The 57,071-nt window shown below is 65.2% G+C and carries 55 protein-coding genes (2 of these 55 only partly in view); 27 read left to right on the top strand and 28 right to left on the bottom strand.

What is annotated here, in order from left to right:
- On the top strand, positions 1 to 573 hold the 3' portion of the coding sequence (locus ACQR3T_RS06480; protein ID WP_428692803.1) for an ATP-binding cassette domain-containing protein. 516 nt of this gene lie to the left of the window's left edge; 573 of the gene's 1,089 nt are visible here — the last part of the coding sequence; the start codon falls outside the window, past its left edge; it ends in the stop codon at positions 571 to 573.
- Entirely contained in the window at positions 570 to 1,409 is an 840-nt protein-coding gene (locus tag ACQR3T_RS06475) for an ABC transporter permease (RefSeq protein ID WP_037173896.1), read from the top strand. The genes ACQR3T_RS06480 and ACQR3T_RS06475 overlap by 4 nt, the downstream gene beginning before the upstream one ends.
- Positions 1,410 to 1,450: 41 nt before the next feature.
- Here ACQR3T_RS06475 and ACQR3T_RS06470 read toward each other — a convergent pair whose 3' ends face one another.
- A complete protein-coding gene (locus ACQR3T_RS06470; protein ID WP_428692802.1) occupies positions 1,451 to 1,972 on the bottom strand; it encodes a CGNR zinc finger domain-containing protein in 522 nt (173 codons plus the stop codon).
- A gap of 25 nt (positions 1,973 to 1,997) precedes the next feature.
- On the opposite strand from ACQR3T_RS06470, the gene ACQR3T_RS06465 reads away from it, so the two are divergent.
- The gene (locus ACQR3T_RS06465; protein WP_428692801.1) at positions 1,998 to 2,150 is read left to right on the top strand and encodes a hypothetical protein; all 153 of its coding nucleotides are present in this window, start codon (positions 1,998 to 2,000) and stop codon (positions 2,148 to 2,150) included.
- 4 nt (positions 2,151 to 2,154) lie between these two features.
- Here ACQR3T_RS06465 and ACQR3T_RS06460 read toward each other — a convergent pair whose 3' ends face one another.
- The 3 genes from ACQR3T_RS06460 to ACQR3T_RS06450 are packed head-to-tail and all read right to left on the bottom strand — an operon-like array spanning position 2,155 to position 6,460.
- The gene (locus ACQR3T_RS06460; RefSeq protein ID WP_428692800.1) at positions 2,155 to 3,150 is read right to left on the bottom strand and encodes an iron-siderophore ABC transporter substrate-binding protein; all 996 of its coding nucleotides are present in this window, start codon (positions 3,148 to 3,150) and stop codon (positions 2,155 to 2,157) included.
- Between the two features lie 44 nt (positions 3,151 to 3,194).
- Positions 3,195 to 4,466, bottom strand: a complete 1,272-nt coding sequence (locus ACQR3T_RS06455; RefSeq protein WP_428692799.1) for a class I SAM-dependent RNA methyltransferase — start codon at positions 4,464 to 4,466, stop codon at positions 3,195 to 3,197.
- Positions 4,463 to 6,460: an APC family permease gene (locus tag ACQR3T_RS06450; RefSeq protein WP_032378442.1), complete on the bottom strand. Its 1,998-nt coding sequence runs from the start codon at positions 6,458 to 6,460 to the stop codon at positions 4,463 to 4,465. Before ACQR3T_RS06450 ends, ACQR3T_RS06455 begins: the two co-directional genes overlap by 4 nt.
- Before the next feature lie 176 nt (positions 6,461 to 6,636).
- Here ACQR3T_RS06450 and ACQR3T_RS06445 point away from each other — a divergent pair, with 176 nt between their 5' ends.
- Together ACQR3T_RS06445 and ACQR3T_RS06440 are read left to right on the top strand one after the other, a co-directional pair.
- Positions 6,637 to 7,302, top strand: coding sequence for a potassium channel family protein (locus tag ACQR3T_RS06445; protein WP_032377740.1), 666 nt, complete (start codon positions 6,637 to 6,639; stop codon positions 7,300 to 7,302).
- Positions 7,303 to 7,351: 49 nt separating this feature from the next.
- Positions 7,352 to 8,011, top strand: a complete 660-nt coding sequence (locus ACQR3T_RS06440) for a potassium channel family protein (protein ID WP_428692798.1) — start codon at positions 7,352 to 7,354, stop codon at positions 8,009 to 8,011.
- Here the strand turns inward: ACQR3T_RS06440 and ACQR3T_RS06435 are convergent.
- Positions 7,985 to 8,638: a DUF3159 domain-containing protein gene (locus ACQR3T_RS06435; RefSeq protein ID WP_428693073.1), complete on the bottom strand. Its 654-nt coding sequence runs from the start codon at positions 8,636 to 8,638 to the stop codon at positions 7,985 to 7,987. The two genes, ACQR3T_RS06440 and ACQR3T_RS06435, sit on opposite strands and share 27 nt — an antisense overlap.
- A 112-nt stretch (positions 8,639 to 8,750) precedes the next feature.
- Positions 8,751 to 9,128 (bottom strand): OB-fold nucleic acid binding domain-containing protein, encoded by a 378-nt coding sequence (locus ACQR3T_RS06430; protein ID WP_032378440.1) that lies wholly within the window; start codon positions 9,126 to 9,128, stop codon positions 8,751 to 8,753.
- 201 nt (positions 9,129 to 9,329) lie between these two features.
- Between ACQR3T_RS06430 and ACQR3T_RS06425 the strand changes: the two genes are divergently transcribed.
- The gene (locus tag ACQR3T_RS06425) at positions 9,330 to 10,052 is read left to right on the top strand and encodes an alpha/beta fold hydrolase (RefSeq protein ID WP_428692797.1); all 723 of its coding nucleotides are present in this window, start codon (positions 9,330 to 9,332) and stop codon (positions 10,050 to 10,052) included.
- Here ACQR3T_RS06425 and ACQR3T_RS06420 read toward each other — a convergent pair.
- On the bottom strand, positions 10,034 to 10,861 hold the full coding sequence (locus tag ACQR3T_RS06420; RefSeq protein WP_428692796.1) for a DUF3710 domain-containing protein: 828 nt from the start codon (positions 10,859 to 10,861) through the stop codon (positions 10,034 to 10,036). The genes ACQR3T_RS06425 and ACQR3T_RS06420 overlap by 19 nt on opposite strands.
- A 64-nt stretch (positions 10,862 to 10,925) precedes the next feature.
- Complete coding sequence (gene dut, locus ACQR3T_RS06415; protein WP_371829152.1) at positions 10,926 to 11,456, bottom strand: dUTP diphosphatase; 531 nt, start codon at positions 11,454 to 11,456, stop codon at positions 10,926 to 10,928.
- Between the two features lie 136 nt (positions 11,457 to 11,592).
- Here dut and ACQR3T_RS06410 point away from each other — a divergent pair, with 136 nt between their 5' ends.
- Positions 11,593 to 12,063, top strand: coding sequence for a DUF3093 domain-containing protein (locus ACQR3T_RS06410; RefSeq protein WP_032378437.1), 471 nt, complete (start codon positions 11,593 to 11,595; stop codon positions 12,061 to 12,063).
- Positions 12,064 to 12,135: 72 nt separating this feature from the next.
- Here ACQR3T_RS06410 and ACQR3T_RS06405 read toward each other — a convergent pair whose 3' ends face one another.
- Positions 12,136 to 12,438 carry a DUF4193 domain-containing protein gene (locus ACQR3T_RS06405; RefSeq protein ID WP_027496891.1) on the bottom strand — a complete coding sequence of 101 codons (303 nt, stop codon included), beginning with the start codon at positions 12,436 to 12,438 and terminating at the stop codon, positions 12,136 to 12,138.
- Between the two features lie 545 nt (positions 12,439 to 12,983).
- On the opposite strand from ACQR3T_RS06405, the gene cei reads away from it, so the two are divergent.
- Positions 12,984 to 13,664, top strand: coding sequence for an envelope integrity protein Cei (gene cei, locus ACQR3T_RS06400; RefSeq protein WP_032377737.1), 681 nt, complete (start codon positions 12,984 to 12,986; stop codon positions 13,662 to 13,664).
- Between the two features lie 15 nt (positions 13,665 to 13,679).
- On the opposite strand, the gene ACQR3T_RS06395 is transcribed toward cei, so the two are convergent.
- Entirely contained in the window at positions 13,680 to 14,522 is an 843-nt protein-coding gene (locus ACQR3T_RS06395; RefSeq protein WP_080734503.1) for an inositol monophosphatase family protein, read from the bottom strand.
- Positions 14,523 to 14,780: 258 nt separating this feature from the next.
- Here ACQR3T_RS06395 and ppgK point away from each other — a divergent pair, with 258 nt between their 5' ends.
- A complete protein-coding gene (ppgK, locus tag ACQR3T_RS06390) occupies positions 14,781 to 15,602 on the top strand; it encodes a polyphosphate--glucose phosphotransferase (protein WP_032377736.1) in 822 nt (273 codons plus the stop codon).
- A 161-nt stretch (positions 15,603 to 15,763) separates the two neighbouring features.
- Positions 15,764 to 17,092, top strand: a complete 1,329-nt coding sequence (locus ACQR3T_RS06385) for an RNA polymerase sigma factor (protein WP_037173914.1) — start codon at positions 15,764 to 15,766, stop codon at positions 17,090 to 17,092.
- Positions 17,093 to 17,201: 109 nt separating this feature from the next.
- On the opposite strand, the gene ACQR3T_RS06380 is transcribed toward ACQR3T_RS06385, so the two are convergent.
- Positions 17,202 to 17,561 (bottom strand): DUF952 domain-containing protein, encoded by a 360-nt coding sequence (locus ACQR3T_RS06380; protein WP_428692795.1) that lies wholly within the window; start codon positions 17,559 to 17,561, stop codon positions 17,202 to 17,204.
- 28 nt (positions 17,562 to 17,589) lie between these two features.
- The gene (locus tag ACQR3T_RS06375; protein ID WP_052065092.1) at positions 17,590 to 18,519 is read right to left on the bottom strand and encodes an EamA family transporter; all 930 of its coding nucleotides are present in this window, start codon (positions 18,517 to 18,519) and stop codon (positions 17,590 to 17,592) included.
- Positions 18,520 to 18,752: 233 nt separating this feature from the next.
- Here ACQR3T_RS06375 and ACQR3T_RS06370 point away from each other — a divergent pair, with 233 nt between their 5' ends.
- On the top strand, positions 18,753 to 18,947 hold the full coding sequence (locus tag ACQR3T_RS06370; RefSeq protein ID WP_032377734.1) for a DUF7455 domain-containing protein: 195 nt from the start codon (positions 18,753 to 18,755) through the stop codon (positions 18,945 to 18,947).
- Positions 18,948 to 19,039: 92 nt separating this feature from the next.
- Here ACQR3T_RS06370 and ACQR3T_RS06365 read toward each other — a convergent pair whose 3' ends face one another.
- A complete protein-coding gene (locus tag ACQR3T_RS06365; RefSeq protein WP_032403290.1) occupies positions 19,040 to 20,776 on the bottom strand; it encodes a DEAD/DEAH box helicase in 1,737 nt (578 codons plus the stop codon).
- Positions 20,777 to 20,965: 189 nt separating this feature from the next.
- Here ACQR3T_RS06365 and ACQR3T_RS06360 point away from each other — a divergent pair, with 189 nt between their 5' ends.
- A complete protein-coding gene (locus ACQR3T_RS06360; protein ID WP_052065093.1) occupies positions 20,966 to 22,033 on the top strand; it encodes a YihY/virulence factor BrkB family protein in 1,068 nt (355 codons plus the stop codon).
- 4 nt (positions 22,034 to 22,037) lie between these two features.
- Here the strand turns inward: ACQR3T_RS06360 and ACQR3T_RS06355 are convergent, their stop codons facing one another.
- Entirely contained in the window at positions 22,038 to 22,274 is a 237-nt protein-coding gene (locus ACQR3T_RS06355) for a DUF3039 domain-containing protein (RefSeq protein ID WP_032378432.1), read from the bottom strand.
- A 93-nt stretch (positions 22,275 to 22,367) separates the two neighbouring features.
- Between ACQR3T_RS06355 and ACQR3T_RS06350 the strand changes: the two genes are divergently transcribed.
- From ACQR3T_RS06350 to ACQR3T_RS06340, 3 genes are all read left to right on the top strand, one after another.
- On the top strand, positions 22,368 to 22,736 hold the full coding sequence (locus tag ACQR3T_RS06350; RefSeq protein ID WP_032377732.1) for a DUF3099 domain-containing protein: 369 nt from the start codon (positions 22,368 to 22,370) through the stop codon (positions 22,734 to 22,736).
- A gap of 34 nt (positions 22,737 to 22,770) precedes the next feature.
- Complete coding sequence (locus ACQR3T_RS06345) at positions 22,771 to 24,264, top strand: DUF7059 domain-containing protein (RefSeq protein ID WP_428692794.1); 1,494 nt, start codon at positions 22,771 to 22,773, stop codon at positions 24,262 to 24,264.
- A 180-nt stretch (positions 24,265 to 24,444) separates the two neighbouring features.
- The gene (locus tag ACQR3T_RS06340; protein ID WP_032377730.1) at positions 24,445 to 25,416 is read left to right on the top strand and encodes a sigma-70 family RNA polymerase sigma factor; all 972 of its coding nucleotides are present in this window, start codon (positions 24,445 to 24,447) and stop codon (positions 25,414 to 25,416) included.
- 128 nt (positions 25,417 to 25,544) lie between these two features.
- Here ACQR3T_RS06340 and ACQR3T_RS06335 read toward each other — a convergent pair whose 3' ends face one another.
- The gene (locus ACQR3T_RS06335; RefSeq protein ID WP_032378431.1) at positions 25,545 to 28,202 is read right to left on the bottom strand and encodes a bifunctional GNAT family N-acetyltransferase/acetate--CoA ligase family protein; all 2,658 of its coding nucleotides are present in this window, start codon (positions 28,200 to 28,202) and stop codon (positions 25,545 to 25,547) included.
- A 67-nt stretch (positions 28,203 to 28,269) separates the two neighbouring features.
- Entirely contained in the window at positions 28,270 to 29,538 is a 1,269-nt protein-coding gene (locus ACQR3T_RS06330) for an acetoin utilization protein AcuC (protein ID WP_428692793.1), read from the bottom strand.
- Between the two features lie 185 nt (positions 29,539 to 29,723).
- Between ACQR3T_RS06330 and ACQR3T_RS06325 the strand changes: the two genes are divergently transcribed.
- Positions 29,724 to 30,410, top strand: coding sequence for a metal-dependent transcriptional regulator (locus tag ACQR3T_RS06325; RefSeq protein WP_032377729.1), 687 nt, complete (start codon positions 29,724 to 29,726; stop codon positions 30,408 to 30,410).
- 45 nt (positions 30,411 to 30,455) lie between these two features.
- A complete protein-coding gene (gene galE / locus ACQR3T_RS06320) occupies positions 30,456 to 31,436 on the top strand; it encodes a UDP-glucose 4-epimerase GalE (protein WP_094615937.1) in 981 nt (326 codons plus the stop codon).
- A 16-nt stretch (positions 31,437 to 31,452) separates the two neighbouring features.
- Here the strand turns inward: galE and ACQR3T_RS06315 are convergent, their stop codons facing one another.
- The 4 genes from ACQR3T_RS06315 to ACQR3T_RS06300 form a co-directional block, all read right to left on the bottom strand.
- The gene (locus tag ACQR3T_RS06315) at positions 31,453 to 32,565 is read right to left on the bottom strand and encodes a DUF4192 domain-containing protein (RefSeq protein ID WP_052070389.1); all 1,113 of its coding nucleotides are present in this window, start codon (positions 32,563 to 32,565) and stop codon (positions 31,453 to 31,455) included.
- A 149-nt stretch (positions 32,566 to 32,714) separates the two neighbouring features.
- Positions 32,715 to 33,422 (bottom strand): DUF5642 family protein, encoded by a 708-nt coding sequence (locus tag ACQR3T_RS06310; protein WP_428692792.1) that lies wholly within the window; start codon positions 33,420 to 33,422, stop codon positions 32,715 to 32,717.
- 111 nt (positions 33,423 to 33,533) lie between these two features.
- Positions 33,534 to 34,166: an MBL fold metallo-hydrolase gene (locus ACQR3T_RS06305; protein ID WP_428692791.1), complete on the bottom strand. Its 633-nt coding sequence runs from the start codon at positions 34,164 to 34,166 to the stop codon at positions 33,534 to 33,536.
- Positions 34,163 to 35,248: an S-(hydroxymethyl)mycothiol dehydrogenase gene (locus ACQR3T_RS06300; RefSeq protein ID WP_428692790.1), complete on the bottom strand. Its 1,086-nt coding sequence runs from the start codon at positions 35,246 to 35,248 to the stop codon at positions 34,163 to 34,165. Before ACQR3T_RS06300 ends, ACQR3T_RS06305 begins: the two co-directional genes overlap by 4 nt.
- Before the next feature lie 165 nt (positions 35,249 to 35,413).
- On the opposite strand from ACQR3T_RS06300, the gene sthA reads away from it, so the two are divergent.
- The 5 genes from sthA (at position 35,414) to ACQR3T_RS06275 (ending at position 42,514) form a co-directional block, all read left to right on the top strand.
- A complete protein-coding gene (gene sthA, locus ACQR3T_RS06295; protein WP_032377726.1) occupies positions 35,414 to 36,829 on the top strand; it encodes a Si-specific NAD(P)(+) transhydrogenase in 1,416 nt (471 codons plus the stop codon).
- Between the two features lie 182 nt (positions 36,830 to 37,011).
- Positions 37,012 to 37,956, top strand: a complete 945-nt coding sequence (locus ACQR3T_RS06290) for a proteasome assembly chaperone family protein (RefSeq protein WP_428692789.1) — start codon at positions 37,012 to 37,014, stop codon at positions 37,954 to 37,956.
- 243 nt (positions 37,957 to 38,199) lie between these two features.
- Positions 38,200 to 39,240: an alpha/beta fold hydrolase gene (locus tag ACQR3T_RS06285; RefSeq protein ID WP_032377724.1), complete on the top strand. Its 1,041-nt coding sequence runs from the start codon at positions 38,200 to 38,202 to the stop codon at positions 39,238 to 39,240.
- Between the two features lie 70 nt (positions 39,241 to 39,310).
- Positions 39,311 to 41,827, top strand: a complete 2,517-nt coding sequence (locus tag ACQR3T_RS06280; protein WP_428692788.1) for a DEAD/DEAH box helicase — start codon at positions 39,311 to 39,313, stop codon at positions 41,825 to 41,827.
- Between the two features lie 12 nt (positions 41,828 to 41,839).
- The gene (locus ACQR3T_RS06275) at positions 41,840 to 42,514 is read left to right on the top strand and encodes a PhzF family phenazine biosynthesis protein (RefSeq protein WP_032377722.1); all 675 of its coding nucleotides are present in this window, start codon (positions 41,840 to 41,842) and stop codon (positions 42,512 to 42,514) included.
- Here the strand turns inward: ACQR3T_RS06275 and ACQR3T_RS06270 are convergent.
- Positions 42,504 to 43,151, bottom strand: coding sequence for a hypothetical protein (locus tag ACQR3T_RS06270; protein WP_428692787.1), 648 nt, complete (start codon positions 43,149 to 43,151; stop codon positions 42,504 to 42,506). The genes ACQR3T_RS06275 and ACQR3T_RS06270 overlap by 11 nt on opposite strands.
- A gap of 60 nt (positions 43,152 to 43,211) precedes the next feature.
- Here ACQR3T_RS06270 and ACQR3T_RS06265 point away from each other — a divergent pair, with 60 nt between their 5' ends.
- Positions 43,212 to 43,442 (top strand): hypothetical protein, encoded by a 231-nt coding sequence (locus tag ACQR3T_RS06265; protein ID WP_032377720.1) that lies wholly within the window; start codon positions 43,212 to 43,214, stop codon positions 43,440 to 43,442.
- On the opposite strand, the gene ACQR3T_RS06260 is transcribed toward ACQR3T_RS06265, so the two are convergent.
- Both ACQR3T_RS06260 and ACQR3T_RS06255 read right to left on the bottom strand, forming a co-directional pair.
- The gene (locus tag ACQR3T_RS06260) at positions 43,426 to 44,685 is read right to left on the bottom strand and encodes an aspartate aminotransferase family protein (RefSeq protein ID WP_032377719.1); all 1,260 of its coding nucleotides are present in this window, start codon (positions 44,683 to 44,685) and stop codon (positions 43,426 to 43,428) included. The genes ACQR3T_RS06265 and ACQR3T_RS06260 overlap by 17 nt on opposite strands.
- A gap of 3 nt (positions 44,686 to 44,688) precedes the next feature.
- Positions 44,689 to 45,363 carry a Pr6Pr family membrane protein gene (locus ACQR3T_RS06255; RefSeq protein WP_428692786.1) on the bottom strand — a complete coding sequence of 225 codons (675 nt, stop codon included), beginning with the start codon at positions 45,361 to 45,363 and terminating at the stop codon, positions 44,689 to 44,691.
- A 70-nt stretch (positions 45,364 to 45,433) separates the two neighbouring features.
- On the opposite strand from ACQR3T_RS06255, the gene hrpA reads away from it, so the two are divergent.
- On the top strand, positions 45,434 to 49,330 hold the full coding sequence (gene hrpA, locus ACQR3T_RS06250) for an ATP-dependent RNA helicase HrpA (RefSeq protein WP_428692785.1): 3,897 nt from the start codon (positions 45,434 to 45,436) through the stop codon (positions 49,328 to 49,330).
- Between the two features lie 38 nt (positions 49,331 to 49,368).
- Here the strand turns inward: hrpA and nrdR are convergent, their stop codons facing one another.
- Both nrdR and ACQR3T_RS06240 read right to left on the bottom strand, forming a co-directional pair.
- Positions 49,369 to 49,833 carry a transcriptional regulator NrdR gene (gene nrdR, locus ACQR3T_RS06245; RefSeq protein ID WP_008716872.1) on the bottom strand — a complete coding sequence of 155 codons (465 nt, stop codon included), beginning with the start codon at positions 49,831 to 49,833 and terminating at the stop codon, positions 49,369 to 49,371.
- A 101-nt stretch (positions 49,834 to 49,934) separates the two neighbouring features.
- A complete protein-coding gene (locus ACQR3T_RS06240) occupies positions 49,935 to 50,330 on the bottom strand; it encodes a hypothetical protein (protein WP_032377717.1) in 396 nt (131 codons plus the stop codon).
- A gap of 394 nt (positions 50,331 to 50,724) precedes the next feature.
- Between ACQR3T_RS06240 and lexA the strand changes: the two genes are divergently transcribed.
- On the top strand, positions 50,725 to 51,402 hold the full coding sequence (gene lexA / locus ACQR3T_RS06235) for a transcriptional repressor LexA (protein WP_428693072.1): 678 nt from the start codon (positions 50,725 to 50,727) through the stop codon (positions 51,400 to 51,402).
- Positions 51,403 to 51,479: 77 nt separating this feature from the next.
- Here the strand turns inward: lexA and ACQR3T_RS06230 are convergent, their stop codons facing one another.
- From ACQR3T_RS06230 to ptsP, 3 genes are all read right to left on the bottom strand, one after another.
- A complete protein-coding gene (locus ACQR3T_RS06230; RefSeq protein WP_032378423.1) occupies positions 51,480 to 52,622 on the bottom strand; it encodes an acyl-CoA dehydrogenase family protein in 1,143 nt (380 codons plus the stop codon).
- Between the two features lie 149 nt (positions 52,623 to 52,771).
- Complete coding sequence (locus ACQR3T_RS06225; RefSeq protein ID WP_197914403.1) at positions 52,772 to 54,043, bottom strand: uracil-xanthine permease family protein; 1,272 nt, start codon at positions 54,041 to 54,043, stop codon at positions 52,772 to 52,774.
- A 20-nt stretch (positions 54,044 to 54,063) separates the two neighbouring features.
- Positions 54,064 to 55,794, bottom strand: coding sequence for a phosphoenolpyruvate--protein phosphotransferase (ptsP, locus tag ACQR3T_RS06220; protein ID WP_052070385.1), 1,731 nt, complete (start codon positions 55,792 to 55,794; stop codon positions 54,064 to 54,066).
- Positions 55,795 to 55,965: 171 nt separating this feature from the next.
- Here ptsP and ACQR3T_RS06215 point away from each other — a divergent pair, with 171 nt between their 5' ends.
- Complete coding sequence (locus tag ACQR3T_RS06215; RefSeq protein ID WP_032377714.1) at positions 55,966 to 56,733, top strand: DeoR/GlpR family DNA-binding transcription regulator; 768 nt, start codon at positions 55,966 to 55,968, stop codon at positions 56,731 to 56,733.
- Positions 56,730 to 57,071: the 5' portion of a 1-phosphofructokinase family hexose kinase gene (locus tag ACQR3T_RS06210; RefSeq protein ID WP_032377713.1), read on the top strand. Its footprint extends 669 nt past the window's final position; the window shows 342 of its 1,011 coding nt (coding positions 1-342); its start codon is at positions 56,730 to 56,732; the stop codon falls past the right edge of the window. Before ACQR3T_RS06215 ends, ACQR3T_RS06210 begins: the two co-directional genes overlap by 4 nt.

Raw genomic sequence — 57,071 nt, 5'->3', positions numbered from 1 at the left:
GTGTGGGAGATCATCCGTGCCTTGGTGGCGGGCGGGACGACAGTGCTTCTGACAACCCAGTATCTCGACGAGGCCGATCAATTGGCCGGGCGTGTCGCGGTCATCGACCACGGCAAAGTCATCGCAGAAGGTACGACCGGCGAGTTGAAAGCATCGGTGGGATCGAACTCGCTGCACCTCCGGGTTCTCGACGCGGCGCAACGAACTGCGGCAGCGCGGATCCTGCAAGATCTGCTCGGCGGCACCGTCACGGAGGATCCGGATCCGTCGACCGTCACGGCGCGTCTCGACAACCCGGCACAGGCCGCGCCCGTACTGCCCGCACTCGAGACAGCGGGAATCTCGATCGCGTCCTTCACCCTCGGCCAGCCGAGCTTGGACGAGGTGTTCCTGGCGCTGACAGGACATGAGGCGGGAGTGGAGCCTGCCGAAACGACCCATCGGACGGGAGTGGAGCCCGCAGGAACGACCCATGAGGCGGGAGTGGAGCCTGCAGGAACGACCCATGAGGCGGGAGTGGAGCCTGCAGGAACGATCGACTTGTCCGCATCCGACCGAGAGGTGGCGTCATGACTGCCGAAGCCCAACAGTCGACGCCGCAGGCCTCGACCATCATCGATGTGCTGGGCGCTGCCGGACCTCGTCCCCCGCGGCCCTCGTCGCTGTCCACGTCGTTGAGTTTCGGGTGGCGGGCGCTGCTCAAGATCAAGCACGTGCCCGAGCAACTGTTCGACGTGACGGCCTTCCCGATCATGTTCACGCTGCTGTTCACGTACCTGTTCGGCGGCGCGTTGGCCGGGTCGACCGACGCGTACATCCAGTTTCTGCTTCCGGGCATTCTGGTGCAGACCGTGGTGATGATCACGATGTACACGGGTGTGACGATGAACAAGGACATCGAGAAGGGCGTATTCGATCGTTTCCGTTCACTGCCCATCTGGCGTCCGTCGCCGTTGGTCGGCGCACTGCTCGGAGACGTGGTCCGCTACACGCTCGCCTCGGTGATCGTGCTGATTCTGGGCTTGGTCCTCGGGTTCAGACCGCAGGGTGGCCTCGTCGGCGTCGTGGCTTCGATAGCTCTGCTGCTGGTGTTCTCGTTCTGCCTGTCCTGGATCTGGACGATGATCGCCATGATCGTGCGTACCGAGGCCGCAGTGATGGGTGTGTCGATGTTCATCCTGTTCCCGCTGACATTCGCGAGCAACATCTTCGTCGATCCCAACACCATGCCCGGTTGGCTGCGTGCCTTCGTCGACGTCAACCCGGTCAGCTTCTTGGTAACGTCTCTGCGCGGCCTCATGCAGGGCGATGTCGACACCGGCCAGTTGGGAGTGACGCTGGTGCTGTGTGCTGTTCTACTGGCGGTGTTCGGACCGATCACGATGCGGCTGTACAACCGAAAGTCCTAGCGCTGCAGTTCGATACCACGGCAGTTCGATATCTCTGCTCATCAGGTCGCTGCGCGCGCTCGATGTCGGCGCACCGCGTCGCGATTGGAACACACCGTTCCGCAGTATCGCTGTGTGCCCGTTCGCGACGTGTCCGCAAAGGCGAGCGAGCAGTCGGCCGCAGCGCAGCGCGCGAGGCGGGACATGCCGCGTCCCGTCAGATGCAACGCGGTGCCGACGCTCACCAGAGCCCGGATGACGCCACCCAGGGCGATATCGGGATCGCGATAGTGCATGTGCCACCCGTCCCCAGCGTGGTCGGTCAACCTCGGGTACGCCGCCGCTCGAGCCAGCAGGACGTTGAGCGCCTGTGCCCGCTCGTTCTCGGTGCCGGCGTCCACGACACGTGCCCACTGACCCAGAAAGTCGAGTGTGTCGGTCAGATCGACATCGGTGGCCGTCCAATCGGGAACCAGGCCCGCATCGACGCAGCGCTCGCTCAGTTCGGTCGCCGAGGTGGGCGGCGTATTGAGCAGATCGATGCCGAGTTTCACCGCGTATTCGCCGTAAGGGTTGATATGCACAAGACCATTACATCACAGTGGGTGCATGCACAACGAACACACCTGGACAACTCATTCCACCCACCACACGAGCGAGGGGCTCGTCGGATACCAGGGCTGCCCCTGCGGAGCCCAACGCATCGTGTCGGTACCCACCGAGACCTTCGCCCCACTCGCCGAGGTTGCTCGTCGCGCCTGACCGATCACTGCAGGGTGCGAGCCACCTCGGGTACCACGGTGTCGAGGGCATAACCGATCGACAGTGCCGAGTTGGTCGAGTAGGACTTCGCGACAACCGGGTCGTCGAACACGATGGACCGTCCATCCGCCACCGCCGGAATCCGTTGGAACAAGGGATTGTCGGTCACCTCCGACGGCGACTTCTCGATCGGAAACACCACGAGCAGATCGGCATCGAGGAGATCGAGCTCCTCCCCCGACACCGGAACCGAAAACCCCTTCGGCACCAGCGCATCGATCGTCGGGCTGGTCACGAACCCGAGCTTCTTCATGAACTCGAGACGACTGTTGGACGAGATGTACGCTCCGAACCCGGTACCGCTGTAGGCACCCACGACGACCGTCTTGTCGGCGAACTCGGGATGGGCAGCAGCAGCGGCTCGAAAACGATCGGAGATCCCGACCAGCAGAGCCTCGCCCTCCGCACGCCGACCGAGAGCGGCCGCCACCATGGTGACCTGCTGTTCGAGCGAGGTCAGATAGTTGTCCGACCCTTCGGGCACACCGACGGTAGGCGCGATGGCCGACAACGTCGCATATCGTTCGGGGTCACCCGAGCTCTTCGTATCCAGAATCAGATCCGGAGCCAGTGCCGCGACCTGTTCGTAGGACGGCTCCTGGGTTCCGATGATCTGCGGCGGTGCGTCGTAGAGACCAGTGGCCCACGGGCCGACGCCGTCACCGCCGAACGCCAACCAATCGCTCGCACCGACCGGTGAGACGCCCAGCGCCAACGCAGTTTCGGCGTCGCCCCACCCGAGCGCAACGACGCGTTGCGGTGCACTGTCGATGGTCACCGCGCCGAACTTCGTCTCGACCGTGGCGGGGAACGCCGCCCCGGACCCACCCGACCCGGCGGACGGCTCGGGTGCCTCGCCCGAGCCCGAGCTACACGACACGACGGCCGTCACGGACAAGACCAGGACGAGGCCTGCGACGATCGAGCTGCGAATTCTCACACCGGAGACGGTACGACACCCGCGTTTGCTTCGGTAAGCCAACCCTACGTTCTGACCAGGCGTCCGATGCACTCCACGTGACTGGTCAGAGGAAACGCGTCGAAGGCGCGCATGTCGGTGAGCTCGTAACCCGCGGCCCGGTAGAGGCTCACATCGCGCGCGAACGACGCGGGATCACAGCCGACATGCACCACCGAACGAGGACCTCGGGCGGCGAGGGCGTCGATCACGTCGCGTCCGGCTCCCGCGCGAGGTGGATCGAGCACGACTACCGCCACCGGCTCGGCCAATGCATCCATCGACCGCTCGACGCGTCCCGGCACGAACGCGACCTGAGTGAGGTCGGCCAGCGCCGAACGCCCGTCCTCGGCCGCGCGGCGGGAGAACTCGACGCTGGTCACGTGCCCTTCCGGCCCTACCCCGGCGGCGAGAGATGCTGCGAACACCCCGACACCGCCGTAAAGATCCCACGCGCCGTCACCCGGGGACGCGTCCGCCCATTCCGTCACCACGTCGGTGTAGACCTGTGCAGCACCTCGATGGGCTTGCCAGAAGCCGGTGGCGTCGAGGGTCCAGGCCCTGCCCGAGACATATTCCGTCACTCGACCCGACCCGATCACGGCCTTCTCCGCCCGCGCCCGAGACGACGCTGCCCGACGCGCCGATGCCCCGCGTCGACCCGGAGATCTGCGCCCGGTCGTCGACAGCTGAGCCGGAGCGATCTCCACGACGTGCCGCGTACCGGCTCCGTCGAGCACCACTTGCAGTTCGGCACCCGGCCGCCACTGCTGGTCCGACAATCCCTCGAACGCTACGGAATCCATTTGCGGACAGGATAATTCGTTGACGATCGAGCTACTGCGATAGCGGTGGTAGCCGGGATGCCCGCTGGAATCGACGGCGAGTCGAACGCGGGTTCGCCACCCGGTGCCGTCGCCGGTTCCCGGTAATTCCTCGACTCGCACCTCACGCTCGACACCAGCGACGCGTCGAAGTTGCTCGGCGACGACGAACGACTTCAATCGACGACCTGCATCGGCGGTCGTGTGGGAGTAATCGCAGCATCCGGAGCCGCCCGGTCCGGCGATGGGACACCGCGTGTCCACCCGGTCCACGGACGCCGACAGGATCTCCACGGCATCGGCTCGGCAGAACGATCCGCCTCGGTCCTCGGTCACCCGGGCCACCACCCGCTCGCCGGGCAGCCCGTGACGCACGAACACGACTCGTCCTTCGTGGCGCGCCACACAGAAGCCACCATGTCCCGGCGCACCGAGTTCGACCTCGAGCAGAAGGCCGAACCAGCTCTCGGTCACTTGCCCGCCGGGGGCTCGTAGCCGCGACGCGACGCACCCGGTGCGTTGCCGAGCACCTCGCGCTTGGCCTTCTCGGACGACCGCAACTGCCAGGGCACGCTGGTGACCATCACTCCCGGTTGAAAGAGAAGTCGGGACTTCAGTCGCAACGCGCTCTGGTTGTGCAGAACCTGCTCCCACCAGTGGCCCACGACGTATTCGGGGATGAACACGGTGACGACGTCACGCGGTGAGTCGCGTCGAACACGCTTGACGTAGTCCAGAACCGGCTTGGTCACCTCTCGATAGGGCGACTCGACGACCTTGAGCGGTACCGATACGTCGCTGGCTTCCCATTCGCGCACCAGCGCGCGGGTGTCGGCCTCGTCGACGTTGACGGTCACTGCTTCGAGGGTGTCGGGCCTGGTGGCCCGCGCATACGCCAACGCGCGGAGCGTCGGCATGTGCAGTTTCGACACCAACACGATGGAGTGTGTTCGGCTGGGCAGCACTCCGTCCCATTCCTCGTTCTCGAGCTCGCGCGCCACGGTGTCGTAGTGCTTCCTGATCATCCGCATCAGGATGAAGATCGCCACCATGGCGACGATCGCGATCCAAGCGCCTGCGGCGAACTTGGTGATCAACACGATCACGAGCACCGTGGCCGTCATCGCAAGACCGACACTGTTGACCACTCGCGAACGCTGCATCTTGCGGCGCTGCTCACTGTCAGTCTCGGATCGGAGCAACCGGGTCCAGTGTCGGATCATGCCGGTCTGGCTCAGCGTGAAGGAGACGAACACCCCGACGATGTAGAGCTGAATGAGCTTGGTGACCTCGGCACCGAACACGACGACGAAGACGATCGCGGCGCCGGACAGAAAGAGGATGCCGTTGCTGAAAGCAAGACGGTCACCGCGAGTGTGCAGCTGCCTCGGTAGGTACCGATCCTGGGCCAGAACCGAACCGAGAACGGGGAAACCGTTGAACGCAGTGTTGGCCGCAAGTACCAGGATGAGGGCCGTGACGGTCGTGATGAAGAAGAAGCCGACGGGGAACCCACTGAAGACCGCCTCCGCGAGCTGCGCGATCAACGTCTTCTGCTGGTACCCCTCCGGCGCGCCGATCAACTGAATATCGGGATCCATGGCGTACTTGATGCCGATCTTCTGTGCAAGAACGATGATGCCCATCAGCAACGTGATGCCGATGGCACCGAGCAGCAACAGTGTGGTCGCGGCGTTACGCGACTTCGGCTTCTCGAATGCGGGCACACCGTTGCTGATGGCCTCCACCCCGGTCAGCGCCGCACAACCGGACGAGAAGGCGCGTGCGATGAGGAACGCGAAGGCAATTCCGTACAGGTGCGAATCCTCTGCCTTCAGATCGAAGGTTGCCGACTCTGCATGAATGTCGTCGCCGAGCACGTAGACCCGGAACAGGCCGTACGCCAACATCAGGAACATGCCACCCATGAAGGCATATGTCGGGATCGCGAACGCGGCCCCGGACTCCCGGATGCCCCGCAGGTTGATCGAGGTGATGAAGACGATGGCCACCACGGCGAAGAGCACTTTGTGTTGGGCCACGAAGGGCACCGCCGACCCGATGTTCGACGCGGCCGCCGAGATCGACACCGCCACGGTCAGGACGTAGTCGACCAGCAGCGCGCTGCCGACCGTCAGACCGGCGGCCGGCCCGAGATTGGTGGTCGCCACCTCGTAGTCACCGCCGCCGGACGGGTAGGCGTGCACGTTCTGCCGGTAGCTGGCCACCACCACGGCCATCACCACGCACACGGCGAGACCGATCCACGGAGTGAACGTGAGCGCCGAAATACCCGCCACCGACAGCACCAGGAAGATCTCCTCGGGGGCATAGGCCACCGACGACATGGCGTCCGAGGCGAACACCGGCAACGCGATTCGCTTGGGAAGCAACGTATGACCGAGCTTGTCGCTACGGAACGGCTTACCGAGCACTAGCCGCTTGGCGGCAGTCGAGACCTTGGACACGGACAGAAGCGTAGGCCGTCCGCCTGCGGACGTCTCAACCACGCGCCTGAAACTGCGTCGGAGCCCACCCTCGGTCGATCCCGGAGACGAATCCCCGATACGTTGGTGCACGCCTGCCCGTAGTGGCAGTGTCGGTCGGCAGTGGTCGACAATCGAGATCGGGACGGAGCTGGGCGTTGTACGTAGTTGTGATGGGATGTGGCCGCGTCGGCGCATCGCTGGCCGGTGCGCTCGAACGCATCGGCCACGAGGTAGCGATCATCGATCGCGACGAGGCAGCCTTTCTGCGCCTCGATCCCGATTTCGGCGGACACCGTGTCGTCGGCATGGGATTCGACCGAGATGTGTTGGTGACTGCGGGAATCGAGAAGGCCGAGGCATTCGCCGCCGTCTCCTCCGGCGACAACTCCAACATCATCTCTGCCCGCGTCGCACGCGAGACCTTCGGAGTCGACAAAGTGGTGGCGAGAATCTACGACGCCAAACGCGCCGCCGTCTACGAACGCCTCGGTATCCCGACCGTGGCCACGGTCCCCTGGGCGACCGACCGATTTCTGCACAACCTGCTACGTGACGATCCGACCACCAAATGGCGCGATCCGTCCGGCAGCGTGGCCGTCGTCCTGCTCGACTTCAACGATGCCTGGATCGGAAAGAAGCTCTCGGTCCTCGAAGAGGCGACACGTTCGCGGGCGGCCTTCGTCATCCGATTCGGCGTCGGGTTGCTACCGGACAAGCGCACCGTGATCCAGGCCGGCGACGAGGTGTACGTCGCCGCCGTCTCGGGCACCGTCGCCGAAGCAATCGCGCTGGCGGGCAACCCCCCGCCGTCGGACGACTGATGCACGACCGCACGTTCCCCACCTCCCCCATCGACCCGAACGGGAAGCCATGAAAGTCGCCATCGCCGGTGCCGGCGCAGTCGGCAGATCCATCGCACGTGAGCTGATCCGCAGCGAACACGACGTGATGCTCCTCGAACGCAAGCTCGACCACGTCGATCAGGCCGCGGTGCCGGAAGCCGAATGGGTGCTGGCCGACGCATGCGAGCTCAGCTTGCTCGAAGCTGCTCATCTCGAATACTACGACGTGGTGATCGCCGCCACCGGCGACGACAAGGCCAACCTGGTGCTCAGTCTCCTGGCCAAAACCGAATTCGGTGTCGATCGTGTGGTGGCCCGAGTCAACGACCCACGTAACGAGTGGCTGTTCGACTCCGCGTGGGGTGTCGACGTCGCGGTATCGACGCCGCGCATGCTCGCATCACTGGTCGAAGAAGCGGTCTCGGTCGGGGACCTCGTCCATCTGATGACGTTCCGCAAAGGCCAGGCCAACCTCGTCGAGATCACGCTGCCCGAGAACACTCCACTCGCGGGAAAGCCGGTCCGAAAGCTTCAATTGCCCAGGGACGCTGCCCTGGTGACGATTCTGCGCGGCGGCCGGGTGATCGTGCCGCAGCACGACGATCCACTGGAGGGCGGCGACGAACTACTGTTCGTCGCGGCGAAAGAAGTAGAGAACGAACTACGAGCTGCGGTCGGCCTGATCTGACGGCAGTGTTCCGTCGGTCCGATCCGCGCTCGACGCAGCCTCCAGCGTGTGATCGGCCCGGCGGACGGCCCAGAGCGTGACCAGTAGCGCCACTCCGGTGAGCGGCCAGCCCATGCCGATCCGTGCAACGGCCAGCCAGCCGGTCTGATCCGAGTCGTAGAGCTGCGACTGGACGACGTACCGGGCGGCGAACACTGCCGCCCACGCGATCGTCGCCACGTCGTAGAAGCGCACGGCCGATCGGTTGTGACGCCACGCCGTTCCCTTGCCGTTGAGGTAACCCCAGATGACTCCGACCAGCGGCCAGCGCGCGAGTACCGACAACACGAACGCTCCGCCGTAGACCAGCGAGGTGTAGATGCCGAACAGGAAATAGCCTTTGGCATCCCCGGTGCGGTACGCGATGAACGCGCAGATGCCGACACCGAAGAATCCTGAAATTGCAGGCTGAATGGGACTGCGCTGAACCAGACGCCACACCAGAACCGCAGCGGCCACGCCGAGTGCTGACCACAGGGCGACGGCCAGGCCGAAGAAGCTGTTGGCCGGAACGAAGACGATGACCGGCAACGTGGAATAGACGAGCCCGCTCAGACCACCGAGCTGTTCGAGAACGGTGGGGGCCACCTTCTCGACACTGTCCGGCGTCTGCGCATCGGGCGCAGGTTCCGGCGTCGTGGGAGGCGGCACGGCATCGTCGCTGTTGGTCACGACAACGAGAGTGCCATACCTGCGACGGTCAGCTGTCGTCGCGCAGTTCGTAGTAGGGGTTGTAGACGATCTTGCGGCCGTCGCGTTCACCGACGCGCCCACGAACGAGGACGGTCTTGCCCGGCTCGATACCGGCGATCTTCCGCCGACCGATCCACACGAGCGTCACCGTGTCGGTACCGTCGAAGAACTCGGCCTCGATGTTTGCGTTGGCGGCCTTGGAACACGCTTCCACGCTGCGCAATCGACCCAACATCGTGACTTCCTCGCCGCGCGAGCAATCGCATGCGCGTCGGGCACCGGAGGCTTCGGAAGATTCGGCCATCTCCTCGGCGTCGAGCTGATCGATGTCCTCGGTCAACTTTCGCGTCAACCGGCGAAAGTATCCTGCGGCAGCGGGTGCCATTGTGCGCTCCAGCGGTGTGAGTCGTTCCGCAGGCTCCACGAGCCAGCGGTAAGGGTCGTTCCGCAAGCTCCACTCCTGGAAGCAACTGCGGCGACGTGGGGGTTTGCCTCGTCAGGGCGGGTACTTCGCCACTGTAGACCCGAAGTGTCACACTGACCAACCATCGCCACGCTCGGAACCGAAGCCGTGCACAATCGTGTCGTGCACAGCCGATTCGACACCCTCGCCGCGGTCGTTCTACCTGGTACGGGATCGGACGCCCGGTTTACAGAAGACGCATTCTCGGCAGCGTTCGCCGGTGTGGGATTGACCACCATCGCCGTCGAACCCGATCCGACCGGCGTGGTCGAGAGCTACGTCGGCGCGCTGAACGCCGCAAAGCGCAGGCACGGCCGAATCGTCGTGGCAGGAATCTCCCTCGGTGCCGCGGTCGCAGCACGATGGGCTGCCGACAATGCGTCGAGCACTGCAGCGCTGGCGCTCGCTCTACCGGCATGGACCGGCGACCCGACGGGCACTCCCGCGGCCCTCAGCGCCCAGTTCACCGCTCGATCGCTGCGTGAGGTGGGGCTCGATGCCGTCACCACGGCCATGTCGTCGTCGAGCCCCGAATGGCTCGCTCGCACCTTGCGGCGATCCTGGGCCTCCCAGTGGCCGGCTCTTCCCGATGCCTTGGACGAGGCAGCGCGACACCGGAGCCTCGGGCTCGACGAGCTCGCACGGATCGAGTTGCCGACCGTCGTCGTCGGCGCGGTGGACGACGCGGTGCATCCGATCGAGGTGGCGCGGAACTGGGCGCGCGCGCTACCGAACTGCGTACTCAGAACGGTGACGCTCGACATGATCGGCAACGACGCAGGATGTCTTGGCCGTGCGGTTGTCGACGGTCTCGAACTGGGGTCGCCTCAACCGCCCAGTTGCTGAATTGCCGATCCCGATGCCCCGCGTCGCGGCGCTCGATCGCGCTCGGCCGCAGTCGACTGCGGTACCGAATTTTGCTCCGGTACCGAATTCTGTTGCGGCGCAACAGGTTCAGCCTCCGGAGCCGGCGGTGGTGGCGATTGCTGCGCCGCCGCCTGCTGTTGCGAGGCAGCAGCAAGTTGCTCGGCCAGCACCTGCGGCAACACCACCGGCAGCGGCGTTCGAACGGGATGCGGATCGGTCCCCCGGTCGACCACGGTCTGCCGAAGAATCGTATGTGCGAGTTGGACGAGCGGCTGCCCCTCGCCCACGGCACCAGACGGCCCGGCCAGCACGCATCGGACCATCCACCGATAGCCGTCGACTCCGATGAAACGGAGATCGGCGTTGGCTGTGACGCCGTGCAGCTCACGCCCCCACGGACCCGTCTCCACAGTGGTCTCGGCCTTGTCGTTGCGAAGCGATGTCGCCAGGTCTGCCGCCACCTCGCGCCACTGACCGGGCGATTTGGGTGCCGCGTACGCCGCTATGGTGATGCGCCCGAACTGGGTGACGATGTGCACTGCCTGTGGGCTGCCTGCCTGGGACATCTCGACCTGCAGCTGGCCGCCTTCCGGAAGTGGAATCAACACCGAGCCCAGGTCGAGCCGCGTCTTGGCTACGGTCTCGCGATCGTCGTCGAGGTCCTCCAGATCGTGGGGTCCGTCGGCGCCGGTGTCCGCGGGCTCCTCGTCCTCGACTCCATCGACGAATGCCTCCGCATCGGGTGCGGAGGCACTGCCGGCGTCGTTCTTCTTACGCCGTCCGAACATGTTCAGCTCTCTTCTTCTCGGTTGCTTCCACGTTGCCTGCCACCGACCGACGCCGTGGCGGAACTCACTGCTTCAGACTCGCATGGCCGCCGGTCGACCCGTGACCACCGGCCCCTCGAACGGTGTCGTCCAGCTCGTCGACCTCGACGAACGTCACCAGCTCGACCCGCTGTACGACCAGCTGCGCGATACGGTCGCCCCGGTCCAGCGCGATCGGGGTGTGCAGGTCGTGGTTGATCAGACAGACCTTGATCTCGCCGCGGTATCCGGCATCGATCGTGCCCGGGGTGTTGACGACCGACAGCCCCGATTTCGCCGCCAGGCCCGAGCGCGGATGAATCAGCCCGACTGTTCCCAGCGGAAGAGCGACCGCAATACCGGTTCCCACCAGCACACGTTCACCCGGGGCGATCGTGACCGGAGCAGTGATCCGCAGATCCACTCCTGCGTCACCCTCGTGCGCGCGGGTGGGGATCGGTAGCTCGGGGTCGAGTCGGCGGACTCGCACCTCGGTCAGCGGAGATGCAGGCCACACAGAGTTCGGGGTTCGCTCGGCAGACGGATCCATGCCGGTCTCGGGGGCTTCGTCGCTCACGTCGAACGAGACTACGCTGGCCTGCTCCAGCCTCGGTGTGGCGACTACCCTGGTGCTCGTGACTGCAGATCGACAGACCGAACCCGCGAACTCGGAGTCCGGCAACTCCACTCCCAGCACCGGGTCCACCGACTCGATGCTCTATTCCGAGCGGCTCTGGGTGCCGCTCTGGTGGTGGGCAGCGGGAGCCGCCGTGGCGGTGTTGCTGGCGGCGGAGATTCACATGGGCGCACCGGGCATCCGGGCATGGTTGCCGTACGTCGTGTTGCTGCCGCTTGTCGCCTGGGCGCTGTTCGCCTTCAGCAGGCTGCGCGTCGAGGTGGTGGCCGAAACCGGCTCGACCGACGTCGAATTGCGTGTGGGGAAAGCACACCTGCCGCTCGCTGTGGCAGCCAAGGCCGCGATCGTCCCCGGAACAGCAAAAAGTGCGGCGCTGGGCAGACAGCTCGATCCGCTGGCTTTCGTACAGCACCGCACCTGGGTGAAGCAGATGGTGATCGTGGTTCTCGACGATCCGGACGATCCGACACCGTATTGGCTGATCAGCACCAAACGTCCCGACGCGTTACTGGCGGTACTGTCCGCTCACGGCGTCGAGGCACGCTGACCTGGCACCCGACCGACGGTCGGGGAACCGACGCACAGACCCGAGCCGATGATCAGGTCTGTGCGGAGAAGATCACGCCGCGCAGTCGCGGCACATCAGTACGCCGTTGGCGTCGCTGGCCAGTCGGCTCCGGTGATGAACCAGGAAGCAGCTCGAGCAGGTGAACTCGTCCGCCTGCTTGGGAACCACTCGAACCGAGAGCTCCTCACCGGACAGGTCTGCACCCGGGAGCTCGAACGACTCCGCGGTGTCGGATTCGTCCACGTCCACCACTGCGGACTGGGCCTCGTTGCGCCGAGCTTTCAGTTCTTCGAGCGAATCTTCGGATACGTCGTCGGATTCTGTTCTTCTCGGTGCGTCGTAGTCGGTTGCCATTGTTCTCGTACCCCTCATCTTCGTGCGTGTGTGTGGTGGGAGCTGCCGTTGTGGTCGGCTTGTGGCCGTCGGCTGTGAAGAGGGCGCTTGCTCACTCCCACCGATTGTTCGTACCTGTTCGAATCGTTCGTCGTCGCGCGGTGCCCGAAACTACACCGGGTAGTTCCCAAAACTCGCCGGTTGAAACCCGATCGAGACCTCGCTCACCTGATCGATGGTGCACCGGCGTCCGATTCTCGAAGCACCGCGGCCGCCAGACAATAGCCGAAGCCGGTCACAAACTCGAAACCGAATCGCCGGTGAGTCCATTACCTGCGTGCACGCCGCAACAACACCGAGACGGCCGTCTTCATTCCACGATCCACCGAAGGCGTCACGGCGCGGGTTTTCGGCTCCGAAACGGGAGGTGCGCCCCCATCCGAGAAGGGTCGGGCCCGAGTGTGCCGCCGCCGGGCACCGCGGGCATCTACAGTAGGCACCGCGTCGGTGTGAACCGACCCTGTGACCGGTCTCGGCGCCAGCCGAAGGAAAGGCGAAGATCAACTGTGGTTTCTCTGATCACCGAAGGCCGTTCGGCCGACGATCGAGGTCGTCCGTTCCGTCGCCGCCGGGCATTTCCCATCCTCGCCGTGTTCACGGTGCTGGCGCTGCTCGGCGTGGTCGTCTGGGTCAAGGTGTTCACCACATCCGAGGCCACCTCCGCAACCGCCGAATGCAACACGCCGACCACCACGGCCGCCACCGACGGCACGCAGCCCGTACCGCTGGGTGACGAGGTCGACCCCGACACGCTGCTCGATGTCGAGCCTGCGGCACTGTCCGCATCGAAGGTGCGTGTCTTCAACGCCAACGGTGAGCGCGGCCAGGCGGCTCTGGTGGCGGCTCAGCTCATCGATTACGGTTTCGCAAGCGCACCGGACGTCCAGGTCGGCAACGATCCGGTCTACGTCGATCAGAACATGCAGTGCCAGGGCCAGATTCGGTTCGGTGCAGCCGGGGTCGCTGCGGCGAGCGCGGTATGGCTCGTCGCGCCCTGCGCCGAGCTCATCGAAGATTCCCGCACCGACGACTCGGTCGATCTCGCTCTCGGTACCTACTTCAGCGCGATCCAGCCGAACGACGACGCAGAAGAAGTGCTCCGCACACTCGCCGGTACGGCGCCGGATGCCGCGCCGCAGCCGCTCGATGCCGATCTACTCGCCGCAGCGCGCGAATCGCGTTGCTGACGTCGATTCGACTCGTCAGCCAGGAATCGGATCGAGAGCGCCTGCGCTGCGCAACGCGGCCAGGAAGGCGTTCGAGATTCCGGGGGCCATAGCCACGGTGGCGGAGCCGTGCGCACTCGTCGAGTTCGCAGCCGGCAGTCGCACCACCGCTCCGGCCTCGGTCGCGATGAGCGCACCCGCGGCCCAGTCCCACGGACTGAGCCCGTGCTCGAAGTGGGCGTCGACCGCTCCGGACGCGACCATGCACAGGTCCAGCGCTGCCGATCCGATCCGGCGGATGTCTCGTACCTGAGGCAGCAGTTCGGAGATGATCGCGCCCTGTACCGCTCGACGACCCGACCCGTAGCCGAATCCGGTGGCCAGCAACGTCATCGACAATTCGGTGACGTCCGAGCACCGCAGTTGCTCCTCGGTGCCGTCGGCCCCTCGTACGGTGGCACCGCGGCCCTTCGCAGCGGAGTAGACGAGATCGCGAGCAACGTCGACCACGGCCCCCGCCACACTGACACCGTCGATCTGAACGGCGACCGACACCGCGTAGGCCGGGATTCCGTACATGAAATTCACGGTCCCGTCGATCGGGTCCAGTACCCACCGCACACCGTCGAGCGACTCGTCCTCGCTCCCTTCCTCTTCCCCGAGAATGGAATCCGACGGCCGCAGCTGCGCCAACATCTCGCGCAGAACGCGCTCGGTTTCGGTGTCCACGACGGTCACCGGATCGGTCGGCGTGCTCTTCGACTGCACCGCGTCGTCATCGACACTCGAACCGCCACCGAACACCTGCGGTCGCCGCAGTCGCACGTGCTCGGCGGCACGCGTCGCGACGCGTTCGGCAACCTCGCGCAGCACGTCCACGTCTCGTGTGTTCGGTTCGGTGTCCGACCCTCCCGCCGGCACCGGCGTTCCGGGCAATTGCGTACTGGCGGTGTCGTTCTGCGATCCGTCTGATTTCGGCACTCGTACATCGCAACACACACCGACGGCCGAGCACCACCGCAGCGACTCACCCAACACAGTCGGGGCCGACTCGGCGTTCCACGAACACCGAATCGGCACTATTGTTCGGAAGCGACGGCACCACACGGATTCGATCAGGCCAGGAGCGGCATCCACATGACACAGGCAGGTTCGGACAACACCCCCGGCGGGGCAGCGCGCCACGGATTCGGCGTCGACGTCGGCGGCAGCGGCATCAAGGGCGGAATCGTCGACCTCGGCACCGGGGACCTCGTAGGCGACCGCTACAAGATCGAGACTCCTCAGCCGTCCACCCCGGATGCCGTCGCGCGAACCGTCGCGGAGATCGTCGCGCACTTCGAGTGGACCGGTCCGGTAGGCGTCACACTTCCCGCCGTGGTGACCAACGGCGTGGCTCGTTCGGCCGCCAACATCGACAAGTCCTGGATCGACACCGACGCCCGAGCGCTGTTCGCCAAGGCCATCGGAACCGAGAACATCACCGTCCTCAACGACGCCGACGCGGCCGGAATCGCCGAGGACAAGTACGGCGGTGGCAAAGGCAAGGACGGTGTCGTCGTGCTACTGACGTTCGGCACCGGGATCGGCTCGGCAGTGCTGCACAACGGGGTGCTGCTGCCCAACACCGAGTTCGGCCACATGGAGATCGGCGGCAAGGAAGCCGAGCACCGTGCAGCGTCGTCGGTGAAGGAGAATCAGGGGTTGTCGTACAAGGAGTGGGCCAAGGAGGTCTCGAAGGTTCTGCAGACGTTCGAGGCGCTGCTGTGGCCGGATCTGTTCATTGCCGGTGGCGGGATCAGTCGTAAGAGCGAGAAGTGGATTCCGCACCTGACGAACCGCACTCCCGTGGTGCCGGCAACCCTGCTGAACACTGCCGGGATCGTCGGTGCCGCACTCGCTGCGGACAGCGCAGTTCCGTCCGCAGAAACCGGCACATCCGCTGGATCGGCCCACTGACACGCGGCGTCGCCACCCGCGTAGGACGAGGGTCGGTAACAAACTCCTGAGAGGTCGTTACAATGGTGTGTGCCGGTACGCAGCCGGCCAGAATCCGAAGACCTCTCCGCCGGAAACAACTCTGGCGTGACGCCGCACGACTTCGTCACGAAAGGGCGTACGTGGCAGCCACCGATATCCGTCAGACCGTAGATTCCGAGACCGAGTCTGCGGCACCTGCACCTGCTGTCAAGGCACCCGCTGCGAAGGCACCGGCAAAGAAGGCTCCGGCAAAGCGCGCCGCAGCCAAGAAGGCACCGGCGAAGAAAGCCGCAGCGAAGAAGACAGCAACTCCCGCGACCGGGGACGACGCCGATGAGAGCGCACCCGGAATCGAGGACATCGACATCTCCGAAGGCGACCTGGCTGCTGCCGCCAACGATGTCGTAGAGGTCGTCGCTGCCGGTGACGACACCGAAGAGGACGCCACCAGCGAGCCGACCGCCGAGGACAAGGCGTCGGGCGACTTCGTGTGGGACGAGGAGGAATCCGAGGCGCTGCGTCAGGCACGTAAGGATGCCGAGCTCACCGCATCGGCAGACTCCGTCCGCGCATACCTCAAGCAGATCGGCAAGGTCGCCCTCCTCAACGCGGAGGAAGAAGTCGAACTGGCCAAGCGCATCGAGGCAGGCCTGTTCGCAGTCGAGAAGATGCGCGAGTCCGCGGAGAAGGGCGAGAAGCTCCCCGTCGCGCAGCGTCGAGACATGACGTGGATCTGCCGTGACGGCAATCGCGCCAAGAACCATCTGCTCGAAGCCAACCTTCGACTCGTCGTCTCGCTGGCCAAGCGCTACACCGGTCGCGGCATGGCCTTCCTCGACCTGATTCAGGAGGGCAACCTCGGTCTCATTCGCGCGGTCGAGAAGTTCGACTACACCAAGGGCTACAAGTTCTCCACGTACGCCACCTGGTGGATCCGACAGGCCATCACTCGGGCCATGGCCGATCAGGCCCGCACGATCCGTATCCCGGTTCACATGGTCGAGGTCATCAACAAGCTCGGCCGCATCCAACGCGAATTGCTTCAGGACCTGGGCCGCGAGCCCACTCCCGAAGAGCTCGCCAAGGAAATGGACATCACGCCCGAGAAGGTGCTGGAGATCCAGCAGTACGCGCGTGAGCCGATCTCCCTCGACCAGACCATCGGTGACGAGGGCGACAGCCAGCTCGGTGATTTCATCGAGGATTCCGAGGCTGTCGTCGCTGTGGACGCGGTGTCGTTCACACTGCTGCAGGATCAGCTTCAGTCGGTACTCGAGACGCTGTCCGAGCGCGAGGCAGGCGTGGTTCGCCTGCGCTTCGGCCTCACCGACGGCCAGCCGCGCACCCTCGACGAGATCGGACAGGTGTACGGGGTCACCCGTGAGCGAATCCGCCAGATCGAATCCAAAACGATGTCCAAGCTGCGTCACCCGTCCCGTTCACAGGTCTTGCGCGACTACCTGGACTGAGTGACCCGATTCACCGAACGACGACCGTCGATCCTCGCGATCGGCGGTCTTCGTCGTCGTCAGGACACGGTGTCATCACATCGGCGGTGTCGTCACAGAGGTGGTGTCGTCACAGAGGCGGTGCTGCGAAGGTTCCGTCCGGCCCGGGTCGATAGTCGAGCACTGCCGTGACGGCCGCGATCGGTAGCGGTCCGTACAGATGTGGAAAGCGCATCGACTCCGGATCGGACGGCACGCCGGGTTCCCATCGAACGGGTGCGTTCAGTCGAACCGGATCCAGACGGAGCAGAACCAGATCCTCACGCCCCGGGAACAGCCGATTTGCAGGTAGATGCACTTGCTGCGGCGTCGACAGGTGAACGAAGCCCACCTCGCCGTACGAGTCCGGTACGTATTCGGCCTGCCCCCGCATCGACAACCACTCCCCCGCGGTGCAGATGTGGACGAGGTCGTGCTGCTTACTGGTCACCGTTTCATTCTGCCGGGTGGAGCCACCGTCAGGGCGGCGGAACGTCGACAAGACCGCGATCTCTGCCGGATGGGAGCCCACCGACGACCACCGCCGCAATGACGGCCACGATTCCGACAGCCTCCAGGGTGGTGGGAATCTGAGTCAGCACCACGGCGCCGACCACCGTGGCCGTAGCCGGGAGAAGCGCCAGCAGCAGAGCGAATCGGGCCCTTCCGACTCGCACCAGGACGTACTGATCGAGAACGTACGGAACCACACTCGACAGCAGACCCACGCCCAATCCCAGAACCCAGATCCGCCAGTCCCCCAGGGCATCGGCATGAGCGAGCGCAAACGGCCCGAACAACGGCACGGCCAGAATCACCGACGCGATGCCGAACCCGGCCGCCATGTCGTCGAGACCCTGACCGGCATCGGCAACGGACTTACCCAGGACGATGTAGGCGGCCCACAAGGCCGCCGAGCCCAGCGCGAATGCGATTCCCACGAGGCCCACTTCGCCGCCCTCGAACTGCGCGGAGGCGATGGCACCGACACCGGCGACGACCAGGAGCAGCGCACACACGTCGGCCGGCTTCCTCGACCCGGCTGCTGCAACCGCGATGGGCCCGAGAAACTCGATGGCTACGGCCGCGCCCAGCGGTAGCCGGGCGATGGCCTCGTAGAACATCGCGTTCATGCCGATCGTCGCACCGCCGAATGCAGCTGCCGTACACAGTCGCCGCACGGACCACGTGCCGCCCGCACCGGCGCGGTGCCGCCAGGGCCGCCGCCAGATCACCAACACCAGCGCCGCACCGAAACCACGCAGCCACGCCACCGCGGCCGGATCGACGGTGTCGAACAAGAACACACCGATCGCCGCACCGACGTACATGCACACCGCGCCGATCACGAACAGCGACGGAATACCCAGCTTCGATGCGCCGGACAGCGATTGAGAAGTCGAAGCCACAACGGAGACCCTACTGCCGCGGCTCGCTGCGAGCCGTGTCTGCTCTCAGCGAACAGATTTCACGGCGTTCCAGCTCGTGAGGCATGTTTCGTGTTAGTGACAACACAAAGAAACGCGCTCGGGAACAACGCATGACCGCCATACGTCTGACAGAGTGAACGAACCGCGCCATACCGACGCGGCGGACCGGCCCCAGGCGAACGGGACAACCCGCAAGCCAGTACGGAGGAGTCATGCCCGGAACATTGACCAGCCCACAATTGACAGCAGCGGACCGGTGCGACCGGTGCGGTGCAGGGGCTCGCGCGCGTGTCGTGCTCTCGACCGGTGGAGAACTTCTCTTCTGCGGTCACCACGCCGCCGAGCACGAAGCCCGTCTGCGTGAAGTGAACGCAACGGTGATGACCGAATCGGACTCCACGGTGTAATCCACCGAGACGTCGGGGGAAACAGGTTCGCCACGATCGAATCTCACGAAAAAGCGGACGGTCTTCGGACCGTCCGCTTTTTCGTGCGCGCTCTACATCTTTCGCAACTGAGCGATCCGCTCGCCCAACTGATCGGCCGACGCCATCGCCGTCGGCGGGCCGCCGCAGATGCGTCGCAGATCGCCGTGAATCACGCCGTGCGGCTTTCCGGTGCGATGGTGGTACACCGCAACCAAACTGTTCAGTTCACGCCTCAGGCCGGCCAGCTGGCCCGCACTGGCGGCCCTGTCGTTGACGACGGGAGGGGCCGGAACGGCCGGGCCCGCCGCGGGCTTGTCGATCTGTTCCTGCTGACGCTGACGCAGCAGGTCCCGCATCTGCGTGGCGTCGAGCAGACCGGGCAGCCCGAGGTAATCCGCTTCCTCGTCGCTGCCCGAGAACGTCGCGGTTCCGAACGAGGAACCGTCGTAGATGACCTGGTCGAGTTCGGCGTCCGCGCCCAGGGAGGTGTACGCCTTCTCCTCCTCGCCGAGTTCGTCCTTCTGCTTGTTCGCATCGGCCAGAAGCTCGTCGTCGAATCCGTCCTTCTCGCGATGCGGCTTGCCGAGAATGTGGTCACGCTGCGCCTCGAGCTGAGATGCCAGATCCAACAGCACCGGTACCGAGGGCAGGAAGACACTCGCCGTCTCCCCCTTACGCCGCGAACGCACGAATCGACCGATCGCCTGCGCGAAGTACAGCGGAGTCGACGCACTGGTCGCGTACACGCCGACGGCCAGACGCGGAACGTCGACGCCCTCGGACACCATGCGAACGGCAACCATCCACCGCTGGTCGCTCTTGCCGAACTCGGCGATCCGAGCCGAGGACGTGGGATCGTCCGAGAGGACGATGGCCGGCGTCTCCCCCGTGATCACCTCGATGAGCTTGGCGTATGCCCGCGCTACCGTCTGATCGGTGGCGATCACCAGCCCGCCCGCGTCGGGCATTCCGCCCGCACGCAGCTGAGCCAGCCGTGTGTTGGCGGCCAACAACACTGCGGGCATCCAGTCGCCCTGCGGGTCGAGTGCCGTCCGCCATGCCCGCGCGGTCTGCTCGGCACTGAGCGGCTCGCCCAGTCGGGCGGTGTATTCCTCGCCCGCACTGTCGCGCCAACGCGCCTCGCCGGAATACGCCAGAAACACCACCGGTCGAACGACACCGTCGGCCAACGCGTCGGAATACCCGTACGCGTGGTCCGCCTTGGACCGCATCAACCCGTCCTGGTCCGGTTCGTAGTTGACGAACGGAATGGGACTGTCGTCGCTACGGAACGGCGTACCTGTCAGTGCGAGGCGTCGAGTGGCGTCGCCGAAGGCCTCGCGAATGCCTTCTCCCCAGCTCTTCGCATCGCCGCCGTGGTGAATCTCGTCGAGGATCACGAGGGTCTTGCGCGCTTCGGTGCGCACCCGATGCTTGAACGGATGCGAGGCGATCTGTGCGTACGTCACGACCACGCCGTGATAGTCGCTGGACGTCTGACCGGTCGAGTTCGAGAAGCGTGAGTCCAGAGCGATCCCCACCCTCGCCGCCGACTCCGCCCACTGATGCTTGAGGTGCTCGGTGGGTGCCACGACGGTCACCTGGTCGACCGTGCGATGGGCCAGCAACTCCGCAGCCACGCGCAGAGCGAACGTCGTCTTACCCGCGCCCGGTGTCGCGACGGCCAGGAAGTCCTTCGGTGAGGCCACCAGGTACTTCGTCAGCGCACGCCGCTGCCACGCGCGCAGCGGCGCTCCCCCGCTCACGGGGGCAGCTGCCTGCTCGGATTGTGGTGTGGGATCGAACATGTCAGCGCTCACTGGCCGCCGGTTCCTGGCATCGATGTACTTCCTCGCGCTCTCGGTAGCCCTGCAGTGTCCGCCGTGGAGCCTATCGCTCCACACCGACCGATCCCGCATCGCTGGGGTGAACCGGACGCGACACGGCGGGTCGGTCGTTAGGCGAAGACGCCTTTCGTCAGGAATGCTGGAGAGACCATGAGTGAGTCAACAGGCACAACGCCGACACCGGAGCGGTTGTCGGCGAGAAAGCCGATACGTGCGGTGTGGAAAGTGACTCTGCGCACCCTGAGCAAAGCGTGGGACGACTCGATCTTCAGCAAGGCCGCCACGGCAGCGTTCTGGCAGACCCTCTCGCTGCCGCCGCTCCTTCTCGGTGTGCTGGGCAGCCTGGGATTCGTCGGCGGATGGTTCGGCCCCAACACCGTCGACATCATCGAGTCCAAGATCATCACCTTCAGCAACACGCTCTTCAGCAGCAGCGTTGTCGATCAGATCATCGCTCCTACCGTCCGAGACGTCCTCGCGCAGGGAAGCGGCGAGATCGTCTCGGTGGGATTCCTGCTCTCGTTGTGGGCCGGCTCGTCGGCGATCTCGACATTCGTGGACTCCATCGTCGAAGCGCACGGACAGGCCGACGCGCGAAATCCCGTCTGGCAAAGGTTCTTCGCCTTGCTTCTCTACGTCGGCTTTCTCGTGATCGCGGTCTTCGTGCTCCCACTCGTCGCGCTCGGACCGGTGTACGTCCAGCAGATTCTGCCCGATTCGTGGATCACGTTCGGCAGCGAACTGATCGACTTCTTCTACTACCCGGCCGTCGGTCTGCTGCTGATCATCGGCCTGACCACGCTGTACAAGCTCGCCCTGCACACCTCGCTGCCGTGGCACCGACTGCTCGGTGGGGCTCTGCTCGCAGGCGTGTTCTTCATGATCGCCAGCGCGGTGCTCCGCCGATACCTCACCTGGGTGACGAGCACGGGGTACACCTACGGTGCGCTGGCCACGCCGATCGCATTCCTGCTGTTCACGTTCTTCCTCGGCTTCGCCGTCGTTCTCGGAGCCGAGTTCAACGCCACGATTCAGGAGTTCTGGCCGGCCCGGGCAACTCGAATGGACCAGATGCGCGAGTGGATCGCGGCGCAGGCAGCGACCGACGAGAAGCCGTCGGGACCGATGACGGCCGTTGCTCGACGGCTCGCCACGGGACCGATCAAGCTGGCCGGAGATCGTGGCCGGCCGGATCGCCGCGAGCCCACCGCCGAGTAGGTCGTCACTCGCCTTTCTTCAGGCCCTCGTAGATCTTCTTGCAGTCGGGGCACACGGGAGATCCGGGCTTCGCGGACTTGGTGACAGGAAACACCTCACCGCACAGCGCGACCACGTGTGTACCCATCACGGCGCTCTCGGCGATCTTGTTCTTCTTCACGTAGTGGAAGAACTTCGGCCGGTCGTCCTCGGTGGTCTCGTCCGGCGCAATGTCGGGACGGTCCTTCGTCTGAGTGCTCATGAACACAGATTAATCCGTGGATCCACAGCGAGGGGTAACCGGTTCCACAGCTCGTCGTATGCATTCTGTGAGCGGTAGTGCCACAGTGGAGGTATGACGAGAACCCCAGGGTTCGACGGCAGCGCGTACAGCGACTCGCCGGATGGGCCTGTACTGATCACCGAGGCACAGCAGTCGGTCGAAGAGCAGCACAAGAAGCGTGTACGCAAGTACATGTTCATCATGTCCTTTCGAATCCCGGCGTTGGTGTTGGCTGCCCTCGCCTACGGAATGTGGATGAATCCGTGGATCTCCATGGCGATCGTCGGCGTGTCCATTCCGCTGCCGTGGATGGCGGTGTTGATCGCCAACGATCGACCGCCGCGCACGAAGGACGAAATGAGCCGGTACGACTATCGAACCGTGGACAAGCCACAGTTGGAATCGAGCAACCACCGCGTGATCGAACCGGGCGACGACTGACGCCTGCCCGGAGTGCCGATGCGACACTTGCGTTGTGACTGCACCGACTTCCACGCCCCCGCTGATCGCCGCATGCTCGCAACTCCGGGAGGCCTTCGAGCGAACCGGGTACGACGCGGACGGCGTTCTGACGATGCTCGGCGACGACGCTCACGCGGCACTCGGACGCAGTGAGCCGGTTCCGGTCCGCAACGCCAGCCGAGATTCCGGCCCGTTGGGCGTTCTGGTGCGCCTCTTCCTTCTCGTCGACGACTGCCCCGAGTCCGACGTCGCCGACGCCATCGCACCCTTGAGCGTCGCCGACGCCGTGGCGGCCGGCATTCTCCACCGCACCGGATCAGCAGTGCGGACGTTGCTCGACATTCGACCGCTCGATGCCGGACACGGCACTCGGTGGATCGTCTCGGATCCGGACGGCAGCATGCGGGTAGCCGAGACCGCGGCCGACCACGTGTTGGGCGTCGGCCAGGCATCGCTGTCACTTCTCCGGGGGACGCCCACGTCCCCGGTCTCGACCGTTCTGGACGTCGGCACCGGCTGCGGCGTCCAGGCCGTCCATGCGTGTGGCTACGCCGAGCAGGTGACCGCAACCGACATCAGCCCGAGATCCATGGATCTCGCGGCAGCGACGATGGCGCTCAACGGCCTCGACGTCGAGTTGTTGCACGGATCGTGGTTCGAGCCGGTAGCAGGACGGCGGTTCGATCGCATCGTGGCCAACCCACCGTTCGTCGTCGGACGCGCCGAAGTGCAGCATTCCTATCGTGATTCCGGCCTCGATCTCGACGGCGCAAGCGCACTGATGATCGGGCAGGCCCCGGAGCACCTGGCCCCGGGCGGCACGGCTGCCGTCCTGGCCTCCTGGGTCCATGTCCGAGGTGAGGACTGGCGCACGCGGGTGGCGTCGTGGCTGCCTGCGCACGGGGTCGACGCCTGGGTGGTCGAACGCGACGTCGCCGATCCGGCCCTCTACGTCGGTACCTGGATGCGCGACGGTGGCCTCGACCCCCGCGATCCCGACGCGGCCGCGGTTGCGCAGTCCTGGCTCGACCATTTCGCTGCCGCCGACGTGGAGGGAATCGGTTTCGGCTTCGTCTATCTCCGCCGTACCGATACACCGACCGATCTTCTCGCCGAGGAACTCACGCATGGCTTCTCGGACCCTCTCGGCAACGAATCGATCGAGTACTTCGCGCGGTTGGACTGGCTGCGCGAGCACGACATTCTCGATTCGGTACTCACTCTGGACCCGAACACTGCACTCGAACGCGTCTATCTACCCGGCGACGAGGGTTGGGCTCCGGTGGCGGTGCGAGTTCATCGCGGCAACGGCCCGCAATGGCAGCACGACGTCGACGAACTCGGTGCAGCATTGCTCGCCGGGCTCCGACCCGATGGTCTGCCGGTCGGTGAACTGGTCGAGTTGCTCGCTGCCGCGCACGACGAAGACCCCGAGGATCTGGCTGCGCACGCCGTGACGATGATGCAGGGGCTCGTCCGGCACGGGCTGGTTCGGCCGGCCCGATGAGACCGCCGCGGAGTGCCTCGCGCGAGGCGCTGTTCCCACCGGTCTCAGTTCTCAGCAACTTCTCAGGACGACCATGACGTAATCCCTGGTCACACGGGTATCAGAAGGATCGGCGTGGGAACTTATCGGAGTCTCCCGAGCGTTGAACCTTGTGAGACACCACCGACCAGGAGGCAAGTCATGACCAGCCCCAGCACCACGATTCGTCCACGGCCCACCGATGCCGATCTGGACGCCCAGAGCCCGGCAGCCGACCTCGTTCGCGTATACCTCAACGGGATCGGTCGCACGGCACTGCTGACGGCTGCCGAAGAAGTCGATCTCGCGAAGAGGATCGAGGCTGGTCTGTATGCCAAGCAGGTTCTCGAGAACACCAAGCGCCTGAGCGCGGTCAAGAAGCGCAACCTCGCCATCATCGTTCGCGACGGTAGCGCCGCGCGGAGCCACCTGCTCGAAGCGAATCTTCGCCTGGTCGTCTCTCTTGCCAAGCGCTACACCGGTCGCGGCATGCCCCTGCTCGACCTGATCCAGGAAGGCAACCTGGGTCTGATTCGCGCGATGGAGAAGTTCGACTACGCCAAGGGCTTCAAGTTCTCCACGTACGCGACGTGGTGGATCCGGCAGGCCATCACCCGCGGCATGGCAGATCAGAGCCGCACGATCCGGCTGCCCGTCCACTTGGTGGAACAGGTCAACAAGCTGGCCAGAATCAAGCGTGAGCTCCATCAGCAGCTCGGCCGTGAGGCGACCGACGAGGAGTTGTCGAGCGAATCCGGCATCGCGGTGGAGAAGATCGCCGATCTGCTCGATCACAGCCGCGACCCGGTCAGCTTGGACATGCCGGTCGGCAGCGACGAGGAAGCACCCCTGGGAGACTTCATCGAGGATTCGGAGGCGACGTCGGCCGAGAATGCCGTCATCGCCGGTTTGCTGCACAGCGACGTTCGAGTAGTGCTCGGCACACTCGACGAGCGTGAGCAGCAGGTCATTCGACTTCGCTACGGCCTGGACGACGGGCAGCCCCGCACTCTCGATCAGATCGGCAAGCTGTTCGGTCTCTCCCGTGAGCGTGTTCGTCAGATCGAGCGCGAGGTGATGGTCAAGCTCCGGCAGGGCGACCGCGCCGAGAAGTTGCGGTCCTACGCCAGCTGATCGCAGCCACCGACCGGTGGAGCAGCGGTGACCATCCCCGTTCGCGCCACCTGACGCGGTAGCCGAGCCGACATTCCCTCCCCCCGGGGACGTCGACTCGGCTTCCGCCTTTTCGAAGCCCGTCTCGTTCAACGCAGCCGACGCGGGCCGAGATCTGCCTTGGTCGGTTCGGGCCCGATACGCACGCGTGCATCGGTGATCTGCGCGCCGTCTGCGGAGGCCAACACCGGCTCGCACGAAATCTCCCGAATATCCGGGATGTCCTCTGCGAGTGCGGATATGCGCTGAACCAGATCGATCAGGGCCTTCTTGTCGACAGGCACCGCATTGCGGTAACCGGACAGTAGCGGTGCCGCCTTCGGCGCGTCGATCAATTGGGCAGCTTCGTCCTCGGTCAGTGGAAGTACCCGAAACGCTCGGTCACCCAACAGGTCCGAGATGACTCCGGCCAGACCGAACGAGATGAGCGAGCCGAACGACGGGTCGTCCTGGACCCGTACGACACAGCCGATTCCTTTGACCGCCATCCGCTGCACGTGCAGCAGTGGCTCTCCCGAATCGGCCGCCAGATTGCGGTACGCCACCCGCACTGCGGACGCGTCGGCCATGTCCAGACGAACTCCCCCGAGATCGGGTCGATGCCGCCACCGCTCCCCCGTCGCCTTGACCGCCACCGGGTAGCCCAGTTCGTCGGCTGCCGCCACGGCCTCGTCCTCGTCGGTCACGACGCGGAACGGCACGACCTCGAGCCCGTAACAGGCGAGCAGTTCTGCGGTCTCGAAATCCGACAGCCAGCGTCCCCGGTTGCCGGCCGAACGCCATCGCTCGACCAGGCTCTTGGCACCCTCGGAATCGATGCTCTTGGGCCGAACCAGGTTCGACACCGGTCGCGAACGCCACGCGGAGTAGCGCCAGGCCGCGGCCAGAGCAGCAACCGCCCGTTCCGGGCTCGAATACGAGGGAACCGAACCACGAATCGGATGACCGCTCGGTCCCCGCACGGCCAGTACGTCGGGAATCCCTTCGGTGGCGAGAAACGTCGACAGCACGGGCTTGTCGGATCCACGGACGGCGTTTCCCAGAGCTGTCGCGAACGGTTCGACCTCGACGGCAACCGGAGGTACGAACACGACGATGACGGCATCGATGTCCGACGCAGCCAGTGCCGCCGAGACGGCCTCGGCGAAATTCTCGGGACCGGCTTGTGGGCCGACGTCGATCGGGGTGCTCGCATGCAACCCCTTGGCCCGCGCAGCATCGACCGCCAGCACACCGAGCGCCGTCGAGTTGCCGACGACTGCGACCCTCGGTCCGACCGGCAGAGGCTGATTACCGAACAGGACTGCGCAGTCGAACAATTCCGAGATGGTGTCGACCTGGATGACACCTGCCTGTGCGAACAGAGCGCGCACGATCGAATCGTCGATATCGGCGCCGATCGCATGTGCGGGCGGAACGGCTCCGCGTCCACTCTTGACGGCGATGATCGGTTTGCTGCGCGCCACCCGGCGGGCGATTCTGGTGAACTTTCTCGGGTTACCGAAGCTCTCGAGGTACAGCAGGATCACCTCGGTTGCCGGGTCCGAGTCCCAGTACTGCAGCAGATCGTTGCCGGACACGTCGGCTCGGTTGCCTGCCGAGACGAATGTCGAGAGACCGAGCCTGCGGTTGGCGGCCTCGTCCAGGATCGCGATGCCGAGAGCGCCGGACTGGCAGAAGAAACCGACGTTGCCGGGCGTCGGCAGATGCGGAGCGAGAGTGGCGTTCAACCCGAACTCGGGGTCGGTGTTCGCCACTCCCAGCGCATTGGGCCCGATCAAACGCATCCCGTGTGCCCTCGCTGCGAGTACCAATCTGCGCTCGCTCTCCTGCCCCGCAGGCCCCGTCTCGCCGAATCCACCCGACACCACCAGCAGTGCCTTCACACCTTTGTCCAGACAGTCGTCTAGTACCGCGTCGATGGCGTCGGCCGGCACCGCTGCGATCGCGAGGTCGACCGGGTCGGGAATGTCGTGCACCGTGGCGTACGCACGAACGCCGCGGACCGAGCGGTGGTCTGCATTGACCGGATAGACCGGTCCGGTGAAGTTGCCCGCCAACAGATTGGCGAGCACCGCGTTACCCACCTTCGAGCTGTCCGTCGACGCTCCGATGACGGCCACCGACCGGGGGCTGAGCACGTTGCGTACGCTGCGGGCCTCGGCGGCGCGCTCACGTGAATTGCGCACCGACAGCAGTGCCTCGCTCGGATCGATGGCAAATTCCAGCCGCAGTACCCCACCCTCGAAGGACCTGCTGACCTGGTAGCCCGCTTCCCGGAAGACCGTGACCATGTTCCGGTTCTCGGCGAGCACCTCGGCGACGAACATGCTGACGCCGTTCTCGGCGGCGGCTCCGGCGAGATGCTCGAGCAGGATCGGTCCGAGTCCGCGGCCCTGGTGTGCGTCGGCAACGACGAAGGCCACTTCGGCCGAGTTGCCGTCGCCCTCGGGCAGCCGTTCGTATCGGCCGACCGCGATGATGTCGTCGCCGAGTACGGCCACGAACGCAACGCGGTCGTGGTGATCGACGGTGGTGAAGTTGAGCACGTCCCGCTGGGGCATGGTGGGGTACGGACCGAAATATCGGAGGTACCTCGTCCGTTCGGAGAGTCGCCCGTGGAAGGCGACGATGCGCTCGGAGTCCGACGGGACGATGGGACGAAGATGCACGACGCCACCGTCGGAGGTCAGTACGTCGGCAACCCAGTGGCGCGGGAACGACGTTTCCGCGCGCTCTCGTGCCAGGTCCTGTGCGCTGGGCTCAGCGGCAGGTTCGTCGGACGAGGAGTTCGACGACGAAGTGCCGGTCCGATCAGTCACGCGGGTCCTCCGGATCGAGGCCGAGCAGCGGAAACACTGCCCGGCGGGTGGCTGTGATCGCCGAGTCGACGCGTTCGAGCGCCCGGTCGGTGCCGTCGGTTCCGGCGAGAGACCCACCGGGTCCGTCCCAGGCGGGATAGTCCACGTCTCCCCCGTCACCCATGGTCTGCGGGAGATCGACACTCGGTGCCATCGTCCGCACTCGGTCACGCCAGGTGTCCGGCAGCGCTGATGTCGGATCGATCTCGCGGCCGAGCGCGGCGGCGATGAGGTACGTCCACGCCCGCGGGACCACACGCACGAGGCCGTATCCGCCGCCGCCGACGGCCAACCATCTGCCCTCGCAGTGCTGGTCGGCGAGATCGCGCATGGCCAGGAACGCAGCATTCTGACCGTCGACGGTCAGGGCGAGATCCGCGAGGGGATCCTCACGGTGGCTGTCCACACCGCATTGGCTGACGATGATCTGGGGCCGGAACGCCCCGACGGCACCGGGCACGATCGCATGGAACGCGCGCAACCACAACCGATCCGCGGTGCCCGGCAGCAACGGGACGTTGATCGAGGTTCCTTCGCCGCGTTCGGTTCCCACCTCGGTCGACCAACCGGTGTTCGGCCACAATGTCGCTGGATGTTGGTGCAGCGAGACGGTGAGTACGCGGGGGTCACCGAGAAATGCTGCCTGGACGCCGTCACCGTGATGGGCGTCGACGTCGATGTAGGCGATTCTGTCGAATCCGTTGTCCAGCAACCACGAGATGGCGATCGCGGCATCGTTGTAGACGCAGAAGCCCGAGGCCCAGTCGGCCATGGCATGGTGCATGCCGCCACCGATACTCACCGCGCGGCGGGCACGACCCGACGCGATCTCTCGGGCTGCGGCCAACGAACCGCCGGCCAGCATGGCGCTCGCCTCGTGCATCTGCGGAAACACCGGGTTGTCGTCGGAACCGAGCCCGTGGACGACGTCGTCGGGGTCACGCAGAGCCGGGCCCTGCGACGGTGCCTGTTTGACCGCCTCGATGTAGGCGCTGGTGTGAAATCGCAGCAGCTCGGAATCCGGGGCGGCAGCGGGCTCGACGAGTTCGACTCCCGCGAGCACTCCGATGTCGGTGGCCAGTGCCATGGTCAGATCGAGTCGAGTCGGGTTCATCGGGTGGTCGTCGCTCCACCGGTAGCCGAGGTAGTCCTCGCTCCACACGACGATGTCCTCGGGGCGGTTCGGGATGTACTCGGCGGCGCGTGTCGCCTTGTCAGACATACGGACAAAACTACGTTGTCGGGTGGAATGGTGTGGCACGGTTCCGGTGTTGTGCCGTATGTCCACCTGTGAGAAGCCACGGGAATCGACGAGCGCCGTTGTGGTGCGCCGCGCCCGTGCCGGTTGGGTGCAGCGCCGATTTCGGGGCGCTGACGGTAGGATCGAGCCCGACGAAGGGGTTGAGTGTGAAGGATCTGGTCGACACCACGGAGATGTACCTCCGGACGATCTACGATTTGGAAGAAGAGGGTGTGATTCCGCTCCGCGCGCGAATCGCCGAGCGGCTCGAACAAAGCGGTCCCACCGTCAGCCAAACTGTCGCGCGGATGGAGCGCGACGGCTTGTTGTCCGTCGCGGGAGACCGGCACCTGGAGCTGACCGAGAAGGGTCGCAGTCTGGCGGTCGCCGTCATGCGCAAGCACCGCTTGGCGGAGCGACTGCTGGTGGACATCATCGGTCTACGCTGGGAAGACGTACACGCCGAGGCGTGCCGTTGGGAGCACGTGATGAGCGAGGAAGTCGAACGTCGTCTGGTCGCCGTGCTGAACAACCCGACCACATCGCCGTACGGAAACCCCATCCCGGGATTGGCCGAGCTCGGTCTCGGTCAGTCGACCCTTGCTCCCGAGGCTCTCATCCGTCTCACCGATGTGCCGGTCGGCCAGCCGACCGCAGTGGTCGTACGCCGTCTGGCCGAGCACGTTCAGTCCGACCCCGAGGTGATCGCGCAGCTTCGGGAAGCGGGCGTTGTTCCCGACGCTCGGGTTACAGTCGAAGCCAAGCCCGGGTCCGTCACGATCACCGTGCCAGGGCACAGCGGTGTCGACATATCCGATGAAATGGCACACGCCGTCCAGGTGAAGAGGGTCTGACCTCACACTGCCGGCAGTGCCGCAAGCGTGTGAGGGAGAGCAACAGTGAAGCTTCTGGTTACCGGTGGTGCGGGATACGTCGGCAGTGTCTGTGCAGCCGTGCTCCTCGAGCGCGGCCACGACGTCGTCGTCGTGGACAACCTGTCCACCGGGAACCGGGACGCTGTGCCCGGTGGTGCCACGTTCGTAGAGGGTGACGTCAAAGACGTCGCCGCGGAGGTGCTGAACGGCGGCGGGTTCGACGCCGTACTGCACTTCGCCGCGCAGTCGCTCGTGGGCGAGTCGGTGGTCGCACCCGACAAATACTGGAGCGGCAACGTGGTCACCACGCTGGCCCTGCTCGACGCGATGCGGGCTTCCGGAACTCCGAAACTGGTGTTCTCCTCGACCGCGGCCACCTACGGCGAACCCGAGAAGACGCCGATCACCGAGGATGCCCCTACCCGGCCGACCAATCCCTACGGTGCCACCAAACTCGCGATCGACCACGCGATCACGTCCTATGCGTCGGCGTACGGTCTCGCCGCCACCAGCCTCCGATACTTCAACGTCGCCGGTGCCTACAACGGCTTCGGCGAGAATCGCGTTGTCGAGACCCATCTGATCCCGCTCGTGCTGCAGGTTGCGCTCGGGCAACGCGAGAAGATCTCGGTGTTCGGCACCGACTGGCCTACTCCCGACGGCACAGCAGTCCGGGACTACATCCACGTCGCGGACCTCGCCGAGGCGCACATCCTTGCGGTCGACGCGGCGCAGCCGGGTGAGCACACCATCTACAACCTCGGTAGCGGTACCGGATTCTCCGTACACGAGGTCATCTCGTCCTGCGAGAGGGTCACCGGCCTGCCCATCACCGTCGAACACGCTCCCCGACGCGCGGGCGATCCTGCCGTTCTCATCGCCTCCAGTGCACGAGCGATGGAGGAGCTGAAGTGGTCGCCGGAGCTGACCGATCTCGATCGGATCGTGGCCGACGCCTGGGCCTTTCTGCAACAACTCGGCGATCGTTCCCACGCCGCACACTGACGCGCTCACAGCGCCGTCAGCGTCGACCGAACGGATCGCCGGGTAGCCGAACGCCGCATGCACGCGCGCACGCGAATCCACTCTCGGCAACTTCGCGAACCAGTTCCGGGCCGGCACCGGCACTGAGCGATCTGTCCAGCAATCGCGCCAGGCTGTATTTCTCGTCCGCCTCCAGGGCCGCATCGATCGCGATACGGGCCATCGGTCCGTCTCCGCGAACATACGCACCGAACGCCAGAAGCGTTGCCGCGATGGCTCTCTCGCGCCGTGGAAGTACACGGGAGATCATCGCCCAGAATTCCTCGACAAACCCCGCATCGTCGCCGAGCGTCAAGGCGAGCAACGCGTCGCGAACCTGAACCGCGCGGATCGCGACCGCGATCCGAGCAATGTCGACCGGGTCCAGTTCTGTGTCGTACGGGGCCCGTGCGACGTACGACAGGACGGCCGTCAACTCGTCGGTGCACGAACGTCCGCGGCGACCGAGGCGCGCGATTTCGGCGGCCACGGCCCGTACCGTGCCCTCGGGGCCCGGCGCGATGGTCTCGGCCAACTCGTGCCTCGACCGTCGTACCGAGTAGCCGTCGAGCACACGGGCGACGGTCAACGGCGACGTCGACGGATCGGATATTCGGCCGTGCCGCTGCGGCCCGGACACCGACCACCACACGGCGGAATCGGCGATCTCCGCCGTCGCGAGGGCCGCACTGAGCTCTATCCCGAACGATGCAAGAGTGGTGACCAGCTCCCCCACCACCGCCTCGACGTCGAGCAGGTGGGCACCTCTGACGGTCCGGTCGAGGCGGTCGTCGACGAACACCGCAATGACCGCGGGGACGTTCTCCGACGCGCAGTAGCCGGCCAGATAGCCGATGACGTCGAGCATCTCCGGTGTCGCCCGGGTGCCGCTGCCGGCGCGTCGATCGATGTGCTCACCTGCCAGCACCAGGTCGTGACGCATCGTGGGACCGACGGTCGCGCCGCCGTCCTTGACCGCGATGAGCACGATGGAACGGTGGGGATGGAAGCCGAGCATGGCCGGTACCGCTGCCATCAGATCGCTGGCATCGCCGAGTCGCACTCGGCGGCGAGAGTGGAAGTTGTCGTGAGAATTGGTCGGTGTGTACATGACCCGAAATTCTCGCGGCACTCTCGTCGGGGAACGCAGCGTGAGCTGGGCTTCCATACTGCCCTGTGGAGAACGAGCCTTCTGTGGACGAACCGTGCCGCACGCGCAGTTGTGGACCGATTCTGTCGGCCCCTCCTGCTAGGCGCGCGTCACCCCTGCTTGACCTTCTGCACCGCCGCGGTGAAGAGCTCGTCCAGCGTCATCGCGTCGGGCGTCTCGGAACCGAACGACATGAAGGTGGCCGACACCCGCACGTTGTCGATCTGTGCCATCAGCGTCAGCATCGACTGAGTGACCGCGTCGCCACCGGCTCCCGACGCCACCGTCTGCCGGACGGCCAAGGTGTCGTCCGCATCGATCGGAGGTGCAGGGGTCAACGTGGACGTCACCGTCGAGGTTGCGCCCGATTTGGTGGCCGTCACCTCGCCGCACTGTTCGAGCTGCTCCATTCGGGTCGAGAGCGGCTCGTCGACTGCGGTCAATTCGATGGAGATGGTCGACCGGCTGTCGTTGTCGGTGCCGACGATCATGGCCGTGCCGGTGGGGCCGAAATCCTGATCGGCCGGCTTGCACCCGGCCGGGCTGACCTCGGCACCGGCCGGTATTCCGCTGAGGTCGGGGGCCGCCTGCGAGATGGCCTGCTGAGGCAGCACCAGGGCGTCGTACGGTGCCGGAAAACTCGACGGGTCGATCAGCAGCGTGTTCAGATCCGTTCCCGGCTGCGACGACGTGGTACCGCCGGCGCTGGGTTCGGGGGTTCCCGTGACGGTGGAGCTGCAACCGGCCAGCGCAAAAGCTGCGATCGCTGCCGAGGTCGCGGCGATGGACAGGCGGGTTCTGCGTGCGGCGGGGCTCACAAGACGTCCTCTTCGGGTCGGTGGGACGCCGCAGCACACGCTCCGGCGTCCCACCACTGTCTCATTCCGACCACCTCGAATGCGGCAGGCGACCTACCGCGGTGTCGGAATTCAGCTGCCGCGGGCGATCCATTCCTCGAGGTGTGGTGCCTCGTCGCCGATGCGGGTTCCGTCACCGTGTCCGGTGTTGACTCGGGTGTCGGCGGGAAGCGCGAACAAGCGGTCGCGGATGGACCCGATGATGGTCGGGAAATCCGAGAACGACCGTCCGGTGGCTCCCGGGCCGCCGGAGAACAAGGTGTCGCCGGAGAACAACTCCCCCGCTTCGGGTAGGTAGAGGCAGGTGGATCCGGGTGAATGACCGGGCGTGTGCAGCGCGAGGATGTCGGTTCCCGCGACGGTGATGCGCTGGCCGTCCTCGAGAAGCGAGTGACCGACGCCCGGGTGGGTCAGCTCCCACAGCATGTCGTCGGCGGGATGCAGCAGAATCGGCGCGTCGAGGGTGGCGGCGAGTTCGGGGGCGACGGTGACGTGGTCGTTGTGTCCGTGCGTGCAGATGACGGCTTTGACCGTGCGGCCGGCGACGGCGTCGATGATCGGGGCTGCGGTGTGGGCGGCGTCGACGATCACCACCTCGTCGTCGTCGCCGATCAGCCAGATGTTGTTCTCGACGTCCCAGGTGCCGCCGTCGAGGCTGAACGTTCCTGACGTGACGACGTTCTGGACACGAAACGTTCCGCTCACAGGACCACCACCGAACGCAGCACGGTGCCCTGATGCATCTTGTCGAACGCGGCCTCGACGTCCTCGATGCCGATGCGTTCGGTCACGAACTTCTCGAGCGGCAACCGGCCCTGCTGATACAGATCGACCAACTGTGGGAAGTCGCGTTCGGGTAGGCAGTCGCCGTACCAGGACGATTTCAGCGATCCGCCGCGGGAGAAGAAGTCGATGAGCGGCATCTCGAGGGTCATCTCCGGGGTCGGGACCCCGACGAGGACGACGGTTCCGGCCAGATCACGGGCGTAGAACGCTTGCTTCCAGGTTTCGGGGCGGCCGACGGCGTCGATGACCACATCGGCACCGAAACCCCCGGTGAGTTCTTGGATGGCTTCGACGGCGTCGACCTGCGAGGAGTCGACGGTGTGGGTGGCTCCGAGTTCGAGGGCCCAGTCGAGTTTTCCCTTGTCGCGATCGACCGCGATGATCGTCGACGCCCCCGCCAGGCGCGCTCCGGCGATCGCGGCGTCGCCGACACCGCCGCAGCCGATGACCGCGACCGAATCACCGCGTGAGACGTGGCCGGTGTTCATCGCGGCCCCGAGCCCGGCCATCACCCCGCAGCCGAGCAGCCCGACGACGGCGGGATCGGCGGAGGGGTCGACCTTGGTGCACTGTCCTTCGTGGACGAGGGTCTTCTCGGCGAACGCACCGATCCCCAAGGCAGGGGTGAGTTCGGTGCCGTCGTCGAGGGTCATCTTCTGGGCGGCGTTGTGGGTGTCGAAGCAGTACCACGGGGTGCCGCGTTTGCAGGCCCGGCATTCCCCGCAGACGGCGCGCCAGTTCAGGACGACGAAGTCGCCGACCTCGACGTGCTCGACGCGGTCGCCGACGGTCTCGACGATGCCGGCGGCTTCGTGTCCGAGCAGGAACGGGAATTCGTCGTTGATGCCACCTTCGCGGTAGTGCAGGTCGGTGTGGCACACCCCGCAGGCCTGGATCTTCACGACGACCTCGTTGGGGCCGGGATCGGGGATGGTGATCGTCTCGATGGAGACGGGTGCGCCCTTGCTCTTGGCGACGACGGCGCGGACCTGCTGCGGCATGTGTTCCTCCACTGAAAAATCGGGTGTTTCGTGCTCTGTTCAGCCTCGCACAACGCATCGTCACGTGGCGACATCTGCATGGGTTCGACGCCCCGAACCGTGGAGTTCACAAGGTTGTGACCGGGTGGGCACGCAGTCTTTGCGTGCGCCCGGTACCTATGAGAAATGTCTGAACCCATGGAGTACGACCTGGTGGTCATCGGCTCCGGCCCCGGCGGCCAGAAGGCGGCCATCGCGGCTGCGAAGCTCGGCAAGCGAGTGGCGATCGTGGAGAAGGGACACATGCTCGGCGGGGTCTGCGTCAATACCGGGACCATCCCGTCCAAAACTCTGCGTGAAGCCGTCCTGTACCTCACGGGCATGAACCAACGTGAGCTGTACGGGGCGAGCTACCGGGTGAAGGCCGACATCACTCCGGCCGATCTGCTGGCGCGGACCCAGCACGTCATCGGCAAGGAGATCGAGGTGGTTCGCTCGCAATTGCTGCGCAACCGCATCGAACTGATCACCGGTGTCGGCAGGTTCGTCGACGCCCACACCATCGCGATCGAGGACGACTCGCGAGGTGAGCGCATCACCGTCACAGCCGCCAACGTGGTGATCGCCACCGGAACCGCGCCTGCGCGTCCCGCGGACGTCGCGTTCGACGACTACCGGGTACTCGACTCCGACGGAATACTCAATCTCGAGTTCATCCCGGCTTCGATGGTGGTCGTCGGAGCAGGCGTGATCGGGATCGAGTACGCCTCGATGTTCGCAGCCCTCGGCACCAAGGTCACGGTCGTCGAGAAGCGCGATTCGATGCTCGACTTCTGTGATCGCGAGATCATCGAGTCGTTGCAGTTCCATCTCCGCGACCTCGCCGTGACGTTCAGATTCGGCGAAGCGGTCACCGCGGTCGACGTCGGTCCGAACGGTACCGTCACCACGCTCGCGAGCGGCAAGCGCATTCCGGCGGAGACGGTCATGTACTCGGCCGGGCGCCAGGGATTGACCACGGCGCTCGAGCTCGAGAACGCAGGACTCGAGGCGGACGCGCGCGGCCGCATCTTCGTCGACGAGCATTTCCAGACCAAGGTCGATCACATCTACGCAGTCGGCGATGTCATCGGGTTCCCGGCGCTGGCCGCGACGTCGATGGACCAGGGCAGGCTGGCGGCGTATCACGCGTTCGGTGAGTCGAGCGCGAAACTGACCGACCTGCAGCCCATCGGCATCTACTCGATCCCGGAGGTGTCCTATGTCGGTGCAACGGAGGTCGATCTGACGAAGGGGTCGATTCCCTACGAGGTGGGAGTGTCGAGGTATCGCGAACTGGCCCGCGGCCAGATTGCCGGTGACTCGTACGGAATGTTGAAGTTGCTCGTCTCCACCGAAGACCGGTCGATTCTCGGTGTGCACATCTTCGGGTCGGGTGCGACGGATCTGGTGCACATCGGACAGGCAGTCATGGGATGCGGCGGTACCGTCGATTACCTCGTCGACGCCGTGTTCAACTACCCGACGCTGTCCGAGGCGTACAAGGTTGCCGCGCTCGATGTCACCAACAAGATCCGCGCGTTGGCCAACTTCGACCGCTGACGGGCCTCACTCGGAACCCCGACGACCACTGGGGAATGAACGACGGCCATCCGGTTGTTCTTTCCATCAGTGATTCGCCACGTTCGACGTCGGCGTGTACACGGTGCACACGGAGGGTCGGCGTATTCTGACCCGGATCTCGCATCGAGGTACCGACGAGTCGATCCGAAAGGGGCCCGGCCATGACCGAACAGTCGAAGATGTACGAGCTGGAATTTCCGGCACCGCAAATCTTCTCCGACGACGGCGTCGGACCCGTCCTCGTGCACGGCCTGGAGGGATTCTCCGACGCCGGTCACGCCGTGAAGTTGGCGACGACCCATCTGCGCGAGAGCCTCGAGTCCGAACTGGTGGCGTCGTTCGACGTCGACGAGTTGATCGACTACCGGTCCCGTCGTCCGACGATGACGTTCAAATCCGACCACTTCTCGGACTACGACGCACCCGAGTTGAACCTCTACGCAGTCAAGGACCGGGCCGGCACACCATTCCTGCTTCTGGCCGGTATGGAGCCGGATCTGCGGTGGGAGAAGTTCACCACCGCCGTCCGCCTCCTCGCCGAGCAGCTCGGCGTGCGGCGCACCATCGGTCTCGGCTCCATCCCGATGGCGATTCCGCACACGCGCCCACTCGGGGTCACGGCGCATGCCAGTGATCGGGAGCTGGTCAAGGAAGGCAACAGCTGGACGGGCGACCTGCAGGTGCCCGGAAGTGCGTCCTCGCTGCTCGAGCTTCGGATGGCTCAGCACGGGCACGAGTCGATGGGCTTTTCGGTGCACGTCCCGCACTATCTCGCCCAGACGGACTACCCCGGCGCGGCCGAGACTCTGCTCGAGAACGTCAGCGAGGCCGCCGAGCTCGATCTTCCGCTCGCAGCACTCGGCGAGGCTGCGGCGCGAGTTCGCGAGCAGGTGAACGAGCACATCACCGGAAACGACGAGGTGCAGTCGGTGGTGCAGGCGCTCGAGCGTCAGTACGACACGTATGTCGCCGCACAGGAGCAGCAGTCGACGTTGCTGGCCGGTGACGAGCCGTTGCCGAGCGGGGACGAACTCGGTGCAGAATTCGAGCGTTTCCTGGCCGAACAGGCCGGCCTCGACGAGGGCGACGACACCGACCGTCAGTGATAGGACACCCGACGACAGTGTGAGTAGTCACAGCGTGGAGTCGTAGCAACCGTCGAATCGGACAGCGGGAGCGGATCGAAACATACCTGTAACCGCAAATACGCTCGATGTTCTGCCCCGAACCTCATCTCGTGCGAGAGTCGTAGCGACACGTACTCCGGTATGTACCGTCAACACACTCGTACACGGCGACGCCGTACTGCCTCGCGCGTGCGGCGCACCAGGGAATGTCAGGAGGCGCAGATGGCTACCACTCCGCGCAGTCGCAAGCTCCGGCCGGTTCCCGACGAAGAACCACGGCTGATCTTTCGGACCATTCACGGATATCGGCGGGCGTTTCGGATGGCCGGTGAGGGCCCGGTGGTGTTGCTGATCCATGGGATCGGCGACAACTCCGAGACGTGGAACGAGGTGATTCCGCACCTCGCGAAGAACTACACCGTCATTGCGCCGGATCTTCTCGGACACGGACGCTCGGACAAGCCCCGCGCGGATTACTCCGTCGCCGCGTACGCGAACGGCATGCGCGACCTGCTCTCGGTTCTCGGCATCGAGCACGTCACCGTCATCGGTCATTCACTCGGTGGTGGCGTTGCGATGCAGTTCGCCTACCAGTTTCCCAACATGGTCGACAGGCTGGCGCTGGTGTCCTCCGGCGGCGTCACCAAGGACGTGCACCCCATTCTTCGGCTCGCGTCGATGCCCTTCCTGAGCGAGGCGGTCAAGCTACTCCGTCTACCGGGCGCGATACCCGCGGTCAAGCTGGCCGGCGGGGTACTCAGCAAGCTGCACAGCTCACCGCTTCGACCCGGTTCACTGCTGCACGACACCCCGGATCTGATCCGGGTGTTGAGCGAGCTGCCTGCACCGACCACATACGAGGCGTATCTGCGGACCCTGCGCGCTGTGGTGGACTGGCGAGGTCAGGTGGTCACGATGCTGGACCGCTGTTATCTCACCGAGAACCTGCCCGTCCTGCTCGTCTGGGGTGATCAGGATTCCGTCATTCCGGTGAGCCATGCGCGCCTCGCCCACTCGGCCATGCCGGGCTCGACTCTGGAAGTGTTCGAGAACTCCGGACATTTCCCGTTCCGTGACGACCCCATGCGCTTCCTGCAGGTGGTGGAAGACTTCATCGACTCGACCCCGTCGCTGACCTTCGACGAGGTGCGGTGGCGGAATCTGCTCATCACCGGTGTCGGTGAGGACATGATCACCGGAAGCGCCAGCACCCGGATGGCCGTTCTCGGTGCCATGGGTTCGGACGAGCGCAGCGCGACCTGACGCGTCGCCTCGGCCCCGGACGCTCGGTGTCGATGCGGGACGGACGGCAGATCCCACATAGCCTGTAGAGGTGCTCCTCACCGAACTGATTCCCGATGTCTACGCCGATAATTCCGATGGCGTCGACCCGGACGTCCTGTTCGACACGTTCACCACCTGGACCGCCGATCGCGGTCTGACGCTCTATCCCGCGCAAGAGGAAGCTCTCATCGAGCTGGTCTCCGGCTCCAATGTCATCCTCGCGACCCCCACCGGGTCGGGGAAGTCGATGGTGGCCATCGGGGCCCATTACGCCGCGATGGCGGCAGGCATTCGCAGCTTCTACACCGCGCCGATCAAGGCACTCGTCAGTGAGAAGTTCTTTGCCCTGTGCGAGATCTTCGGTGCCCAGAACGTCGGCATGATGACCGGCGACGCGTCGGTCAATTCCGGAGCCCCGATCATCTGTGCCACCGCCGAGATCGTGGCGAACCTCGCCTTGCGCCAGGGTGCCGGCTCGGACATCGGCCAGGTGATCATGGACGAGTTCCACTATTACTCCGAACCCGATCGAGGGTGGGCCTGGCAGGTTCCGTTGATCGAGCTGCCGCACGCTCAGTTCCTGTTGATGTCGGCGACGTTGGGCGACGTGTCGTTCTTCCGAGACGATCTGACCAGGCGCACCGGACGAACCACGACGGTCGTCTCCGGCACCGAGCGCCCGGTTCCGTTGATGTTCTCCTACGTCACGACTCCGATCAGCGAGACCATCGAAGAACTGGTGCAGACGCACCTCGCGCCGGTGTACGTCGTGCATTTCACTCAGGCTTCGGCTCTCGAACGCGCTCAGGCATTGACGAGCGTCAACGTCGCGTCCAAGCAGGAGAAGGCCGAGATCGCAGAGGCCATCGGCAACTTCCGGTTCACCACCGGATTCGGCAAGACTCTGTCGAGGCTGGTCCGACACGGCATCGGCGTGCACCACGCCGGCATGCTGCCCAAGTATCGGCGCTTGGTCGAGAAGCTCGCGCAGGACGGCCTGCTGAAGGTGATCTGTGGGACCGACACACTGGGCGTGGGTATCAACGTTCCCATTCGGACAGTGCTGTTCACCGGACTCACCAAGTACGACGGCATCAGGACCCGCAAGCTACGGGCCCGCGAGTTCCATCAGATCGCAGGCCGCGCGGGCCGGGCGGGGTACGACACGCTCGGTACGGTCGTCGTCGAGGCCCCGGAGCACGACATCGAGAATGCGCGGCTGGTGGCCAAGGCAGGCGACGATCCCAAGAAGCTCAAGCGAGTACAGCGCAAGAAGGCACCCGACGGTTTCGTCTCGTGGGGCGAGCCCACGTTCGAGCGGATCATCGCGGCGAGCCCCGAGCCGCTCACCTCTCGGTTCTCGGTGAGCAACGCAATGCTGCTCAATGTCATTGCACGGCCGGGCAATTGCTTCTACGCCATGCGCCACCTGCTCGAAGACAACCACGAGACCCGGCCCGCTCAACGCAAACACATTCTGCGTGCACTCTCGCTGTATCGGGGGTTGGTCGACGCGGGCATCGTCGAGCAACTCGAGGAGCCGGACGCAGACGGTCGACACGCTCGACTGACCGTGGACCTACAACCGGATTTCGCGCTCAACCAGCCGCTGTCCACCTTCGCGGTCGCATCCTTCGAGCTGCTCGACGTCGAGTCACCGACCCACGCACTGGATGTGGTGTCGATCATCGAATCGACGCTCGACGATCCTCGCCAGATCCTGATGGCTCAGCAGCATGCTGCGCGCGGTGAGGCGGTCTCGCAGATGAAGGCCGACGGTATCGAATACGACGAGAGAATGGAGTTGCTCGAGGAGGTCACCTGGCCGAAACCTCTTGCAGAACTGCTGGTTCCGGCGTTCGAGATCTACCGCGGCACCCACCCCTGGCTCTCCGAGATCGGGCTGTCGCCCAAATCTGTCGTACGCGACATGGTCGAGCGAGCGATGACCTTCGCCGAGCTGATCAGTCACTACGGTTTGATGCGTTCGGAGGGACTGGTGCTGCGCTACCTCGCCGACGCCTATCGCACACTGCGCCAGACGGTTCCGCCTGAATCTCGAACGGAGGAGGTTCAGGACATCACCGAATGGCTGGGCGAACTCGTCCGACAGGTGGATTCCAGCCTGCTCGACGAGTGGGAGAACCTGACCGACCCCGGCGCCGAGCCCGAAGCCCTCGTCGAGGCATACGGATCCGACGCGCCGCGTCCGATCTCGGCCAATCCCAGGGCATTCCGGGTGCTCGCCCGTAACGCGATCTTCCGTCGGGTCGATCTCGCGGCGCGTCGCCAGTGGAACGCGCTCGACGAACTGGACGACGGTCCCGATTGGGAAGCAGAGCTGGATCCGTTCTTCGCCGAGTACGGCGAGATCGGAACCGGCCCCTCGGCCCGTGGTCCCGCACTGTTCAGCCTGAATGTCGGTGCAGAATCCACCACGGTGCGTCAGGTACTCGAAGATCCGGACGGGGACCACGGTTGGTCGCTCGACGCGGTTGTCGACGTGCCGGAATCCGATGCCGCCGGCGAGATCGTGTTCGACGAGATCGTGATCACTGCAGGCTGATACCGTCCAAGCATGGCTACCGACGTGTCCGTCGTCCGTGTGTTCACCGATGCCGACGGCAGGTTCGGCAACCCCCTCGGGATCGTTTCCGCCGACGCCGTCGCGGAGAACGAGCGGCAGCAGTTCGCCGCCGATCTCGGCTTCAGTGAGACGGTGTTCGTAGACCTCACCGAACCGGGTACAGCGTCGGCGACCATCTACACCCCGGCGGTCGAGCTGCCCTTCGCCGGACACCCCACCGTGGGACTGTCCTGGTGGCTCCGCGAGCAGGGCCATCCGGTGACCACCCTCGCCGTTCCCGCTGCACCGCTGAGCATCCGCTACGACGGCGACGACACCTGGGTTCGCGCCCGCGCCGACTGGGCTCCGAACTTCACGTTCCATCAGGTTCGCGATGCCGCCGAGGTGGCCGCGGACGATCCGAGCGCCTACGACAGTGGGCACCACTACGTCTGGGCGTGGACCGACGAGAAGGACGGGGCGCTGCGATCGCGCATGTTCGCCCCCATGATGGGTATCGCCGAGGACGAGGCGACCGGTGCCGCCGCCGTCCGGCTCACCGGGGAACTCGGCCGCGGTCTCCTCATCGTGCAGGGAGCAGGCTCGCGGTTGCGCACCACGGTCGACGACGACGGCTGGGTGGAACTGGGCGGGCGTACCGTGACCGACGCGTCGATCACGGTGTGAGCGGTACGTCCACTTCGATTTCCTCGCCCAGCCGGATGCCCGCAGCCAGTGGGAGTCGGTCGCCGCTCCAGAACTTTCCGGGGTCGAACCAATTGGCCTTCTTGTTGCCGGTGAGCAATCCCATCGAGTCGTAGGTCATGGCGACCACCTCCGCGCAATAGGCGGTTTCGAGGGTGGGTCCGTCCTGCTCGCGTTGTCGACGCAATGTCGGCACCCGCCCCCGGAACCACCGGCCGGCGAGCGCGGCCGTGGTGGGAAACGCAGTTCCGTCCATGCGCGCTATCGTGCGCAGCAGTGCGTCTTCCTGGTCCTTCGTGACGGTCTCGTCCAATTGCCGCAGCCAGCAACGCTGTTGGTACTTCGTGGCCCACTGGGTGACGGCCGCGCGCAGATCATGGAGCTGCACACCGCGCTGAAAGTTACCGGTCCACATGTCCTGCAACGACTTTCCCAGTTCTGCGTGCCACATCAGCGGCGGCAGGTCGTCGATCACGACGGCCATTCCGACGTGATTGACCGGGCTGTTGGTCAGCGCCTGAATTGCACGATCGGCTGTCGACTCACCGCGGAAGATCCAGATGTCGCCCGTCCTGGTGGCATCGACGGCGGTATCGAGGCTGATTCGAGACGGGTTCATGCTTCTCACCCTAGGTCTTGGCGGATCGGCAACCGCACGTCGTGACGGTACGGTTGCCGAATGAACGTGTGGAAAGCTCTCGGCCTCGCCGGGATGGCCGGTGTCGCGGCCACCGGGGCGCTGGTGGTGCGGTCCGAGCGCAAGCGGCGCGCCTACGCGCCGAACGAAGTACGCGATCAGCTACACCAGCGGTTCGCGGCTCTCTCGGGTGAACCGGAACCGGCAGCTGCTCCCCCGCTCTCGCGGGGGCAGCAACTGCGCAACAAGCTCCGGTTCAGCCGAGGGCGCTGAGGATTCGCGAGGCCAGCTCTTCGATCTCGGCGTCCGTCATGACGAAGGCCGGCGATATCTGCATCGCACCCTGACCGGCGGCGCGGCCCGAAACCCCATGCGCACGCAGTGTTTTGACGAACGGTAGCGCCTCGGCCGGGTCGGCGAGCTGAACTGCGGCAACCGCGCCGATGCCGCTGCGGATTTCCGAGACCCGATCGTGCTCGGCGAGCGGCGCGAGGTGCGTGTGCAATGCGGCTTCGATGCGCTTGGAGTGCGTCAACAGTTCTTCGCGCTCGATGATGTCGAGGTTGGCCATCGCTGCGGCAGCCGCGCCTGCGTGGCCGCCGTAGGTGTAGCCGTGGCGCCACCAGACTCCGCCTGCGAAGAACGGTTCGGCGATCTTCGGGGCGATGAACACGGCACCCATGGGCACGTATCCCGACGTCAGCCCCTTGGCGGTCGTCATCAGGTCGGGTTCGAGCTCGAAGCGCGTCGACGCGAACCAGCTACCGCCGATGCGGCCGAACCCGGTGACCACTTCGTCGGCCACGAACAGGACGTCGTTGTCGCGGCAGATCTGTCGAACCTCACGCAGATAGCCCTCCGGCGGCAAGTAGATTCCGCCTGCTCCGATCACCGGCTCGCAGAAGAAGGCAGCCACGTTCTCCGCGCCGACCTCTTCGATCAACGCAAGCAGCGACTTCGCGTCGTCCCACGACACCGTCCTGGCGTCGGCCATGAGTTCGCCGTAGTTCTCCTTGTTGACCGGGATGCCGGCCAACGACGTGCCGGCGACGTGCATGCCGTGATACGCCTTCTGCCGACCGACGATCAGCTTCTTGGACGGTTGTCCCATTTCCACCCAGTAGCGGCGTGCGAGCTTGGCGGCGGTGTCGATGGAGTCCGATCCACCCGAGGTGAAGAAGATCTTGCTGCCCGGAACCGGTGCGATGGCGGCGAGACGATCGGCCAGGGCCAGCGTGGTCTCGGGAACGAAGTCGCCGAAGTTCGAGTAATGGGCAATCGAGCTCAGCTGTGTGGCGACAGCGTCGGCGATCTCGCGTCGGCCGTGACCGACGTTGGTGAACCACAGACCGGCGGTCGCGTCGAGATACTTCGTTCCCTTGTTGTCGAAGATGTACGCGCCCTCGCCTCGCGACACGACGAACGGTCCGTTGGCGGTGACGTTGCCCATGTCGGCGAAGCCGTGCCACAGCGCAGAGGAGTGTGTGGTGGCGGCTGGATCCAGGTCGGAAGACATGCGCTACACAGTAGTGGAGTCCGCTTCGATCGAGCCCGATCCGTACCTCCAGCGTCCTGCGAGCCGTCCGAGAGCATTGACTGCCAGCGCCATCAGCGCGAAAGCGACGGTCAGCACGACCAGCCCGACCGCGAGCGCGAGGTATCCCTGCGCCCGCGGATCGAGGAACGGATAGGGGTACCAGTCGACGACGGGTCCACGCACCAAGGTGTAGACCCCGTAGATCAGCGGGAACAGCAACCATGTCAGACTGCGCGACTCGGAGATCTGCCGCCGCGGTGGAGCGAGAATCCAGTCGAGCAGAAGAACCACGGGCATGATGCGATGCACCACGTTGTTGGTCCACGGATCCGCGACACCGACATCGATGTTCGCGAGCAACACCGCGTAGATGATCCCGGTGATCACCATGTACAGCGTCACTGCTCCGCGAAAGAGCTGCCAACCCGGAGACCGTGGATCGATCACGCCGCCCACGACGAGTACGAGCACCGTCAGGACGTTGCTGATCACGGTGAAGTAGCTGAAGTAGTTGACCAACGAGAACGTCGGAGAGCCGAGCCCGTTCACGACGATCGAGACGAGCGCCGCGGCGGTGAGGGCCGCGAACAGCACCCGCAGCGTCCTGATCGGTACCGGCGTGCGTGGTTCCGCGGTCACATCGTGCGAGATGCCCATTCGGCGATCCTGGCACAGTCGCGGCCGGCATTCACGAAGGTTGCGTAGATACGGATATCCTGGTGTGAGTATGTCTACCTCGAATCCGTCCGGTCAGCGAAAATCTCTCGCCACACGTCTGGCGAACGTCACCATCCGCGACGAGAACCGACTGCGGCGGCGGCTGGACAAGGCCCGCACCGACGACGCGTTCGCAGCCCTCGATCGCGATGTCGCTCGCGCCGAAGCCGTGGTCGCCCATCGCAGAGCAGCGGTCCCCACCCTCGAGTTCCCGGAGTCACTTCCGGTCAGTCTCCGCAAGGACGACATCTCCGCCGCCATCGCCGAGCATCAGGTCGTGATCGTCGCCGGTGAAACCGGCTCGGGTAAGACCACCCAGATTCCGAAGATCTGTCTCGCACTCGGTCGCGGAATTCGCGGGTCGATCGGTCACACCCAACCGCGCCGGCTCGCCGCACGTACGGTGGCCGAGCGCATCGCCGAGGAAGTCGGCGAGCCCCTGGGCGAATCCATCGGCTACAAGGTGAGATTCACCGATCAGTCCTCGGATTCGACCCTCGTCAAACTGATGACCGACGGAATTCTCCTGGCCGAGATCCAGCGAGACAGACTGCTTCGCCAGTACGACACCCTCATCATCGACGAGGCCCACGAGCGCAGCCTCAACATCGACTTCATCCTGGGTTACCTCGCGCAGTTACTCCCCCGGCGACCCGATCTGAAGATCATCATCACCTCGGCGACGATCGATCCGGAACGATTTGCCCAACACTTCGCCCGCGGCGGCGTACCCGCTCCGATCATCGAAGTGTCCGGCCGCACGTTCCCGGTCGAAATGCGCTACCGGCCACTGACCGTCGACGCCGGCGACACCACGATCGACCTCGATCCTGTCGATGCCACCTGCCAGGCTGTCGACGAGTTGACAGCCGAGGGCGACGGCGACATTCTGGTGTTCCTGTCCGGTGAACGCGAGATCCGCGACACCGCGGACGCTTTGAACGACCGCAATCTGCGTAACACCGAGATCGTGCCTCTGTACGCGAGATTGTCTGCGGCCGAACAGCATCGGGTGTTCTCACCGCACTCGGGCCGACGCGTGGTGCTCTCGACGAACGTTGCGGAGACGTCGTTGACAGTTCCCGGCATTCGCTACGTCGTCGATCCCGGCACGGCTCGCATCTCGCGATACTCGTTGCGCACCAAGGTGCAACGACTGCCCATCGAACCGATCTCCCAGGCGTCGGCGCGGCAGCGAGCCGGCCGCTGCGGCCGCGTCGCCGACGGTATCTGCATCCGGTTGTACTCGGAAGAGGACTTCGAGTCGCGGCCGCAGTTCACCGAGCCGGAGATCCTGCGCACCAACCTGGCGTCGGTCATTTTGCAGATGACCGCCCTCGGGCTCGGCAAGATCGACGCCTTCCCGTTCGTCGAGCCACCGGACCCGCGCAGCATTCGGGACGGGATCGGCCTGCTCGAAGAATTGGGGGCGCTGAAGCCGGCCACCAAGGACGGCACGGCGGAACTCACCCCCATCGGCCGGGAACTGTCGGCGCTGCCGGTCGATCCACGAATGGCGCGAATGTTGGTCGAGGCCAACGGCAACGGGTCGCTGCGGGACGCACTGGTGGTGGTGTCGGCCCTGTCGATTCAGGACGTCAGGGAACGGCCCGCCGAGCATCAGCAGGCTGCGGACGAGAAACACGCCCGCTTCGCAGTCGAGAACTCCGACTTCCTGGCTTACGTCAAGCTGTGGACGTACCTGCGCGAACAACGGAACGAGCTGTCGTCCAACCAGTTCCGGCGCATGTGCCGCACCGAATTTCTGCACTACCTGCGGATTCGCGAGTGGCAGGATCTACACGGCCAACTCCGTCAGATCACTCGCGGACTCGGCTGGACGGTGCCCGATGCCGACTCCACCGAAACCGCTCTGCACCAATCACTACTGTCGGGGCTGCTCTCCCACGTCGGACTCAGGGAGGGTGACAAGCGCGAGTTCCTGGGCGCACGCGGAGCGCACTTCGCGATCTTCCCCGGGTCCGGGCTCTTCAAGAAGCCCCCGCGGTGGGTCATGGCCGCCGAACTGGTGGAGACCGGACGCCTGTGGGGCCGGATGGCCGCTCGCATCGAACCCGAATGGGCCGAGCGGCTCGCACCGCACCTGGTCAAGCGGACGTACTCGGAACCGCACTGGTCCATCAAGCGCGAATCCGCGATGGCGTACGAGCGGGTGACGCTGTACGGCATTCCTCTGGTCACGCAGCGACCGGTGAACTACCACCGCATCGACGCCGAGGCGTCACGGGAGTTGTTCATCAGACACGCACTGGTGGAGGGCGAATGGAAGACCCAGCATGCGTTCTTCCACAAGAACCGGGCTCTACTGGACGACGTCGGTGAACTCGAACACCGTGCTCGGCGGCGCGACATCGTCGTGGACGACGACGCACTGTTCGACTTCTACGATGCGCGTATCGCCCCCGAAGCGGTATCGGCGCGACACTTCGACACGTGGTGGAAGAAAGCCCGTCGACCGGACCCGTCCCTGCTGGACTTCACGACGGACACAGTCGTCAACTCCGACGCGGCCTCGGTGCTCACCGGCGCGTATCCCGACGCGTGGCGACAGGGTGAGATCCAGTTTCCGCTGACCTACCAGTTCGAGCCGGGTACGGCCGCCGACGGAGTCACCGCACGAATTCCGATAGCGCTGCTCGCTCAGGTTCAGCCGGTGGGGTTCGATTGGCTGGTTCCGGGGATGCGCGCGGAGTTGGTGACGGCATTGATCAAGTCGCTCCCGAAAGCTCTGCGCCGCAACGTTGTTCCTGCCCCCGATTTCGCCGCCGCGGCGCTGGCGGTCATGAGACCTCGCGCGGAGACTCTGGTGACGGCATTGGCACGCGAGCTGTCGCGGGCTGCACAGTGCCACATCACCGCGAAGGACTTCGACACCGCGGCGCTGCCCGACCACCTGAGAATGACCTTCGCGGCCGTCGACCCGACCGGAAAGGTGTTGGGTAGCAACAAAGATCTGACCGTTCTGCGCACCAGTCTGTCCGGCGAAGTCGGTCGTCAGGTTGCGAGCGCAGTCGGCGACGCGGAGCGCGCACCGACTCTCGCGTGGACCTCGGGCACTCTGGGCCGACTGGAGTCGACTGTTACCCGTGATGTCGGCGGACAGAAGGTCACCGGGTACCCGGCGTTGGTGCCCGAAGGACCGGGCGTTGCGGTTCGAGTCCTGAGCACCCCCGCCCAACAGCGAGCAGCGATGCGCTCCGGAACACGGACGTTACTGTTGTCGACGGCACCGAAAGGTACCAAAGCGCTGCTGGCCGGTCTCCCGACTGCCGAACGCCTTGCCCTCGGCCAGAATCCGTACGGCGGTGTCGACGCGCTCCTCGAGGAATGCCGAGTTCTCGCGGTCGAGGAAGCAATGGACGCGCACGGTGGACCTGTTCGAGATCCGGAGGCTTTCGAGAAACTTCGAGCATCGGTCAATGCCGAGGTTCCACAGCGCACCGCCGCGGTACTGGCCCTCGTACGCCCCGTATTGACTGCAGCTCTTGCCGTATCGGGGCAATTGCAGACGGCATCGGGTGAGCCCGCCGAGGATGTGCGCGAACAGCTCGAAGGATTGGTCTTTCGGGGCTTCGTCACCGAATTCGGTTCTCGCAGACTGGCGGATCTGCCGCGATATCTCGCCGCAGCGACCAAGAGATTGGCCACGCTTCCGAGCAGCGCAGGCCGTGATGCGGCTGCGATGGACGTACTCGACCGCGTCTACGCGTCGTACGGACGGCTGCTGGATTCGCTTCCGGAAAACCGGAAGAACAGCGCTGGCGTGCAGGAGCTGTTCTGGATGATCGAAGAATTGCGGGTAGGGCTGTTCGCGCAAGGAATTCGGACTGCATATCCGGTCTCGGAGAAGCGCATCGAGAAGGCTATCTCCGATCAAGCGCGCTGACGCGCCGGCCATCACAGGCGCGCTCACGCTGGGGGCCGTCAGTCGATGTCGGCAGACTCTCGGTGCTTGCGCAGCTCATGTATTTCCTTCTCGAAATCCTCGGCCGAGCTGAACGAGCGATACACGGACGCGAACCGCAGATATGCGACCTCATCGAGGTCGCGCAGCGGACCGAGAATGGCCAACCCCACCTCGTTACTGGGAATTTCGGCGGAACCGGCGGCGCGGATGGCGTCTTCCACCTGTTGAGCCAAGAGATTCAACGCGTCGTTGTCGACATCTCTGCCCTGACACGCCCTGCGCACTCCCTTGACGACCTTCTCACGGCTGAACGGTTCGGTGACACCGCTGCGCTTCACGACAGCGAGCACTGCAGCCTCGACGGTCGTGAATCGCCGACCGCATTCCGGGCAGGAGCGACGACGCCGAATTGCTTGCCCCTCGTCCATTTCACGCGAATCGACCACGCGTGAGTCGGGATGCCTGCAGAACGGGCAATGCATGAAGGAGCCTCCGTCGTAGCCGATGCGCCGACGTCGAACATACGTGTCGGGGCAGTCAGTCGAGGATACTCAGTCATCGGCGGGTGCGATGGGGCCGGTGGTCATCTACCGGGCGCATACTCGACTACAGCTCCGTCGTGAACCTCGACCACACCCGCCGGCTGCACCCCTGCGTCGGCCGACGCAGCTCGTAGGTTCGCGATTCCGATCAGGCCACCGGCAACGACGACGACGGCAAGCACCCACAGCACGAGCGATCGCATCCGGACCGGCTGGCCGGCGAAGTGCGCCGAGGTCTCGTCGAATTCGCGATCGGCGGCCTCCCGGTCGGTGACGTCGGTCCAGGACGGCTCCAGAACCGGCAGGCATGGAGTCGTTCGCGCACTGCGCGTCGCGATCGAACTCCGCAGCGCGGGACGAGCACGGCGACGACGTTCGACGACAGTGGACCGGGTACGGACACCTGCGGTGGTGGGGCGATCGGTGGTGATGGTCATCGGAACCTCGTCTTCGCTCGTTGGATCGATTGTTCGATCAGGCGTTCGATGGACGCTTGTTCGAAGTTCTATCACGAGCGTCCGACAAAGTCTGTAGAAAACGCGACACGAGTCGAACAGATGTTTGATTCAACAGCTGATACACGCTAGATTCGTGTCAGAAACCACACGCCACACGAGTCGACACCATCAACTCCAGTCCGCGCAGACCGAACCACGCAGACCGGATCCAGGACATCAGCAGGAGGCCGACAGCATGAAGGACCAGACCTCGACGAGGTCGACCACGGGTTCCAAGACGACGGGTTCCAAGACGACGGGTTCCAAGACGACCGCTTCCGCGCCCGCGAAGGCCGCAGCAGGGAAGCCTGCCGCGGAACCGACGCCCAAGGCCATGGAAGTCGGCACCGACATCAGCGCCGGCCTGACGGAGCGACAGCGAAAGGTACTCGAGGTCATTCGAGCTTCGGTGACCGAGCGCGGCTACCCGCCCAGCATTCGTGAGATCGGTGACGCCGTCGGCCTGACGTCGACGTCGTCCGTTGCCCATCAGTTACGCACTCTGGAGCGGAAGGGATTCCTACGGCGCGACGCCAATCGCCCGCGCGCGGTCGACGTTCGCGGCCTCGACGAGGTGCAGGCCGATCAAGCTGCTGCTGCGGCCGACGGTTCGTCCGAGGAACAGGACCGCTTGCCGACCCCCACGTTCGTGCCGGTTCTGGGACGAATCGCAGCCGGTGGACCGATCCTGGCCGAAGAGGCCGTCGAGGATGTCTTTCCACTCCCCCGCGAATTGGTCGGTCAGGGTTCGCTGTTCCTGCTCAAGGTCGTCGGCGAGTCGATGATCGATGCAGCGATCTGCGACGGTGACTGGGTCGTGGTCCGTCAGCAGTCCGTGGCCGACAACGGAGACATCGTGGCCGCGATGATCGACGGCGAGGCCACCGTCAAGACGTTCAAGCGGTCGAAGGGCGAGGTGTGGCTGCTGCCGCACAACCCGCTGTTCGAGCCGATTCCGGGTAACAACGCTGCCATCCTCGGCAAGGTCGTCACCGTGATGCGCAAGCTGTAGGGCGACGTCTCTGCAGTGACACGCGAAGGGCCGCAGCACATTGTGCTGCGGCCCTTCGCGTTCGTCGGATCAGCAGATCAGAGGTTCAATCCGCGGCCGATGATCTCTTTCATGATTTCGGTGGTGCCGCCGTAGATCGTCTGGACACGAGAGTCCATGTAGGCCTTGGCGATCGGGTATTCCTTCATGTAGCCGTAGCCGCCGTGCAACTGCAGGCACCGGTCGATCAGCTTGACCTGATTTTCGGTGGTCCACCACTTGGCCATGGCGGCTTCCTGGACGGTCAGGGTGCCCGCGTTGAGCAGTTCGATGAACTTGTCCACCATGATGCGGGTGGCGGTGGTCTCGGTTGCCAACTCCGCCAACACGAAGCGGGTGTTCTGGAACTTTCCGATCGACTTGCCGAACGCCTTGCGATCGCGGCAGTACTGAATTGTCATGTCCAGCGCCGATTCCATGGCCGCAGCGGCGACAACCGCGATCGAGAGCCGTTCCTGGGGAAGATTCTGCATGAGGTAGATGAAGCCCATGCCTTCTTCACCGAGCAGGTTGGCCGCGGGCACGCGCACGTCGGTGAAGCTGAGTTCGGCTGTGTCCTGGGCCTTCATCCCGATCTTGTCGAGATTGCGGCCGCGCTCGAAACCGGGCATGTCGCGCTCTACGACCAGCAGACTGAAGCCCTGAGCACCCTTCTCGGGGTCGGTGCAGGCGACGACGATGATCAGATCGGCGTTGATTCCGTTGGTGATGAACGTCTTCGATCCGTTCAGCACCCAGTCGTCTCCGTCGCGAACGGCCTTGGTCTTGATGCCCTGCAGGTCGCTTCCGGTACCCGGCTCGGTCATGGCGATCGCGGTGATCAGCTCACCCGAGCAGAATCCGGGGAGCCAACGCTGCTTCTGCTCGTCGTTGGCCAGCTCGATCAGGTACGGCGCGACGACGTCGTTGTGCAGGGTGAAGCCGATGCCGCTGTAGCCGCCGCGAGTGGTTTCCTCGGTGACGATGGCGTTGTACCGAAAGTCCTTGACGCCGCCGCCGCCGAACTCCTCCGGTGCAGCCGTTCCGAGGAAGCCCTGCTTACCGGCCTCGACCCAGACGCCGCGGTCGACGATGTTCTGCTCTTCCCACTTCGCGTGATTGGGGGCTACGTGCTGTTCGAGAAACTTCCGGTACGACTCCCGGAACAGCTCGTGCTCGGGCTCGAAAAGTGTGCGTTCCACGCAGATCTCCTTGTTCGGTGCATACCGACGTCTACCTGTGAACGGTGTCATTCGCGGTCGTCGGTACGACTGACGTCACGTTCCAACAGTACGTTCGGGGTGCAGCGAAGGTCGATGACCAAAACGTGCGCGATCCGTGACCGCCCCCGCTAGGTCCGCCGGTCGGCGGTACTTTTCGCGAGCGCCGAGACGATCGGATAGCCCAGCAGGATGCCCAGAGAACCCCACGCGATACCGCCGAGTTCGACCGAGCCCACCGACAGCGTGAGGTCGCCGATGCCCGCGACGAGCGCCGCCGCGACGACGATCAGGTTGACCGGATCGGCGAAGTTCACCTTGGCGTCGGTCCAGATCCGAACGCCCAGTAGCCCGATGAGTCCGTACAGAACCAGGGTCGCTCCCCCGATGACGCCGTCGGGGACGGTGAAGATCAGGGCACCGAACTTGGGCGAGAACGCCAGCACTATCGCCGTGAAGGCCGCGACCCAGTACGCGGCTGTCGAATAGACGCGAGTGGCGGCCATGACCCCGATGTTCTCCGCGTAGGTGGTGGTGCCCGAGCCACCAGCGGCTCCGGCCAGGGTGGTCGCCAAGCCGTCGGCGATCAGCGCGTCACCGGCCACGTCGTCGAGGTTCTTGCCGGTCATCGCCGCGACCGCTTTGACGTGTCCGACGTTCTCGGCCACCAGGACGATCACCACCGGCAGCGCTACCAGGATCACCGACAGCTCGAACGACGGTCCACGAAACTCGGGCAGACCGATCCAGCTCGCCGCGCTCAGAGCGTCGAGGCGTGGTTGCGCCATACCGCCGGTGACGGCGGCGAAGACCCAGCCCACGACGACACCGAGCAGAATTCCGAGTCGGCCCAGCAGTCCCGGTCCTACGGCCGTGGCCAGCAGAATGGCAACCAGCGTCACTGCGGCGATCAGCGGCTGCGCCTCGAACGACGTGGTCGCAGCGGGGGCCAGATTGAGCCCGATCAACACGACCACGGCACCAGTGACGACGGGCGGCATGGCTGCGTCGAGCACACGCCGACCGGCGATCTTGACGACGACACCGATCGCCGCCAGCACGACCCCGACACACAGGACGGCGCCGAGTTGCGCGGCCGGGCCGTTGGCCTGGGTGGCACCGAGCGGAGCCAGGAATGCGAAGGACGACCCCAGATAGCTGGGCACCCGCCCTCTGGTGATGAGCAGGAACAGCACCGTTCCGACGCCCGAGAACAGCAGTGTCGTCGAGACCGGGAAGCCGGTGATCGTCGGAACGAGCAGCGTGGCACCGAACATGGCGACGACGTGCTGCATCCCGATACCGATGGTGCGCGGCCACGACAACCGTTCGTCCGGTGCCACCACCGCCCCGGACTCGACGGTTTTTCCGTTTCCGTGCAGCGTCCAACCCAGATTTCTCATGATGGGAAAAGACTATTGGGTCAGCCGAGGATCGCGCTCACTGCCTCACGGGCGGCGGCAGTGCTGTCGGTCTTCAGGGCAGCCTCGGCAGCGGCCTTGCACTGATCGAGCGTGACCGTAGCCAACTTGGAACCCACATGTGCGACGGCGGCAGACGCAGCAGACAGAGAAGTGATGCCGAGTCCGACCAGCACACAGGCCAGCAGCGGATCGGCAGCGGCCTCACCGCAGACGCCGACCGGCTTTCCGACCTTGGCTCCTGCGGCAGCGGTGTGCGCCACCAGGGCCAATACCGCGGGCTGCCACGGATCGGTCAGCCCGGCGAGCTGAGCAGACATCCGATCCGCCGCCATCGTGTACTGGGCCAGGTCGTTGGTACCGATGGACAGGAAGTCCACGTGCTCGAGGATGTGTTCTGCGAGCAGGGCCGCAGCAGGCACCTCGATCATGACGCCGGGGGTCAGTCCGCGTTCACGGACGTCGGCGGCAAAGTCCTTCGCTTCCTGCGCGGTCGCGATCATCGGAGCCATCACCCACGGGGACGAGTCGGTTGCCTTCGCGGCGGCAGCGATCCCGTCGAGCTGTCGATACAGAATGCCGCGATCGGCCTCGGCGATGCGAATGCCACGAATGCCCAGTGCCGGATTGGCCTCGTCGGGATGGGTGGCGAACCTCAGCGGCTTGTCCGAACCGGCGTCGAGGGTGCGCACAACGACCTTCTTGCCCGCGAATGCGTCGAGCACCTGGGCGTAGATCTCGGCCTGCTCGTCGACGGTGGGTTCGGAATCGCGGTCCAGGAAGCACAGTTCGGTGCGGAACAGGCCGACTCCGTCTGCTGCGCTCGATCGCGCTGCCCGGGCACCCGCCCCGTCCTGCACATTGGCGAGGATGTCGACCGCGTGACCGTCGGCAGTCCTGCCTGGGCCGACCCATTGGGACACTCGGTCGAGCTCGTCGCGGGCGGAGACCACCGCAGCGCGGGCCGAGTCGGCGTCGGGTTCGAGGTCGATGCGGCCGCTCGTTCCGTCGACAGCTGCATTCGTACCTGCCGCGATGTCGTCGAGGCCTGCCACGGCAACGATGCACGGGATGCCGAGCTGGCGGGCGATGATCGCGGTGTGGCTGGTCGGACCTCCGAGCGAGGTCGCAAGTCCGACGATCAGGGTGGGGTCGAGGCCCGCGGTGTCGGCCGGCGCCAGGTCGTCGGCGAACAGAATCGACGGTTCGGCCGGCACGGGAACACCGGGCTCCGGAACACCCAGGATCTCGGCGATGACGCGGTCGCGAATGTCGCGCAGGTCTGTCACTCGCTCGGCCATCAGGCCGCCGAGCTGGGTGAACATGGCAGCGAACTTCTCGGTGGCCGCAGCGGTTGCGGCGACGGCAGAACTGCCCTTGGCGATCGAAGAGCGCGCGGCACCGAGCCATCCGCGGTCGGTTGCCATCGCGGCATTGGCCGACAGCACCTCCGACGCAGCTCCCGTCGCCAGCTCGGCGCGACCGCGCAATCGAGTGGCGACGGCGTTCGCGGCAGCGTCGAACACAGCCTTCTCGGACTCCCGATCGGCCTCTGCCACCTCGCCGGTATCGGCGGGAATGGACGGACGAGCACCGGGGCGAATGACGGGACCGTATCCGACACCGGGCACGACGGGCGTGCCGCGCAGTGTCGTCTGCGCTGCTCCGGTCCCGGCAGCATCGACTGTCGTGTCTGCGTGTCCGGTCGACGCGGTGCTAACCGATCCCGTCATGTGGTCCTCCTCGGATCCTGCGTGAACAAATGGTCTTCGTACTGATCGGCGAGCTGTGGCGTACTCAATTGCTTGCCTGTGTTGTGACCGAGATTACTCCAAAGCCTTGACATGTCAACACACACGGGCGTAAAACAACATAAAGCAACATCAACCGGGAAGGAGACGCAGGTGTACGCCGAAGAACGACAGCACGCGATTGCCGAACTGATCAGTACGCAAGGACGCGTCTCCGTCAACGATCTTTCTGCCACGTACGGCGTCACCACCGAAACCGTGCGGCGCGACCTCGCCACTCTCGACCGAATGGGAGTCGTGCGCCGCGTCCACGGTGGAGCAGTACCCGCATCCGCTCTGACCACACTCGAGCCCGGCGTATCCGAGCGCGAATTCACTCGCGCAGATCAGAAGGATGCAATCGCAGCCGCGGCGTTGTCCTTCCTGCCGCCGGTGGGCGGCAGCGCCGTGTTCGACGCCGGCACCACGACGGGCCGGCTGGCAGGCCTGCTTCCACACGATCGCGAGCTGATATTGGTGACCAACTCGGTACCGATCGCCGCTCGGGCTGCGACCATGCCGAACATCAATCTTCGATTGCTCGGCGGGCGTGTCCGCGGAACCACTCAGGCGGCCGTCGGCGACGAAGCACTGCGCGCTCTCGAATGGCTCCGGGTGGACGTCGCGTTCATCGGCACCAACGCCATCAGCGTCGGGCACGGGCTGTCCACCCCGGACAGCGACGAGGCAGCAGTCAAGCGCGCGATGGTCGATGCAGCGAATCATGTTGTCGTACTGGCCGATTCGTCGAAGATCGGCCGCGAGCACCTGGTGAGTTTCGCCCGAGTGGAGTCCATCGACGTCATCGTCACCGACAGCGACATCTCTACCCACGACCGTAAGAATCTCAGCGACAAAGGAATCGAGGTGGTGATCGCATGATGGTCACACTCACGGCCAACCCGAGCATGGACCGCACGGTCACACTCGACGTACCGCTCGTCCGCGGCGGCGTGCACCGGGCGTCGACGTCGTCCACCGACCCGGGCGGCAAGGGCGTCAACGTCGCTCGCGTTCTCGGCGGATCCGGTGTCGAGGCGTTGGCAGTGCTCCCGGCCAACGTCGGCGACCCGCTGCTCGACGCGATGGCCGCGAAAGGAGTGCGGTACTCGGCAGTTCCGACGTCGGGGCTTGCCCGAACCAACATCACGGTCAGCGAGATCGGTGGTACCACCACCAAGATCAACGAGCCGGGCGCAACCGTGTCGGAGCAGACCCGC

The organism is Rhodococcus sp. IEGM1428 (genome assembly GCF_050321865.1).
Classification (GTDB): domain Bacteria; phylum Actinomycetota; class Actinomycetes; order Mycobacteriales; family Mycobacteriaceae; genus Rhodococcoides.
This window is presented reverse-complemented; position numbering and strand designations above follow the sequence as displayed.

Bases quoted from the DNA above. Each gene is read 5' to 3' on its own strand.
- ACQR3T_RS06290 (WP_428692789.1), top strand. From the start codon at position 37,012: ATGACCGAACAGTCGAAGATGTACGAGCTGGAATTTCCGGCACCGCAA.
- sthA (WP_032377726.1), top strand. From the start codon at position 35,414: ATGTCTGAACCCATGGAGTACGACCTGGTGGTCATCGGCTCCGGCCCC.
- ACQR3T_RS06355 (WP_032378432.1), bottom strand. From the start codon at position 22,274: ATGAGCACTCAGACGAAGGACCGTCCCGACATTGCGCCGGACGAGACC.
- lexA (WP_428693072.1), top strand. From the start codon at position 50,725: ATGGAAGTCGGCACCGACATCAGCGCCGGCCTGACGGAGCGACAGCGA.
- ACQR3T_RS06270 (WP_428692787.1), bottom strand. From the start codon at position 43,151: ATGAACCCGTCTCGAATCAGCCTCGATACCGCCGTCGATGCCACCAGG.
- ACQR3T_RS06240 (WP_032377717.1), bottom strand. From the start codon at position 50,330: ATGACCATCACCACCGATCGCCCCACCACCGCAGGTGTCCGTACCCGG.
- ACQR3T_RS06405 (WP_027496891.1), bottom strand. From the start codon at position 12,438: ATGGCAACCGACTACGACGCACCGAGAAGAACAGAATCCGACGACGTA.
- ppgK (WP_032377736.1), top strand. From the start codon at position 14,781: ATGACACAGGCAGGTTCGGACAACACCCCCGGCGGGGCAGCGCGCCAC.
- ACQR3T_RS06255 (WP_428692786.1), bottom strand. From the start codon at position 45,363: ATGGGCATCTCGCACGATGTGACCGCGGAACCACGCACGCCGGTACCG.
- hrpA (WP_428692785.1), top strand. From the start codon at position 45,434: ATGTCTACCTCGAATCCGTCCGGTCAGCGAAAATCTCTCGCCACACGT.
- ACQR3T_RS06370 (WP_032377734.1), top strand. From the start codon at position 18,753: ATGCCCGGAACATTGACCAGCCCACAATTGACAGCAGCGGACCGGTGC.
- ACQR3T_RS06350 (WP_032377732.1), top strand. From the start codon at position 22,368: ATGACGAGAACCCCAGGGTTCGACGGCAGCGCGTACAGCGACTCGCCG.
- ACQR3T_RS06330 (WP_428692793.1), bottom strand. From the start codon at position 29,538: ATGTCTGACAAGGCGACACGCGCCGCCGAGTACATCCCGAACCGCCCC.
- ACQR3T_RS06315 (WP_052070389.1), bottom strand. From the start codon at position 32,565: ATGTACACACCGACCAATTCTCACGACAACTTCCACTCTCGCCGCCGA.
- ptsP (WP_052070385.1), bottom strand. From the start codon at position 55,794: ATGACGGGATCGGTTAGCACCGCGTCGACCGGACACGCAGACACGACA.
- ACQR3T_RS06265 (WP_032377720.1), top strand. From the start codon at position 43,212: ATGAACGTGTGGAAAGCTCTCGGCCTCGCCGGGATGGCCGGTGTCGCG.
- ACQR3T_RS06360 (WP_052065093.1), top strand. From the start codon at position 20,966: ATGAGTGAGTCAACAGGCACAACGCCGACACCGGAGCGGTTGTCGGCG.
- ACQR3T_RS06475 (WP_037173896.1), top strand. From the start codon at position 570: ATGACTGCCGAAGCCCAACAGTCGACGCCGCAGGCCTCGACCATCATC.
- ACQR3T_RS06340 (WP_032377730.1), top strand. From the start codon at position 24,445: ATGACCAGCCCCAGCACCACGATTCGTCCACGGCCCACCGATGCCGAT.
- ACQR3T_RS06465 (WP_428692801.1), top strand. From the start codon at position 1,998: ATGCACAACGAACACACCTGGACAACTCATTCCACCCACCACACGAGC.
- ACQR3T_RS06260 (WP_032377719.1), bottom strand. From the start codon at position 44,685: ATGTCTTCCGACCTGGATCCAGCCGCCACCACACACTCCTCTGCGCTG.
- ACQR3T_RS06275 (WP_032377722.1), top strand. From the start codon at position 41,840: ATGGCTACCGACGTGTCCGTCGTCCGTGTGTTCACCGATGCCGACGGC.
- ACQR3T_RS06420 (WP_428692796.1), bottom strand. From the start codon at position 10,861: ATGTTCGGACGGCGTAAGAAGAACGACGCCGGCAGTGCCTCCGCACCC.
- ACQR3T_RS06440 (WP_428692798.1), top strand. From the start codon at position 7,352: ATGAAAGTCGCCATCGCCGGTGCCGGCGCAGTCGGCAGATCCATCGCA.
- ACQR3T_RS06410 (WP_032378437.1), top strand. From the start codon at position 11,593: ATGCTCTATTCCGAGCGGCTCTGGGTGCCGCTCTGGTGGTGGGCAGCG.
- ACQR3T_RS06225 (WP_197914403.1), bottom strand. From the start codon at position 54,043: ATGAGAAATCTGGGTTGGACGCTGCACGGAAACGGAAAAACCGTCGAG.
- ACQR3T_RS06285 (WP_032377724.1), top strand. From the start codon at position 38,200: ATGGCTACCACTCCGCGCAGTCGCAAGCTCCGGCCGGTTCCCGACGAA.
- ACQR3T_RS06430 (WP_032378440.1), bottom strand. From the start codon at position 9,128: ATGGCACCCGCTGCCGCAGGATACTTTCGCCGGTTGACGCGAAAGTTG.
- nrdR (WP_008716872.1), bottom strand. From the start codon at position 49,833: ATGCATTGCCCGTTCTGCAGGCATCCCGACTCACGCGTGGTCGATTCG.
- ACQR3T_RS06365 (WP_032403290.1), bottom strand. From the start codon at position 20,776: ATGTTCGATCCCACACCACAATCCGAGCAGGCAGCTGCCCCCGTGAGC.
- ACQR3T_RS06300 (WP_428692790.1), bottom strand. From the start codon at position 35,248: ATGCCGCAGCAGGTCCGCGCCGTCGTCGCCAAGAGCAAGGGCGCACCC.